The following is a 47,716-nucleotide window of genomic DNA, read 5'->3' as shown; positions in this document are numbered from 1 at the left end:
CTGGTCGCTGAGTTCGGGATAGGTGTGTATGTCTTTCCAATATGAGAGGTATGTTGAGCGAAAACGTTCTTCCAGAGACAATACTTGCTCGATCATTTTAATAACCCCCTTATGGAGAGATAAAGAGGAACTTTTTTATTTTATCATACAATTTAACTTTAATTTTTTTATGGGAAAATAAAGCATGTTCGAACAAGTACGGGCTTCTCATTGTTGACACATCTTTTTATAATATAAAATATAGTCAATATAGAGAGTGAGGGGGGAACGTCATGAAGTTGGTGTGTAATAGTTTTGAAAACGGAGCAGCTATTCCCCATCATCATGGGCGTCTCTTTGGGAACATCCCGCCTTCTTTGGTGTGGGAAGATGTGCCTGATAATGCTGTGAGTTTGGTGCTTTTCTGCCTTGATCCTGATGCTCTTGCCGGCATATGGACCCATTGGGTAGTCTATAATATTCCGAAAAACAATAATGGGTTGCCACCAGACATGGGGAGGGCCGACGAAACGTCTGATGGGATACGACAGGGTCTCAACAGTTGGGGAGAGATTGGGTATGATGGACCGCAACCTCCTTTCGGTGTTCATCGCTATATCTTCACCCTTTATGCTTTGGATATAGAACTTGGTGTGAAGGGAGGAGCCTCAATTCACTCGGTGGAAAAGGCAATGAAGGGACACATTGTTGGGACGGCAGAACTCATGGGAAAATTTGGAAAGTGACAATAGATAATCAGAAAAGATCTTGCTTCTAAAAGAAAAGACTGTTAGAATACCCGTCGGCGGTCTTCTCCGGGGGGTTCAGCCCTGTGCGGCAGATCCCCGTGAATTCTGTCAGGCCCGGGAGGGAGCAGCAGTAAGCGGAGTGTTCTGGGTGCCACAGGTAGCTGGATCTCCCGGAGAGGGCCGCTCTTTTTATGCTTTTTTTTCGTTCTTCTCTTCATCTTCGTCGTTCTTGAAAACCATCCCTGCGGGAGCGATGTCAATAAGTGCTTCTATGAGTTTTTCAAGGTTGTCCAAGTCAGGGTCTTGGGCTTCGTGAACACATTTGTTGATGTAGTTTTTCAATATTTCAATACAGGCTTTTTGCATGGCTTTTCTCGCTGCAGAAAGCTGAAGGAGTACGTCGTAGCAGGGTTTGTCTTCAAGAATCATTCTTTGAATGCCGCGAAGTTGCCCTTCAACTCTTCGTAACCGGTTAAACATTGCTTTTGCTGCTGGTGACATATCGTCGAGCTTATTAACGAGGGAATTTTTACCCATTGTTGATCCTCCTTAAGAGCGATGTTTTTCACATCTTTATCTGTCTAACAATACAGGGTATATGTTGTTTCTGCAATAGTTGAAGGGGTATCTTCATTTGTGATATACTGTCCGGTGGCCCATATCACACACATGAACTGATGGGGGTGGGGGTGTCTTTGTTTAGCAAGGATCCTGCTTCCAGGCGATGTTTGTGGAGGGAAAACCAAATATCAGGAGGAATATGCTATGTCTGTAGTAAGTATGAAACAGCTTCTTGAATGTGGCGTCCACTTTGGACACCAGACGAGACGGTGGAATCCTAAGATGAAGCCGTATATTTTTACTGAAAGAAACGGAGTCTATATTATTGACCTTCAGAAGACAGTGAGAGGGTTGGAGAAGGCGTATAGTTTCGTACGTGAAATTTCTGAAAATGGTGGTTCGGTTCTTTTCGTGGGAACCAAACGGCAGGCTCAGGATACAATTCGAGAAGAAGCTATGCGCTGTGGGCAATATTATATAAACCAGCGCTGGCTGGGTGGACTTCTTACTAACTTCTCCACCATTCGGAAACGGGTCAACAGAATGATTGAGCTTCGTCGTTTGACAGAGAACGATACATGGGAGGATCTTCCTAAAAAAGAAGTAGTTCTTCTCAAAAAAGAGTTAGCCAAACTTGAAAAATATTTGAGTGGTATCGCTGGGATGAAGGCTCTTCCAGATGCCCTCTTCCTTATCGATCCGCGAAGAGAAGAAATAGCTGTTCTTGAGGCTAAGAAACTTATGATTCCTGTGATTGCCATCGTCGATACAAATTGTGACCCTGAAATGATCGATTATCCTATCCCGGGCAATGATGATGCTATTCGGGCTATAAAGTTGATTTCTGGCCTCATGGCAGATGCTGTAATTGAAGGGAAACAGGGAGTGGATGCCGCAGTTGAAGGGCATGAGGCAGCTGAGGGACAGGAAGAAGTTGGCGAAAAAGACATTATCGAGGTTCGAGAGCGTCTTCTTGAGACTTATGACGATAGCGAAGAAGAATAATAATTAAGGAGGACGTATTAAGCATGGCGGATATTAGTGCATCTGCAGTAAGAGAACTCAGAGAACGTACCGGGGCAGGCATGATGGATTGTAAACATGCCCTTGTAGAGACAAATGGCGATATGGAAAAGGCTATTGATTTCCTTCGTGAAAAGGGAATTGCGAAGGCCGCAAAGAAAGCGGCTCGTACAGCTGCAGATGGTAGGGTTTTCTGCTATTTGCACACCAACGCCAAAATTGCCTCCATGGTTGAGTTGAATTGTGAGACTGACTTCGTGGCGAAGACCGATGAGTTCCAGGAGCTTGGACATGAATTGGCTATGCAGGTGGCAGCTACTGCACCTTTATATATAGATCCTGAAGAGATTCCTACCGAGGTTCTGGATAGAGAGAAAGATATCTATCGTCAGCAAGCTCTTGACGAGGGGAAACCTGAGAAGATCGTAGATAAGATAGCGGAAGGGAAGGTTCAGAAGTATTACGAAACAGTCTGTCTTCTTGAACAGCCCTACATCCGTGATGGAGATAAGAAAGTTAAAGATTTGGTTATAGCAAACATAGCCAAACTGGGCGAAAATATAAAGGTTGGAAAAATCGCCCGATTTGCTATTGGCGAATAAAAAAACAGGGGCGAGGTCGATATTCAGGACCTCGCCTTTTTTGTGTTTGTTGATTGTTAGGGAATAGATGGAGGATTTAGAGCATGTTCAAACGGGTGTTACTGAAGCTATCAGGAGAGGTTTTAGCTGGAACGAAGGCTTTTGGGCTTGATTTTGAAGCGATACGCTCTATATGTGAAGAAATAGCGGAGGTAGCGAATTCTGGCATAGAGATAGCCATGGTTGTTGGTGGCGGTAATATGCTTCGCGGCAGAGATGTGGAGACAATGGGTATAGAGAGAGCTCAAGCTGATTATATGGGGATGCTAGCTACTGTTATTAATGCTCTTGCCCTTCAGGATACATTAGAAAAACTAGGTGTTCCTACTCGGGTTCAGACTGCTGTAGAAATGCGTCAGATAGCAGAGCCCTATATTCGGAGACGAGCTATCCGCCATCTTGAAAAAGAGAGAATCGTTATTTTCGCTGGTGGAACTGGGTCGCCTTACTTTTCAACCGATACTGCGGCGGCTCTTCGCGCTGCTGAGGTAGGGGCCGATTGTTTGTTGAAAGCTACAAAGGTAAATGGTATATATAATGAAGATCCGGAGAAAAACCCAAACGCAATTCTTTTACATAGAATAACCTACATGGATGCATTGCAGAAGCAATTAGAAATAATGGACGCGGCGGCTTTTTCTTTATGTATGGAAAATAAGATTCCAATAGTGGTTTTAAATGTTTTGAAAAAAGGTAATTTGAGCGACTTCTTGCTTCATGGGAAAAAAGTTGGCACCATAGTCTCGACGGGGAAGGAGGAGTTTTATAGTGCCTAAACAAGAAATTTCAACAATGAAAGAAAAGATGGAGAAAGCTGTTGAACACCTAAAGGAAGAATATATCGGTATTCGAACAGGTCGTGCCCACCCAGGGCTTGTGAACGATATTAAGGTCGATTATTACGGGACCCAGACCCCTATTAAGCAACTTGCCACAGTTTCTGTGCCCGAAGCCAGGCAGATTGTAATAGCTCCCTTCGATAAGTCGATATTGAAAGGGATAGAGAAGGCCATTCAGGCCTCTTCTCTTGGCATTAATCCTCAAAATGATGGAGAGATCATTCGGTTAACCCTTCCTGAACTCACGAAGGAGCGGCGTATGGAGCTTTCGAAAGTAGTGGCTAAATATGCTGAGGAAGCTAAAATAGCGATTCGTAATCTTCGTCGTGATACGAACGATACTCTGAAAAAGATGGAAAAAGATTCACTGATTAGTGAGGATGATCAGCGGAAATATACTAAAGACGTACAAGATGTTACAGACGAGTATATTCGTAAAATTGATGAGATTTTGAAAAACAAAGATAAGGAAATTTTAGAAGGAGATTAATGTATTTGGGTTTTCTCTTTTAATTTTAAAGGGCCTCGCGTAACGAAGCGAGGCCCTTCTTTTTATTGTACGTGCGGTGTCCTGAGAGTTTAGAAGAATACTTCCTTTAAGATAAAAACAAGGAAGAGGAGGAACATCATGGGGCTAATCTCTTTTTTCCGTCCTGTACAGATTTTTATAATTACAAAACTAATGACACCAAACTCAATTCCAGCAGCGATGCTATAGCTGAAAGGCATCGTGAAAATAGCGATGCATGCAGGAACGATATCTGTCCATTCGCCGAAATCGAAGCCCTTGAGACTCATCATCATAAAGATACCCACCATTATCAAGGCTGGGGCTGTAGCACATGGTGGCACAACAGCTACGATGGGGCTGAAGAAAAGAGCGAGCAAAAAGAGAATAGCCGTAACGAGAGATGTGAGTCCAGTTCGCCCTCCCTGTTCTACACCGCTAGCGCTCTCAACAAAAGAAGTGACAGTAGAGGTTCCAAGAATGGCTCCGGCCACAGTCCCTACCGCGTCTGCGAGCAGAGCTTCTTTTGCTCGTGGTAAATTCCCCTCTTTGTCAAGCATGCCTGCTCTGTTTGTAACTCCTACCAGAGTTCCCACAGTGTCAAAGAAATCTACGAAGAAAAAGGTAAAGACAATAATCCAGAAATCAGCATTCCAGAAAGCAGAAAAATCGAGCTTGCCTACTATAGGAGCAATGGAAGGAGGCATAGAAATAATCCCTGAAGGCATGGATGTTACGCCGAAGGGAATGCTTAGAGCGGTGATAATCAAAATCCCCCAAAGAATAGACCCACGAACTTTACGAGCTTCCAAGATTACCATGAGAAAAAATCCGGCAATAGCGAGGAGAGCGGAAGGGCTTTTTAAATTCCCTATCCCTACAAGTACTGCATCATTTTTCACTATAATGCCGGCACTTTGGAGGCCTATGAAAGTTATGAAAAAGCCGATGCCTGTGGATATACCGATCTTAAGAGAGGTGGGGATAGCATTTACTACTTCTTCGCGGATGCGGGTGAGAGTTAATGCTACAAAAATAACTCCTTCAGTAAAGATAGCAGCTAAGGCTGTTTGCCAGCTTATGCCCATGTTGAGGACTACGCCAAAAGCAAAAAAAGCATTGAGCCCCATACCCACAGAGAGGGCGATAGGGTAATTAGCCAGAAAAGCCATAAGTAATGTGGCAAAAGCACTGGCCAGACACGTAGCCGACATAACAGGGCCAAAAGGCATTCCCGCTTTTGACATAATGTCAGGATTGACGAAAATAATGTACGCCATCGTCATAAAGGTGGTTACTCCAGCTAATATTTCTGTACGAGCATCACTACCAGCTTCTCGTACCTTAAAAAAACTTTCGAGCCATGAAGCCATATCAAAGGAACCTCCCATTTAAATAAGGTTGTAAAGGTTAAAATAGAGACAGTGGGAAGTATAATCCAAACTTTTATAAAATACAACAATCTAAAGTAAAGAGTTCCAGAGAATATGTGAGTTTTATCTACTGTCCCAGTATGAAAATTAAAGTAGAAAACTATTTATATACCTTTTGTTGTATCTGTTAGTTGTAAAATCCTGTTACAATAAAAGTCGAATGAAGTATCAATGGAGGTGACCCTTTTGGCTTTACCGAAAGTGTATGTAAGTCAGCGTATATTGAAAGAGGGCAGAGATATTTTAGAGGGGCAGGTCTCTTATCGTATGTGGGAAGGAGAAGGTGCCCCAGACAGAGGCGTTTTATTACGAGAGGTTCAATTTATAGATGGGCTTCTTTCCATGCCGGCTGACAAAATTGACGAAGAGTTTTTTCAACAAGCTCCTCATCTTAAGGTGGTAAGTCAGCATGCTGTTGGATTCGACAATATAGATGTTGAAGCGGCAACTCGTCATGGAGTTCTTATTTGCAATACTCCAGATGTCTTAACTGATGCCACCGCGGATTTGGCTTTTACGCTTCTCCTAGCTGTAGCTCGACGTCTTGTAGAGTGTGGTGGATATTTGAGGAGAGGGGAATGGAGAACGTGGTATCCTGATATGTGGCTTGGTATGGATACTGCTCAAAAAACCCTTGGTATTATTGGGTTTGGAAAGATTGGACAAGCTATGGCACGGCGAGGCCGAGGTTTTGGCATGTCTATTGTATATTTTAACCCGTCTCCTAAACCAGAGGCAGAGAAAGAGGTAGGGGCGAGACGTGCCTCTTTAGATGAATTATTACGCATATCAGATTATGTTTCTATCCATTGTCCTTTAACGTCAGAGACGCGAGGACTTATAGGAGAAACAGAGCTTAAAAAGATGAAATCAACGGCTATTCTTATTAATACAGCGAGGGGATTGGTTGTGGATCAACGAGCCCTGTATAAAGCTTTATCAGAGAAGTGGTTATGGGGTGCGGGGCTTGATGTTTTTGAAGTCGAGCCCGTTCCCGTAGATGAACCATTGCTTTCCTTGCCTAACGTTACGGTTATGCCTCACATGGGAAGTGCCACTTTAGATTCTCGTGGAGGTATGAGTCGGCTGGCAGCTCAAAATCTTATTGACGCATTGCAAGGGCGACGTCCAGCTTATGTAGTTAATCCTGAAGTTTTGGATAGGTAAAAAATAAAAGAGAGAGGCAGCACAAAACCGCCTCTCTCTTTCTCAAAAACTGCAAGGTTCTATTTGAGTTCTTCTAGGAACTCTTTTAATCGCTTCATTCCATCCCGAATCTCTTCGCTAGAGTTGGAATAGGAAACCCTCATATTTCCAGGTACCATGAAAGCTGCTCCAGGCACTCCAGCCACATATTTACTTTCCAAAAGCGCCGTGCAAAATGAACCATCATCTGTAATAGTACGGTTGTCATGTTTTTTCCCCAAGGTGTTTTTCACGTCGATCCAAACATAGAAAGCACCGCGGGGTTCCTGGAAGGAGATGAGGGGCATATCGTTCAAAAGACTGATAATAAGATCCCGCCGTTTGCTAAACTCTCCATGCATGGCTTGTACGTCCTTTTCTGCCCCTCTAAGAGCGCCGAGGGCGGCCCACTGGGCTATAGAGCATGCATTGGAAGTAAGATGCCCCTGGAAAGACCCCATCTTGGCAATAATCTCTGCAGGGCCGAGAGCGTAACCAATACGCCACCCTGTCATGGCAAAAGCTTTGCTTACTCCATTTATGATGATCGTCAAATCTTTAGCTTCTGGGCAGAGATTCAAAATTTGGTGATGCTTCGCCTCTCCATAGACCAGTCGTTCATAGATTTCATCATAAATAATAACAATATTATGTTTTATAGCTAAATCAGCAAGTCCCTTAAGAGTTTTTTCGTCGTAAACGGCTCCGGTGGGATTGTTGGGAGAATTAATCATCATGCAGCGTGTTTTTGAGGTTATAGCCTTTCGTACCCTTTCCAAATCCGGAACGAATCCTGTATCAGATGTGTCGATCAGCACAGCCTTGCCTTCAAAAAGGCGAATTTGCTCCACGTAACTGACCCATGCAGGTGTAAATACCAGTACCTCATCACCAGGGTCCACTGTACAGCCCAAAGCTTCGTAAAGAAGGGGCTTTGCTCCTGCTCCGATGAGAACCTGATTGCTTTCGTAGCTAAGATTAAAGTGGCTCTTATAATAGTTGCAGACTTCTTCTTTCAGTTCAGGGATCCCAGAGGCCGGAGTGTAGTGTGTCTGCCCTTTTTCCATAGCGGTATGGGCGTATTCCAGTGCTGAAGCAGGGGATTGAAAATCAGGCTCTCCTGCACCAAAAGAAATAACAGGTTTCCCCTCTCTTTTGAGGGCTTTGGCTTTGGCTACTACTGCGAGAGTGGCCGATGGTTCCATTCTGCGTGCCCGCTCTGAAATGTGCATTATCTATCAACTCCTGATTATGATGGTGATGATATAGCTACAATAGATATTATACCGATGAGAGGGAGGGGATACCAGCCCTCTTTATTGCCCATATGTTGTGACAATGTTAGAATATTTGTGATCAGAGCTAGTAGATTGGAGGGATGTTTATGGACGTACGCTTTGTAGCGCGAAATGCTGTTATTGACGACGAGCTCCGAGATTATATGAGGGGAAAGATGTCAAAGCTGGATAAGTTTTTTAGCCGCATCCTTGATAATCAGGTTTTGGTGAGCTTCGGTCGGGGGATGTACAATGTGGAAGTTACCTCCAACGCCAACGGAGTCATTATGAGGAGCGAGGAGAATTCTCCTGATATGAGGAAAGCTTTCGATAAGGCCATGAAAAATATCGAACGTCAAATTAAGCGCCATAACGACTACCTCAAAGACAGAGCACAGCTCAAGACACACGATGTTTCTTTTAATCTAGAGGGATTCCCAGAAGTTGAAACTGTTCCCCTCGTAGAAGAAGAAATAGTCAAAGTAAAAAGATTCCCTCTACGGCCTATGACAGCTAAAGAGGCTACGATGCAAATGGATCTTCTCGGACATGAGTTTTTCCTCTTTAAGAATGTGGAAACAGGTACGGTAAATGTGGTGTATAGAAGGAAAAACGGGGGGTTTGGTCTTCTCGAGCCTATCGATTGATCGGGCGACTTTTAGAAAGGTATGAAAGGCCCCTGCGGGGGCCTTTTTTTCTGATACATCCCGACTGGGGGCGATTCTATGCACGAGATGTCTCTGGTTGAATCCATTATAGAGACTCTTTTAGAGTTACAAAAATCTCATAAATGGAATCATATTAATAAGGTTACTCTTCACGTTGGAGCTATGAGGCAAGTGATCCCTGATGTCATGTCTTTTGTGTTTCTTATCGCCACAAAAGATACACCTCTTGCAGGGGCTAAAATGGAGATCATAGAGATTCCCATGAGTTTTAAGTGTAAAAAATGTGACAAAAAATGGGGAGAAGATCAAATGGATTTTGTCTGTCCTCATTGTGGCTCTTTGGATGTTGACGTTTTGTCGGGTATGGAGTTGGATATAGAGTCAGTGGAGGTGGAAGAAGAACATGGCTAAAATCTATAAGATTCAACAGTCCGTTATGGCAGCTGATGAAGAGTATGCCCTGCAGATTCGAAAAGAGATGTCTCGTCGAGGTCTTTTGGTTATTAATATTATAGGGTCCCCAGGGGCCGGGAAAACTACGCTACTTGAAGCGACAAAAGATAAAGCTCCCTTCTCTTTTGCTGTTATTGAAGGTGATATAGCCACTTCTCGAGATGCGGAACGTCTTTCAAAGTTGGGAGTTCCTTCAATTCAGATTAACACTCATGGGGGATGCCATCTTGAGGCGAATTTAGTGAAAAAAGCTCTCGAAGAGTTGCCTCTCGAAGATATTGATGTGATCTTTATAGAAAATGTGGGGAATTTAGTCTGTCCCGCAGAATTTGATATAGGTGAGGACTGGAAAGTAGCAGTGAGCAGTATTCCAGAAGGTGCTGACAAACCTTTGAAGTACCCGCATCTGTTTTCCGAAGCCAAAGCTGTTCTTCTCACAAAGGTAGATCTCGTCCCTTACGTTCCCTTTGATATGGATTTATATAAGAATGATCTTTTTCACTTAAATCCCAATGTAGAATGTATTGAGATAGAAGCGTTGACAGGCAAGGGTATTCAGAAGTGGGTATCCTTGGTGGAGAAATTATTAAAGGAGAAGCGTTCTGAATGTCTGTAAATGACCCTATTCTAGAGAAGTTGAATCCGCGGCAACAGGAGGCTGTTTCTTATTGCGACGGCCCATTACTCGTTCTTGCTGGAGCAGGAAGTGGCAAAACAAGAGTTTTAACTCATAAAGTAGCCTACCTTATTAATAAGGGATATGCCTCCCCGCGGGGGATACTTGCTGTAACGTTCACGAATAAAGCAGCCCGGGAAATGAAAGAGCGTGTAATATCTCTAATCGGAGATTCTGCGGCTATAATGCAAGTAAGTACTTTCCATTCTTATGGCCTTCATTTCCTTTTTCGAAATAGCGACCAGCTAGAATTTCTTGGCCTCAAAAAAGGTTTTGCTATTTTTGATCGTAACGATAGCCGATCTCTCGTGAAGAAAGTAATGGAGGATTTGCGCCTCGATCCGAAACAAATTGATCCATCCCATGTTCTTGACAGAATTTCGAAGGCAAAAACAGAAGGAAATCCTAAAACTTTAGAGCCTTTAGGGTTGGAGGGCATAGAACATCAAGTTTATAGCCTATACAATGAAGAGTTGAGGAAGCAGAATGCTATAGATTTTGATGATCTCCTGGTCCTTCCCCTCCATCTTTTAACCGTTGATAGTGACCTTCGAAAGAGGGAGCAGGAACGGCTTGATTGGATTTTGGTCGATGAATATCAGGACGTAAATAAACCTCAATATCTTCTTTTACGCCGTCTTATAGGTACTTCAGGTCGAATTATGGTTGTAGGAGATCCAGACCAATCTATTTATGGATGGCGAGGGGCTGATATGACCATGATCCTTAACTTCGAGAAAGATTTTCCTGCTGCGAAAGTGGTGGTCTTAGATCAGAATTATCGATCCACCGGGAATATTTTGAAAGCTGCAAACTCAGTGATTATGAGCAACGAGCGGCGCAGGAAGAAGAATCTGTGGACAGCCCGGGATATGGGAGATAAAATACACGTCCTTCTTTCACCTAACGAATATAAAGAAGCTGAATTTATTATGTCGGAAATAAAAAAGCTTCATGATTTTCAAGGATATAAATATGGCGATATGGCAATTCTTTATCGCATTAATGCTATGAGCCGAATTTACGAGCAGAAATGCATAGAACGAGGCGTTCCCTATCGTGTTGTGAGGGGTACGGCGTTTTATGACAGAAAAGAAATAAAAGACATGCTTTCTTATATGCGTCTCGCGGTGAATCCGGCAGACTTGGCTTCTTTGTCAAGGGTAGCCAATGTCCCGGCGCGAGGGCTTGGAAAGAAAAGCCTGGAAAAGCTGGGTGAAACTCTCGGTTCTCTTTCTGCAATGGAAGCCCATCAAATTTGGGCGGTCATAGAGGAGGGGAAAGAGCTTACCCTTTCGGGGAAAGCACGTGCAGGGGCTATGGAACTAGCTCTTCATATGTCGGCTATTTTAAAGAAATCCCAAAACTTCCAGGATGTGTTGCTTTATATCCTGGACAGCATTGGTTATCAGGAGCAACTGAAAAAAGATGATCCTGAAGGATGGGAAGAGCGAGTGGAAAACATCCGCGAGCTGGGGTCTCTCATTTCATCAGGGGGGGATCTTGCCGAAGTGCTGGCGGAGGTGGCTCTCTTTACAGATCTGGAAACTACGGATTTGGGAGATTTAGGTGCAGTAAACTTTTTGACACTTCATGCGGCTAAAGGATTGGAATTTCCAGTAGTGTTCCTTGTGGGGCTGGAAGAAGCTATCTTCCCTCATTTTAAGTGTATGGAAGACCAAGAAAGCCTTGAAGAAGAGCGTCGGCTCTGCTATGTGGGTATGACACGTGCGGAAGAAAAACTTTACATGACAGGAGCACGGAGTCGCCGGCTTTTTGGTTCTGTTTTCAGAAACGGCTTGTCTCGTTTCCTTTGGGAGATTCCCGACGGAAATAAAGAAGTTGAAGACCAAGGCGAGGAGGAGATGTCCTATGCTGGTTTTGGGCGTGACAGGAGACGTAGGGGCTGGTAAATCTACTGTCGCTGGTCTTTGGAAAAATCACGGGGCTTCTATTATTGACGCAGATTGTATAACCCATGAAATATGGAAAGAACCCAGAGTCCTAAAAAGAGTGGAAGAGCGATGGGGAAGTTGCGTTTTTTATCATAATGGCAGCATCAATCCATCAGAGATCGCTTCTCGTATTTTTGCTGACCCCAAAGAATACGAGTGGCTTTGTTCTATTCTCCATCCTATGGTTCGTAAAGAGATGGAACGTCGGATGTTTGCTCTTCGAGGATGGATTGTAGCAGAGATTCCGCTCCTTTTTGAGAATAGTGTGCCGTGGTGGGTAGATTATACAGTGTATGTGACGGCATCTACGTCAACGAGACTTTCTCGGAACGTTTCGCGTGGATGGAATGAGGAAGAGATAGAACGTCGAGAGCGTTTCCTTATGAATACTGAAGAAAAACAGGCTATGGCTGATCTTGTGATACAGAATGAGGGGTCTTTAGAGAGTCTTGAAGAGTCTTTGTTGCGATATGCCGTTGCGTTTAAAAAAATGGCGGCTCTTTGTGTTATTCAGGCGTATAGCTCTGATGAAAAGAGTCTTCGCCGTGCGGCTGTTCGCCTGGGAGCCTCTGGCTGGGCTTCGAGGGTGGAGGTGCAGCCTTTAGTCAATGCTCTTATGCAAAATGGTCGATTATCTATGGGAAAGCGCTATTTGTTGCGAGCTTATTCTTATGAATTTTACTGGAGATTTGTAGAGGAACTACTGAAAAACGAGGGCGTGAATGAAGTGGAGCTCCTTCATGTTCCGCGTCTATCAGCGGCCCTTCGAAATGATTTAGTGGAGGAAATGAACGGTTGAAAGTTATAACGAGCCATATGGGGAACGATTTTGATTCCATAGCAAGTATGGTTGCCGCTTCGAAACTTTATCCCGACGCCATACTCTCTCTTTCTGGCTCTACAAGCCGGACGGTTCGGGATTTTTTGCGAAAATTTCCTCGTCGCTGGCCTATTGTGACTCCCCGAAAAATTAGGAAAGATGAGATTACTCAGCTCATTGTAGTTGATACCCGTTCCCGGTCGCGCATCGGTCCTTTCGCAACTCTTTTGGGGAAAAAAGATGTTATTGTTCATGTTTATGATCATCATCCTCCCTCCGCCGATGATATTGACGGAGAGCTGATAGTTATAGATCCTATAGGTGCCACTACTACCTTGTTGGTTGAAATTCTTTTTGAACGGCAAATCCCCATTACGCCTCAAGAAGCGACGCTTTTCGCTATGGGAATATATGAAGATACAGGCGGACTGACTTTCGGGGGAACGACTGAAAGAGATTTTGCTGCTATATCTCGGCTTAAAGAGATAGGGGCCGATTTGACTATTATTCCTTCCCATATTGAAATGAGCTTTTCTGCTTCGGAGCGGCGAATTCTCGACTTATTAATTGAAAATGCATGGGTTCGCTATATTAACGGGGCCAGGGTTGTACTTTCTTTTACCTCTTCCCCAATATATATAGATGGGTTATCCCTTTTCGTTCATCGGCTTCGAGACTATTTCGATGCGGATGTAGCCTTGGCTGCTGTTAAGATGGAGAAGAGGACATATGTAGTGGCGAGAAGTCACGAGAAGGTGCTTGATGTTTCTCAGTTTTTAGCTCATCTGGGAGGAGGGGGGCATCCTCAGGCCTCGTCTGTAACGCTTCATAATGTTCGTCCGCTCTCTATTCTAGAGAGCCTTGAGAAAAAACTAGAGGAATCCATTCAACCTCGCTTAACCGTTGAAGACATTATGACAAGTCCTGTCATGGCGGTAGAACCTGATTCTTCAGTGAATGATGCATATAGAATCATGATTCGTTATGGACATTCAGCCCTTCCGGTTGTGCGAGGAGACACTCTAATAGGTATTATTACCCGAAAGGACCTTGATAAGGCTCAACTTCACGGTTTTGGCCTGGCTCTTGTAAAAGAATTTATGACAGAGGGTGTTATCTCTATTTCAAAAGAGGCATCTATAGCGGAAGCTCACCGTATCCTGGTTTTTCACAATATAGGAAGATTGCCTGTTTTGGATGGGAAGATTCTTGTTGGTATTGTAACTCGCACTGATCTTGTTCGCGCACTTTATCCAGAATCCCTTCCGCCGGAAGAGCGAAAAATAGCTTCAGAGCTTCCATGGTCGGCCGATCTTTCCGACCTGTTGATGGTTCGACTGGCACCCCCACAACAGGCTATATTGCAGAAACTGGGAGAACGTGCGCAGACCCTTGGTATGAAAGCATATATTGTGGGCGGAATTGTACGGGATCTTATGTTGGGCCGAGAGGGTCTCGATTTAGATGTGGTGGTGGAAGGCAGCGCGGTGGATTTTTTGAAAAGTCTGGATTGGGAGGGATGTCGAGTTTCTGTTCATGAACGTTATAAAACAGGAACGCTTATTTTCCCTGATGGAATGAAGGTTGATGTGGCAACAGCGAGACGGGAGTTTTATGAATATCCCCTCGCCCAACCCAAAGTGGCAAGTGATTCATTGAAACACGACCTGTATCGCCGCGATTTTACTATTAATGCCATGGCTATTTCCATTACCCCTGATACATGGGGAACTCTGATAGATTATTTTGGTGGCCGCCGAGACCTGAAGAAAAAGGTACTGAAGGTTTTGCATAACTTAAGTTTCGTAGAGGATCCAACTCGCGTTATTCGTGGAATTCGCTTAGAACAACGGCTTGGTTTCCGCATGGAGGATAATACGTTGCGCCTTCTGAAAAGTTGCTTGAGGGGGGGGCTCCTTTCGAGGTTGTCCGGGTTTCGTCTGCGAAGCGAGCTGGAACTTTTATTTCAGGAAAAAGCTCCTTATCCTGGAATGAAACGAATGGCCGAGTTAGGAGCTTGGGATATTTTATTTCCAGGAATACGGATTGGAAATGTAGTTATTCGTACATTCCGTCGCCTTTCGGCTTTTCTTATCCGCATTTCCAGAGAATTCCCAGATTTTAAGGGAGCAGAGTGGCTTGCTTTCCTCGCAGCTCTTGTTATGGAGTCGTCTGAGAGTCTTCAATTTTCTGTCTTAGATCGCTTGAACCTGTCTCCTAAAGAGCGGGAAATTATGGAGGAGTCTCTTCAGGGGCTTCGTACAGCTGATCAAGAGCTCGGAGGAAGAGCCGCTAGAAAAAACTCAGAAATTTATCACTATTTAAAGGAAGTTTCTCCAGTAGCAGCCCTTTTCTGGAGTGCAGCGACAGAGAGATGGAGAGTGCGTCGGCGAATACTTTTGTATCTCTCTCGACTGCACAGTACGCATAGCAGCCTCACTGGACAGGATTTGATCCGGATGGGATATAAAGGGGGCCCTAGCCTGGGGCGTATCCTTTCTAAACTGAAGGATAGTTGCCTTGATGAGGAGCTACCATCTCGAGAAGAAGAGCTGATATGGCTTGAAACCCATTTCCCTAAAGGAGAGTGAGAGGGATGTTCCGTTTTCCACCTATTGCTGAATTATTGTTGAGTTTGCCTGCTATATTGTGGGCTATAACCTTTCATGAATTTTGTCATGGTTATGTAGCGTACCTTCTTGGAGATCCTACAGCAGAGAGAGCTGGGAGGTTATCTCTTAATCCCTTAGCGCACTTAGACCCTATTGGAGCTCTTATGCTCCTTTTCTTCAGGTTTGGATGGGCGAAACCTGTTCCTATTGACCCAAGATATTTTAAAAACCCTCGACGGGATATAGTTCTTGTTTCCCTTGCTGGAGCAGCTGGTAACTTGGCAAGCGCCATGTTTTGCGGTCTTTTAGTACGGCTTTTTCCTTATTTCTTTCTTGGGAATCCAGCTTTACGCCTTTTCATGTTCCTCATGGTAGCTATAAATGTGGGACTCGCGGTGTTTAATCTTATCCCTATTCCTCCTCTCGATGGTTCAAAAATACTCTATTACTTCTTACCGCCCCGTTGGATTGAAAAATATTTTTGGCTTGAACGCTATGGTTTTATTATTCTCATGGTCCTTTTGGGGTTAGGTATTATCCCGGCTATTATGAGCCCCATTTCTTATGCCATCATACGATGGATTCTTTAAGTGTATTGATGAGAGGAGAAGAAGTATTTGAATATCCTATTGACTAATGACGATGGAATCTATGCCCCAGGCCTTATGGCTTTGGCCAAACATTTAGCATCGAAAGGTTTCTTATGGTCTGTAGTAGCGCCAGATAGAGAGAGAAGCAGTGTCGGTCATGCCATTACTTTAACGAGACCTCTTCGTTTGTGGAATATTGATCAGAGTCCATATATTCCGGGGCAAAAGGTTTATGCTTGTGACGGTACTCCTTCCGATTGCGTTGTATTGGGAGTTGAGGAGGTTCAAAGTGAGACTGATATGGTTATTTCAGGCATTAACAATGGGCCTAACGTAGGAGATGATCTTACCTATTCTGGCACAGTCTCTGCGGCTATGGAAGGTGTTATCCTGGGTCGTCGTGCTATCGCCGTATCCCTGAATTGCAGTAGTCGAGATAGCGAATGTCATTATGAAACAGCGGCTATTGTAGTGGAGAAAGTGCTGGCAGTTTTAGAGGAAGAGCCTCTTCCCGAAGGGGTGTTACTCAATATTAATGTTCCTAATCTTCCGATCACCATGTTAAAAGGAATCAAAGTAACAAGAAAAGGAGTCCGGCTTTATGAGGGGAAAGTGACGAAACTGGAAGATCCTAAGGGGCATGTTTATTTTTGGATTTCAGGTCAGCCGGAGGATCAGCTGGTAGAAGGCTGCGATGTCTGGGCTCTTGCCAACGGCTATGTCTCTATTACACCTGTTCATATGGACATGACCCATTACCCATCTCTTGAGCGGTATTCAGGGAATGGTCTTGAAAAAATAAACTTTAGGTACTTTTTAAAAAAATAGTTGACAGAAGTTCATTGTCGTGTATAATGCTTCTCATACAAAAAAGCATGATACGGCAATGAAAGGGAAGAGTATTCTCCAAACACACCTACAGAGAGAGAAGGCCGGAGGCTGAGAGTCTTCTTGGAATGTGGAGGAGAAGAATAGAACCCTAGAGCTGATCTCGAAGAAAGATCCCCATGGGGAATCAAGTAGAGATGTTAAGGAGAGGACAAAAGGATTTTCCCCTTTTGTCAACGTGGGTGGCACCGCGGGTTACAAGCCCGTCCCTCTTAAAAAGAGGGACGGGCTTGTTTGTTTTTGAGACATTAAGGGAGGAGAACAGAATATGGGAGAGAAGAAGGTTGTTTTAGCATACAGTGGAGGATTAGATACTTCTGTTGCTGCTATGTGGCTGACAGAACAGGGATATGAGGTCATTACCATGACAGCTGACGTGGGGCAATCTGTAGATCTGGAGAAAGCCAAAAATAAGGCTTTACATAGTGGTGCCTCTAAAGCCTACGTTATGGATCTTAAGAAGGAGTTTGTAAAGGAATTTGTGTGGCCAGCGTTGAAGGCAAATGCTCTATATCAGGGAACCTATCCTCTTAATTCGGCTCTCTCGCGCCCTCTTATAGCAAAGGCTATGGCGGCGGTGGCAAAAAAAGAGAATGCAGGCGCTGTTGCTCATGGATGTACAGGTAAAGGACAGGATCAGGTGCGAATGGAGGTATGTACTAATGCATTAAACCCTGAACTTGTCGTGTTGGCTCCTGTTCGAGATTGGCACTTTAGTCGAGAAGCTGAAATGGAGTATGCACAGGCCCACGGAATTCCTGTCTTGGCTACTACTGCATCTCCATACAGTATTGATGAAAACCTATGGGGACGTTCCATTGAGTGCGGCATTTTAGAGGATCCCTGGAATGAACCCCCTTCTGATGCCTATATCCTCACAGTGGATCCGTGGAATGCTCCAGATCATCAAGAGTTTGTGGAGATATCATTTGAAAAGGGAATTCCAGTAGCATTGAATGGAGAAAAAATGGATGGGATTGCGTTGATTCAGTCTTTAAACAATCTTGCAGGGAAACACGGTGTAGGACGTATCGATATGATCGAAGATCGTCTCGTAGGATTTAAGAGCCGAGAGGTTTACGAGTGTCCTGCCGCCATAACTTTAATTACAGCCCATAAAGCTCTTGAAACGTTAACTTTAGATAAGAAAGTGCTTGCGGCTAAAAAGGAAATGGAGACAAAGTTTGCGGAACTCACATACGAGGGCTATTGGTATTCCCCTCTGAAAGAATCTATTGATTCTTTTATAAACACGACGCAAGAATATGTAAATGGAGTTGTGAAAGTTCGACTTTACAAAGGGCAAGCAGTTGTTCGAGGCATGAAGTCTCCCAGTTCGATCTATCAAATGAATATAGCTACTTACTCAGAGGGAGATGTTTTTGATCATCAGGCAGCGGTTGGGTTCATTAAAATATGGGGATTACCGCTGAAGACGTGGAAACAGGTTCATAAAGATAAAATGCCCATAGAGATTTTTCAGTAATTATGTAGTAAAGATTTTTTTCATAAATAGAGAGGAGTGACGATAGATGAAAAAAAACAGTTGGGTATTTGTTCTGTTGGTGACAGTGGTTGTTTTATGGGGTGGATTTGCACAGGCTGCATCAGTTATGGAGAAAGATACTATTGTTGTGGGTACGTCAGGTTCCTATCCGCCTTTTGAGTTTCATGATAAGACGGGAGCTCTTGTAGGGTTCGATATTGATTTGGCCAACGAAGTAGGGAAAAGGCTGGGTAAGAAAGTTGAATGGGTAGATATGGCCTTTGATGGTGTTATCCCATCTCTTTTAACAGGAAAAATTGATATGATAGCCGCTGCTCTCAGCATTACGGAGGAACGAAGCAAAAAGGTGGCTTTCTCTCAACCCTATATGGTAAGTCTCAGTGCTTTTGTACTGCCTACAAATAGCCCTGATGTAAATGGCATGGAGGATTTAAAGGGGAAAAGCGTAGCAGTACAGCTAGCTACGACACAGGATGTGTTTATCTCCGAGGTTGCGGATGTAACGGTGAAGCGCTTCCCTAAACTTAACGATGCTGTGCGAGAAGTAGCCCTAAAACGGGCTGACGCCTCTCTCATGGATGAAACGGTGGCAGAAACCTATATAAATAGTGAAGAATTTAAAGGACAACTTAAAAAATCTTTTACAGTTGAGCTGAAAGGGGCAAAACAGGCTTTGGCTGTAAGCCAAGAAGAGCCTCTTTTCCTTGAAGCTATAAATGAAGTCCTGACAAAACTTGATGAGGAAGGGTTTATTGCAGAACTTCATAAGAAATGGAATACGAAAAAAGAGTAGATTTTGGAAGGTAAAACAATAGAGTAGAGAGTGTGAAATATGGCCTGCTAATTTTTTAGTTAGCAGGCTTTTGCTTTTTGGCAAAGAGCTTTATACGGTGTACAATTATTGTTAATATTTAAAAAATAGTCGCCTAAGAAGGGAGACAGATTTTAGAATGCCAGAACGAAAACCGCTTACTACAAGGGGCAAGGTATTAGCCGTACTTACTGTATTTGTCATGGTGGTGTTTAGTTTTACAGCCCTCGTTGGACGAGAAAAAGTAGGGCTCTTCTTTCAAGGTCGCCTGCGCTATTTTTGGATTGCAGTTATTCTGGGTATTGGCTATTTTGCTGCTCATGATAGGGGGAGAAGGTAAACTCAGGGAACGAAGCATCCATTGAGAGGTCGTTTTTTGTTCACCATAGAGTTCGTTTCAGGGATATGAATACCCTTAAGTTTGAACATTAACATATGATTTCCTATCTACCATGTTCCGCCGTTTTAGCTTTATATGAAATATGTTATAATTTTGAGCGCATGGGTACGTTCTCAATTTTTATATAAGTGACTCTGCCTCTGCAGTGTCAGTATCAACTTGCAAGTTCCGATTTTTACATGGAGGTTCTATCAGTATGTTTTTGCTCAGAATAGCCTGTTTGGCGTGGGCTCTTTTATCGATAGCGACTTCTACTTTATATGGAAGCCAAAGTCTTTCCCTCCCTTCTCTGGCAGAGTTGGAAAACATGGTCGAACAAGGGCCAGAAGTTCTGTCTTCTATGGCGGCTTTGGCGCGAGATGAACATATAGAACACCTTGTACGTCAGAGAAGTGGCCCTAAGCTTTTTGCTGGAATATCTTATGGTTATAGCGATGAACCAGAGTCTGAAACCGCCGAAGAACGAATTTCCTATAATAAAGTTACTGCTCGAGCAGGCGTTTCCTTCCCCATTTTAGGTACATGGACCAAAGAGAAAATAGAGATCCTTCAAAGTGAGCTTCGAACTTTAGAGGGACGAATTTTGGCAGAGCGAACCAGAGAGATGAATCTGATTTCTCTTAGAAAGGCTTATATGGTCTTGTGGGGGGAGGGGCAGAAACGCCGTCTCTTATCTGATTTCTTGAAGAGTCGAGAAGCGACAGAGGCCCTCTTGTCGAAGAGGGTAAGAGAAGGGTTTCTTTTAGAGGCGGATCGACTGGAGTTTTTGTCTGTCTATGATGTAGCTCTTCGAGACGTGGCCGCTTCCTCTCGGATGGAAACACAGGCCCTTCAGGTTATTCGATTGGCTACAGGGCAGTCTTGGCAGGTGACCGAAGAAGTTCCATTCCCAACTCTCCCGGGGTGGGATTATAAGAAGAGGCGCCCTTTAGGAGTGGCCCATCTCACTAATGTGAGATACAACAATAGAGTTTTGGATATTTATGGTCGCATTCTCGAGATCACAAAAAAAATTGATCGGGATGGAACTGTAGAATTTGGTGCTACCGCTGGTCGAGATTTCCCTGGGACTTCCGGGGCAGGAGTTTCCATCCGACTTACAGTAGAAGAACCCTTCGCTTCTTTAAGGGCAAAAAAGGATGAGGCTAGATTAGCTGCTCAAGCAGATTTAGAGCGACATAGAGCCGAAGAGCTGAAGGAACGCCTTCGCCTTGAAGGGGAGTTGGAAGACGCCTTATCTTTGCTGGAGTACGGTTCTCGATCTGTTCAGGCCGGAATAGCAAAAGTGCAAGCTTCCACAGAGGCCGTAAGAGTGCATCACCTCCGCTATGATCGTATTGGTGGAGATGCTTTTGAGAAACTTGAAGAGAGTCGCTATGCCCATCTCCGTGCTGCTCTGGAATTAGTGGATGCCCAAATACTGGTTCTTCAGGCTGCTTCTGAGCTGGTTCGTTTTTTCCCTGAAGGAGAGGTCCAGAGAGGATGTCCTTTATCTATGCTAGGCCTTGATAAGCCTCTTGCGAGTTTGCCGAAGTCGCCAGTCGCAATGATTTCCTCTCCAGAGCAAGATGTTCAGACATCTACAATTCTGACACCATCAAGGAAGAATACTTCAGTTTATGTGTGGAATGCGGCTCCCTTCCTCAAGAGCGAGACGAGGCATAGAGAACTGAAAAAACTTCAACAAGCGGGATTCTGTCGAATATTGCTCTCTTTTGATGGACAGGAGATCCGCTCTTTTAGCACGAATAATTCCCGGTTATCTCTCATGGCCTTTTTAGAACAGGCAACGTACATGGGAATTCAAGTTGATCTTTTGCTTGGCGATCCTACCTGGATTTTGCCAGAGCATCGAATGGAGCTTGTTCAACTAATCCGTTTCTTTGCCCCCTTCCCTTTTAAGGGGGTTCACGTAGATTTAGAGCCAGATTCTCTTCCTGGTGCTGCGTCTAAGAGGTCTGAGCTTGCTCTGGAATTGCTCCAAACGTTGAAGGTTGTTCGAGATAATACAGATCTTCCTCTATCTCTTTCTGTCCATCCTCGTTATTTGGAGGGGGAGTTAGGAGAAATTATGGGGCGAGGGTTAGTGGCGTTGTCTATGGAGGACGTAGCAGTGATGTTTTATTCCACCAACGTGGATATGGTGACAGATCGATTTGGAGCCCTTCTTAAAAAATACCCGGATCTTCCATTACTTTTAGCACAAAGTGTGGAGTCTATTTTATCTCCCCGCGAAAGCTATGCCACCTTAGGACGGGATATTCTATGGAGTCGAATTGCCTATTACAACGGAGTGTTCCAAGAAGAGAACTACCGGGGTGTGGTTGTTCAGGCTTGGAAAGATTATGAGGAGATGGTCCGATGAAAGTGCGGTTTACTTCTGGGAAGAGTCGAGATCCCTTTCAGGAAAAAGGGGTACGAATTCCTTATGCTCCAGCTAGAAGAACTTTTCCGCGGTGGCGATGGTATTTTGTTGTGTTGCTGGTCTCTAGCCCCTTGCTGTTTTTTATAGCCAAGGTAAGTGTAGGGGTGTTTTGGGCTACATCTCCTGGGGTGATCTTTATGGAGAAAACCCCGATTAACAGCCCAACATCTGGAGTTTTAATGGAGGTTCATCTTCGAGAAGGCCAGCATATAGCATTGGGAGACGTGATGGCTAAAGTAGCGGATCCTACGCTGGAGATGAAAAGAGCCCCTCTGACAGCAGAAAGAAAAGTCTTGATGGATTATGCGAGCCGTCACATTTCTACTGAACCCTTCAGGGATGCTTTGGTTTTAGCGGAGAGAGTTTTGAAAGAAGAAAAAGCTTATCGATCTAAGATTCAGGAACTTGTTAATGCTGGAGCAGCTACAAAGGCTGACCTCAACGAGGCTCAGAAGAGGGTACTTCGAGCTGAATCTGATGTGATTAAGGCAAAAATAGATCTGAATTTAGCATTGGCTCCCTCTGGAGAGTATAAATCTCAACAGGTTAGATTGGCGCAAATTGATGGAGAACTTGCTGCTATGGCAGATATTATGGGTGGGGTAGCTTTAGTGTCTCCCGTGTCAGGAGTTGTCTTGGCTGTTTTTGCTGTTGTGAACCAAGCCTTGGCTCAGGGGGCTCCTTTAGCGGTAGTGGCTGACCCTCAAACTGCATCTATAGTTACCTTCCTGAACCCTAAAGATCTCGGATTCGTAGAGAAGGGTAAGAAAGTCCGAATACGTTTCCCTGAAGGAACGATGGTGGAGGCTTTCCCTGTGGGGAGACCTACTCTAGCCGAGCCTGCGCCATCGTCTCTTTCAAAACCTCTGACAGAGATTCGTCAGACAGTACGGGTTACCCTCAGTACACGTTCTCCCATTCCGGAGGCCTTTTTGGTGGAGGGGCTTCCTGTAACTGTTCATTGGGGAGGGAGATGGCCGTGGTAGTTGCTTTTACCAGTGAGGAAGGTGTCATATCTATGGAAGAGATCCGGCTTCTTCGGTTTGTCAACCGCGGCAATATTTCTTTTGCGCCTCAAGATGGGGTTATAGATGTAGATACGCTGGAAGATCTGGTTGCTAAAATACGATCTGTTCATGGAGTTATTCTAGATGGGGACTTTTCTAAAGAGACTGTTTTAATGGCGGTCAAGGAGATCAGAAAGATCCCAGAAACCTGTTATTTGCCTGTGTTTTGCTCTCCATCTCTGGATTCCGATTCTGCGCTCTTTACCGATGGGGCTATAAAGTCTTTAGATCAAGCTTGGGAAAAAACGGCAGATATGTGGGGGAAATTGAATGAAGTGGACCGGGGAAGCTTGGAGCTGAGCAGAGATTTTCGTCTTTTGGCCTATTTGGCTCTTCGACAAGAGGGACTGAATCCCTTGCTACAGCCTTTTACCTGCGACGCATATAGGTATCCCATTGCCGAGTTCTTGGGTGGTGAGAGCGAGACGAGGCAATGGCTTCGAAATTTGAGGGATAGAGGTTTGTTGTCACAAGGACCTTTGATTGACCGCATACGCTCGTGCCCCAAGTGCCAATGTACTCATCTCAATTATATCGACGTTTGCCCCAATTGTGGGAGTATCGATATTGTTCCCAAAGAGTTTATTCACTGTTTTACTTGTGGCAGGGTGGGGCCGGTAGATGATTTTCTCCAGGAGAATGGTTATCGTTGTCCTTTCTGTGGTACTCACCTTCGTCATTTAGGTTCGGATTACGATCATCCTTTAGAGAGTTTTTTGTGCAACGATTGCGGACATAAATTCATAGAGGCCCATGTTGTTGTGGATTGCCTCAGTTGCCAAACGAGGTCAGATCCAGAGGAACTTCTCGTAAATACAATTCATGGTTACCGAATATCAGAGAAAGGGCGAGCTGCAGCTAGGGTTGGGTCCATTGATGATGTATATGCTCTTCTAGATCGGCTGAACTACGTTATTCCCGCGTATTTTAACCAACTTTTAGATTGGATGATTTTGTTGAACCGTCGCTACCCGGATCAAACTTTCTCTGTGATAGGTGTTCGGTTTGTAAATTTAATTCAGGTTTCCGAAAAACTAGGCCGTCATAGAGCTTCTCAAATTGTGGACGCATTAGCGGAGCGGCTTAGGCAGCTTATTCGAAATACTGATGTTACGACCAGGACAGCTACTGGTATATTATTGCTTCTTTTGCCTATGACAGATGAAGCAGGGGCATCTGTAGTGGGTGGCCGGATATTAGAGTTAGTCAATTTAGCAGAAACGTCACCTAAGCCCCAATTCCAACTGGTAGCATTCTCTTCATCTCAGAATATGAGAGAGGGGGAGAGCGCTTCATCTTTACTTGCCAGAATTTTAGGGGAACTTGAGTCCTGATGCTAATACCTGAGCCGTTTTTTCAAATTATTGCTCTGGTTTTAGAAGCTCCTTTGGTCTCTGAGACGTGGGAAATAATTCTCAGATTCATTCCTTTTGTCCTTTTTCTGGAAATGCCTGTCTATCTGCTTATTTTGATGGGGGTACTTCGTTACGGTTTACTTCGGATGAACGAAGTTCCTTGGAGAAGCAGTTACTATCCTTCTGTCTCCTGTCTAATAACGTGTTACAGTGAGGGAGAGGCGGTGCAACAGACTATTCGTTCTCTGTCCAGACAGTTATATCCTGGTCGGATCCAGATTGTGCCTATTATAGACGGTGCTGCGGCTAATAAAGAGACTTACAGTGCGGCTTTGTCTATGAAAGACGAAGTGGATCGGCTTCCCAACCGAGTTTTAAAGGTGGTACCAAAGTGGCAAAGAGGCGGCAGAGTGTCGGCTCTCAATACGGGAATGAACTTTGCTGATGGTGAAATAATCATGGCTTTGGATGGCGACACATCTTTCGACAATGACATGGTAGAACGTGCCACCAGACATTTTGAGAATCCCACGGTCGGATGTGTAGCTGGGTGTCTTCGGGTACGAAATGTGAGGGCCAGCTTAGTTACCAGACTTCAAGCGATAGAATATTTTTTCTCTATTCAGGCTGCCAAAACAGGACTTAGCGCTTTTGGGCTGGTCAACAATATCTCGGGGGCTTTTGGAGTTTTTCGCCGTTCCGTTTTAGAGCTGATTGGCGGGTGGGATGCCGGAACTGCTGAGGATCTGGATATTACACTGCGAGTGAAGAATTATTTGGGTCGATATCATTGTTTTCGCATTGTTTTTGATCCTGAAGCCATGGGTTTTACCCATGTCCCAGATACATTTAGGGACTTTTTCAAACAGAGGCTTCGTTGGGATGGAGATCTGTCGTTTATGTACTTCCGAAAGCATTGGCGAACCTTTTCACCACGATTAGTGGGGTGGAAAAATTTTATAGCCTTGCTCTGGACAGGACTCTTGTTTCAAGTGGTGATGCCCGTGGTCGTTGTCATTTATACTGCGTATCTCTTTATAGCTTATCCCTTGGGCGTTGTAGCTGGAACTATGGCTTTAGTGTATTTGTTTTACCTCGCGGCAATGGTGATTCTCTTCCTCGTTTTTGTCCTCCTACTCTCAGAAAGGCCGAGGCAGGACCTGTTACTGGTATTTTGGCTTCCTCTGGTTCCTATTTTTGCCTTTGCCAATCGAATTCATGGTGCTTTTTCAGCGTTGTGGGAGATATTTGGCCTTGGACATCAAGATACAAATATGGCTCCATGGTGGGTTACCAAAAAGAGTAAATTTTAAGATTTGAGATGCCTGTGCTTTTGTATAGATGCAATAAAAGACAGGACAGCTCCGGAACGTAAAGATATTTTCTCGAAACTGTCCTATATTGTTTGCATTATTGTTCTTGGAAAGCTTCTGAAGGGGCTACTGGCAGGTCGACTATTGTTTGTCGAGCATTGCGTACTTTTTCGGCTTCTGAGGCAGTGTATTGAGCCAGATTTTCACGAAGCTCTTTATTATTGATGGCAAGAATTCTCAATGCGAGAAGAGCTGCGTTTTTTGCGCTGTCTATGCCTCCGGCAGCTACAGGAACGCCAGGAGGCATTTGTGCAATAGAAAGAAGGGCATCCAAGCCGCCTAAGGATCCCGCAGAAATAGGAACGCCGATAACGGGAAGTAATGTGTGAGCAGCCAAGACTCCCGGGAGGGCTGCAGATAGGCCTGCCAAGGCTATAATAACGCACAATCCTCGTTTTTCGGCGTTTTGCCCATATAGCGCCGCATCTTCAGGGGTTCTATGAGCTGAAGCTATGGTTATTTCAAAGGGAACGTGAAATTGTTCTAATATCTCTGCTGCTTTATGCGCGGCAGGCAAGTCTGATTTAGAACCTAGGACCAGACCTACAACTGGTGTCTGTTTGTTTGTGTCCATAAGCTTTTCTCTTCCTCCTTATATTCGGGCTTTTGCGGCAATATCCCGCCGATAGTGTGCACCTTCAAAGTGGATATATTTTACTCCCTCATAAGATCGTGCCAAAGCATCCTCTAATGAAAGGCCAAGTCCTACTATATTCAAAACTCTTCCGCCATTCGTAACTGTTTCTCCTCCTTGATTTAAAGATGTACCGCTATGGAAAAGAAGGACATTCCTTAACGCGGCTGCTTCATGAAGCCCTGAGATGGGAAGCCCTTTTTTGTAAGAGCCAGGGTATCCTTCAGACGATATAACTACGTCTACGGCCCATCCATTTGCTACTATAGGGGGAAGAGTAGAAAGTGCGCCTGTACTGGCAGCCATAGCTAATTGAGCGAAGTCTACGTTAAGGACCGGGAGAATAACCTGGGCTTCAGGGTCTCCGAAACGCACATTATATTCTACGACGCGGGGCTTATAGTGAGAGTCGATCATGAGCCCAAAATAAAGGACGCCACAATATGGTATCCCTTCCTTCTTGAGTCCTTCAAATGTTGGAGAAATAACCTCCTTCTCAATTCGTTCCATTAGGGAGGATCCAGCCCAGGGAACAGGACAATATGCCCCCATTCCTCCAGTATTGGGCCCCTTGTCATTATCATAGACCCTTTTATGATCCTGGCTTGGAGGCAAGATGCGATACTCTTTCCCATCACTGACACAAAGGACAGTGAGCTCAAGGCCAGGCATATAGTCTTCCACTATTATCTTTTCTCCAGCAGCACCTAATGTCTTTTTTACAAGGAGATCTGAAATTATGCTTTGAGCGTCTTCTAAATTGTCGACTACAAAAGCTCCTTTTCCTGCAGCGAGGCCGTCGGCTTTTATAACGTACGGTGCGTGACGCTTTTTCAGGGCCTCCATCCCTTCTTCCAAAGTTGTACACAAGTGAAAAGGAGCGGTGGGAATGTTCCATCGGCTCATAAACTGTTTAGCAAAAGCCTTGCTTCCCTCCAGGGCTGCTCCGGTTTTCCCGGGTCCAAACACTGTAAATCCATTGTTTCGCAGAGAATCGGCGGCTCCTTTTACAAGGGGGGCCTCTGGACCAATAATGATAAGGTCAGGGTCTATTTGTGTAGCGAGATCGAGAACTTCTTCTGTTCCCTCACTATGGACAGAGTGAAGAAATGCAACTCCTCGCATACCAGCGTTGCCTGGAGCCACATGAATTTCCTCTACGAGTTTAGATTTTGAGAGGGCCCATACCAGAGCATGTTCTCGCCCACCTCCGCCTATAACAAGGACTTTCATGGGCTATTCCCTCCTTTAATGACGAAATGTTCGCCAGCCACTAATGAACATGGAGATTCCAAGTTCTTGGGCTTTCGCGAAAACCTCATCGTCTCGAACAGATCCGCCAGGCTGTATAATGGCCGTTATTCCAGCCTTTGCTGCAGATTCTACTCCGTCAGGGAAGGGAAAGAATGCGTCACTGGCCATTACAGCTTCTTTAGCTCTCTCTTGGGCCTGATGGGTCGCGAAGTCTACTGCAAAAACGCGACTACAGAATCCCATGCCTATTCCTACGGCTTCGCCGTCTTTTACTATAGCCACTGCGTTGCTTTTTGACAGATATGCTACTTTCCAGGCGAGAAGGAGATCATCCCAAAGGTCTTCGCGTTTCGGTCCAATCCATGTGCCTTTATCAGGATTCGGAATAGGTGGAAGCATGTCTTTTTGTACAAGGAATCCACTCCAAGTGCTGGTTACTTGCCAGGGGAACACACGGCCTCCTTGCCATTTCAAGATGCGAAGAGAAGGTTTCTCTTGTTTTAAGAAAGCAAGGGCCTCTTGAGAAATATCTGGAGTAAGAATTACTTCCGTAAAGTGTTGAGCGATAGAGCGCGCCGTATTCATATCAAGAGGGCGTGAAAATCCTACAACACCGCCAAATGCCGAAAGAGGGTCGCAGCGGAAGGCTTTTTCGTAGGCTTCTTTCGATGTTTTTCCGTAAGCCATGCCACAGGGGGTGGTGTGTTTGATAACTAAGGCTCCAGGAGCGTCCTGAAGAAGGGCGGCTCCTCTCATGGCACAATCAAGATCGAGAATGTTGTTATACGAGAGAGGCTTTCCTGCAAGCTGTTCCCATGGCAGCTCTTCCAGGCGGGGAAGATAAAGAGCCGCTTCTTGATGGGGATTTTCCCCGTAACGTAAGGTCTGTACTTCTTTTAAGGGTATGGATAGTTCTTTGCGAAATTCTGTGGTAGCTCCCAGTTCTTGGGAGAGACCATCGAAAATAGCACCATCATAGGCAGCAGTGTGAGCAAAAGCCTTCAATGCCAGATTTTGCCGGGTAGGAAGAGTTACGTCACTTTCAGCGTCCAGTTCTTCCAGCACAGGAGAGTAGTCTTCCGGGTCTGTGAGTATAATAACGTGAGGATAATTTTTAGCCCCGGCTCGAATAAGAGTTACTCCGCCTATGTCTATGTTCTCTAAAAGTTCATCTATATGGGCCCTTTTTTTAGCGACTTCTTCGAAGGGATACAGGTTGCAAACGACCATGGAAATAAGGGGGATGTTGTATTGTTCAACATCTTTTATGTCTTCTTGAAGCTGGCGGCGTGCAAGAATGCCTCCGGAAATGAGGGGATGTAGAGTCTTAACTCGCCCTCCAAGAATATGGGGGAAACCAGTGAGGTCTGAAACCTCCAGAACCTCAACTCCTGCTTCCCGGAGCTTTGTGGCTGTACCAGAACTTGATACTATTTGCCATCCCCGCTCTATAAGATTTTTTGCAAAATCCACAATGCCCTTTTTATCAAAAACCGAAATGAGGGCTCTTTTAGTAGCTGTCATTAATGGCTCTCCTCCCGTCAAAAGAATATCGACCTTCTATTGCCTTTTTGAGGGTCTTCCAATAAAGATCATGTTCAGTCTCATGAATCTTCGTTGTGAGGCTGTCTAGCGTGTCCTCCTCTTTGATGACTATGGCTTTCTGGGCAAGAATAATGCCGGAATCCATGCCTCGATCTACAAGATGAATTGTTATCCCTGTTACTTTAACGCCGTATTCCCATGCATCCAAAATAGCTCTGTTCCCAGGGAAAGAGGGGAGAAGAGCAGGGTGGATATTAAGTATCTTTCCTTCCCATCTGTTTACCAACCATGGAGAGAGAATTCTCATAAAACCTGCCAGAACAAGCCATTGGACATGATGAGAACGACACATTTCGTCAAGCACCCTTTCAGCTTCTTCCTTCCCCTTCTCTTTGTAAGGAAGAATTTCTGTCTTTATTCCCATGGCTTGTGCCAGGAGCAGCCCTTCCGCTTTTGATGTATCGCTGGCAATGAAGGGGATTTCACAGGAGAGGTCTCCTGACTCCTTCCGGTCTAACAGGGCTTTCATATTTGTCCCTTTGCCGGAAATTAAAATGGCAACTGATGCCGTCATGCCGAGACTACCTCTCCAAATACAATGGGAGATTCCCCTTCTTTTTTGAGAAAGGTGACAAGAGAATCTTTATCTTGAGGTGAAACAATAAAACAAAAACCGATGCCGAGGTTGAATACATGCCGCATTTCTTTCTCTTCTACGCCGGCATTGGCTATAAGGTTAAAAATAGCCGGCCTTTCCCATGCAGAAAAATCTAGGCGTAAAGTCAGTCCTGAAGGAAGAGCCCTCTGGATATTCTCTTCTAACCCACCGCCTGTAATGTGAGCCATTCCCCGTATCTCATGATTTTCGAGTGCTTTCATGACAATACGAGGATAGAGGCGAGTTGGGCGTAGTAGGTTTTTTGCCAAAGATTCTTCGAGTTCTGGAAGGACTTCGTGGAGAGGCAGAGCTTTTGGCCCCTCTAGCAACGCTTTTCGTACAAGGGAAAAACCGTTGCTGTGAACTCCGGAGCTCGGTAGCCCCACAAGTATATCTCCTTTGGTAATATGACTTCCATTTATAACTGATCGAGAAGAGACCATGCCCACGGCAAAGCCAGCTACATCGAAGCCTGTTTTTGGATAGACGCCTGGCATTTCTGCTGTTTCTCCTCCAAGGAGTGCACAGCCGCTTTCTGTGCATGCTTCGGCCACACCCTGAACAATAGGTTCCAGTACGTGTTGATCAAGATAGCCACAGGCAATATAGTCGAGGAAAAATAGAGGGCGAGCGCCGCATGTAATGAGGTCGTTTACGTTCATGGCTACGAGGTCTTGTCCAAGTCCCTTGTAGTCGGAAGCAGCCTTGGCTACTTCAAGCTTCGTCCCCACCCCGTCACAGCATCCAGCTAAGAGGAGGTCTTCTGTAATGCGGTAGAGTCCGCTGAATCCCCCAATTCCCCCCACAACGTTAGGGTCTCGAGGTTGGGAATTGACAATGCGTCCAATTGTCTTTACCCATGCATTCCCGCTATTAATATCTACTCCAGCTTCTTTATAACTCCAAATCATCCGGCTCTTCTCCTTCCATATATTCCCCAGTAAAGCAGGCGGTACATAGTTCGCTCTTAGGAAGCCCAATGGCGGTTATAAGATCTTCTTCAGTAATATATTGCAATGAATCGGCTCCGATTTTCTTTTGCAATTCCTTTATATCCATTCGAGCCGCAGCCAGCTCGACTCGGCTTGGTGTATCGATTCCGTAGTAACAAGGGAAGCATACAGGAGGCGACGATATTCGCACGTGAATCTCTTGGGCGCCACAAGATCTGATCATCGCTATAATTCTCTGACTGGTAGTACCTCGAACAATAGAATCGTCGATAACGACTATTTTTTGGTCCTTAGTAAGTTCCGTAATGGGATTTAGTTTTATCCTGACCCCTAATTCGCGAACTCGTTGGGTAGGATCAATGAATGTTCGTCCTACATAACGATTTCTGACAATGGCTTTTTCGTAGGGGAGGCCGCTGCCTTCCGCAAAGCCCATAGAGGCTATAGTTCCACTATCTGGCATTCCCGTAACCATATGAGCACCTGGACACGGTGCGCGATGGGCAAGACAGTGCCCCAGAGCTTTTCGTACAGCATAAACAGATTTCCCTGCTAAAACGCTATCAGGCCTGGCAAAATAAACATACTCAAAAGAACACTGATAGTGCCGTTTTACCTGGACTGGTATTTTTATAGAGTGAAGTCCTTCTTTGTCTATAACCACTACTTCACCGGGAGAAACTTCTCGAATAACTTGAGCTCCCACCAGATCAAGGGCGCAGGTCTCTGACGAGATGTACGTAATATCCTCTCGCTGACCGAGAACGAGAGGTCGGAACCCCCAAGGGTCTCTTGCCGCTACGAGTGTGCCGTTAAGGATGATGGCGAGAGAATAAGCCCCTCTCAGTCGTCGCAACGAATCTATGAGAGCGTCGATAAAGGGTTTATGAGGTTGATGGGCCATAAGATGCAGCAAGACCTCTGTGTCAGTTTGAGAATGGAAAATAGCCCCTCTATTCTCAAGATACTGTTTTAGGGCTTCAGCATTGGTGATATTCCCATTATGGGCTACTGCCACAGATCCCTTCGAATTACTGGCAGTAAGAGGCTGGGCATTATTAATGTCCGAGCCTCCTGCAGTAGAGTAACGAACGTGGCCAATAGCGCAGTTCGTATTGATCTTTGCCAATTCGCTTTGATCGAGCGCAAGGTGTACGAGACCGTTCCCACGTTGGGAATGCATGGTATTATCACTGTTGATCCATGTAATGCCAGCCGATTCCTGCCCCCGATGTTGCAAGGCATAGAGGCCGAGATAGACGTCTTCTAGAACGGAGTGCCCATTATGAGAAAAAGCCCCAAAGACACCGCACATTTATTTCCCCTCCCACCTTTGGCGAAGAGCAGAAACAGAGATGTGGAAAAGATTTTTGCATGTCAAGTCTTTCCCTCCCACAGCCCCTAGTTCCATTATGGGGAACCCTTTCCACGTGGAAAGGAACTGGTCTACTTTTGATGAGGGCACGGCATAAATAGCTCGTGGTGATCCTTCCCCAAACAAAAACACATCGCCTCGTGTTGGGTATGAACAGGCAATGGCTGCTCCTATCCCTGATTCAATCGCCTCTTTGGCCAAGGCTATAGCCAGACCTCCACCGGCAATGGCTCGTCCACTTCGCGCAAGTCCCTCTCTAGCTGTTTGTAAAGCTCTGTCGCAAAAATCTTTTTCAGCTTCTGGTACGAATGGAAGAGGACGTCCAGATACTTTACCAGCGGTTTGAAGTACATATTGGCTCCCTGAAAGAGGAGGGGTCAGTGCACCTACAAGGAAGAGTATGTCCCCTTCCTGCCATTGTCCGCTTGGAAGATATGAGGAATAAGAATCTATGACTCCTACTGTCCCTATTACTGGCGTCGGATAAATCCGCTGAGAAGAACTCTCATTGTAAAGGCTTACATTTCCAGACACTACAGGACATTCCAACTCCCGACAGCAGTCTGCCATCCCTTTTATAACTTGTTCGAGCTCCCAGTACTGTTCAGGTACTTCGGGGGACGGGAAATTGAGGCAATCTGTAAGTCCTAGAGGCAAGGCTCCTGCCACTGTCAAGGCTCGGATTGTTTTGGCCACACTCTCAGCACCCCCGCGATAGGGGTCAAGATAGCATTTCCACGGATCTGAATCCATAACCATGGCTACAAGACGTTCCGTCCCTTTTACTCGTACTACGCTCACTGGGGCTCCTGGCCCTTGGACTGTGTTGGTTTGAACCATCTGATCATATTGTTGATAGATCCATTTTTTATCCCCTAAAGATGGAGTGCCTAAAAGATCAAGGATGGCTGTATTGAAGTTATTCGGCAGGGGAAGCTCTTCTATATGGAACTCCCATCTATTCTCCAGATTTTCAGGGCGTCGGGAAGGCCAGGATATTGAAGGGCAACGCTCTCCTATAAGAGAGGCTGGCATTTCTGCAACGACCTCTGAGCCCCACATAATCGTATATTGATCTCCCAGTACCGTTTCTCCAATATCAGTGCAGTCGAGTTCCCACTTCTTAGCAACAACTTCTACTTCTTCCTTATCCTTAGGTTCAACGATGAGGAGCATCCGTTCCTGAGACTCTGAAAGGGCTATTTCCCACGGAGTCATACCTTCTTCTCGAAGGAGAACTTTATCAAAGTGTAGAATCATTCCGACACCGCTTTTTGCAGCGATTTCGCTTGATGAAGACGTGATGCCAGCAGCTCCCATATCCTGCATGCTTACAATAAGTCCTTTGTCTCGAAGCTCAAGACAAGCTTCGATCAGCAGCTTCTCGGCGAAAGGGTCACCTATTTGGATGGATGGACGACTAGACTTCGTATCGTCAGATAGTTCTGCAGAGGCGAAAGCTGCGCCTGCTATACCATCTCGTCCCGTTTTAGAGCCGAGGATGAGAACCCGAAGACCAGGTTTGGCTGTTTGAGAGCTTACGAGGCTGTCTAGGCGTACAAGTCCGAGGTTAAATGCATTGACGAGGGGGTTGTCAGTGTAACAGGAATCATAAAGGGTCTTCCCGCCTACAGTTGGAACTCCTACTGCATTTCCATACCCCCCGATCCCTTCCACAATTCCATTGGCTAAAGTCCGCGTTCTGGGATTGTCGGGATCACCAAAAAAGAGCCCGTCCATAGAAGCTACTGGTCTTGCTCCAAGAGCCAGAATATCGCGAATAATTCCGCCAACACCAGTAGCTGCTCCTTGGTAGGGAGCAACGGCAGATGGGTGATTGTGACTTTCTGCTTTAAAAGCAACGCCCCATCCCTCTCCAATATTTACGACCCCGGCATTCTCGCCAGGCCCCAGTACTACATACTCTCCTTTTGTAGGGAAATTGCGAAGCAGATGTTTTGTAGATTTATAGCTGCAATGTTCTGACCACATGACCCCCATAATTCTCAATTCTGTTTCATTGGGCTCACGGCCAAGAACCTTCTTGAGTTCTTCGTATTCTTCTCGTCTAAGACCAGCTGTGCGATAATCCATATCAGACACCTTCCTTTGCAATCCAGGCTTCGATAGATTGCCATGTAAGAATTCCATCTGTACCACCAAGTATTTCTTCGCTGGCCCGTTCCGGGTGGGGCATTAAACCAAGAACATTTCCTTTTAAGTTTGTAATACCCGCAATGTCATGAAGAGAGCCGTTCGGATTGTATTCTTCCCCGCATTTCCCCTCAGGAGAAACGTAACGAAAAACAACTTGATTATTTTTTTCAAGCTCTTCTAACTCTTTGCTGGGAAGATAATAAAGGCCTTCATGATGAGCTATGGGAAATTGGACCACCTGTGCTTGCTTATAAAGGTTGGTAAAGGGGAGATCTGTACGTTCTACTTTGAGATAACATAGTTTGCAAATAAATCTCAAGTTTTTATTTGCGAGTAAGGTCCCGGGGAGAAGCCCCGCTTCTGTCAGAATTTGGAACCCGTTACAAATTCCGAGTACGAGCCCTCCATCTTCTGCAAATTCTTTTATTGACCCCATAATAGGGGAACGAGCTGCCATAGCACCAGTTCGTAAATAGTCTCCGTAAGAAAAACCACCAGGTAATACAACGAGATCCGTTTTTTCCGGAAGATTTTTTTCTCTATGCCACACTTTTTGAACATGGGCTTTAATCACGTGCTCCAAGGCATAAATGACGTCATGATCACAGTTGCTTCCAGGGAAAATAACCACACTTGCTTTCACGACTATTCCTCCACTGTAATTGAAAAATCTTCAATGAGTGAGTTGACTAAAAGATCGTCGCACATGGATTCTGCTTGCTTTCGGGCCTCTTCTACACTCTGAGCATTGATGGAAAGTTGAATATAACGTCCTATGCGAACATCCCTCAGATTTTTATACCCCATAGAAGCCAGGGAGCCAGCTACGGCTTTACCCTGACTGTCCAACACTCCATCTTTTAGATAAATTAGAATTTTTACATGAAATATCATTAGTGCCCCTCCTTTTCAGAAATTCGTCGCCATATTTCCTGATATGCCCCAAGAACATCGCCAAGATCTTTGCGGAATCTATCTTTGTCTAGTTTCTGCATGGTTGTTTTGTCCCAGAATCGGCAGGTATCCGGAGACATTTCATCAGCGAGGAACAAAACTCCATTGGAATCCACTCCAAACTCGAGCTTAAAATCTACAAGAATAATGCCTATGGCATCAAAATAAGCGCTCATGAGAGCGTTTACTTTTAAGCTGGTCTCCTTCATGAATGTAATTTGTTTCTCAGAGGCCCATCCGAAAAGTTCAGCATGATCTTCTGTGATGAGGGGGTCACCAAGCTGATCGCTTTTATAATAAAACTCCACTAGAGGACGGGGGAGCTTTACATTTTCAGGTACACCGAGTCTTTTACAGAGTGTTCCAGTTGTTATATTTCGGACGACAACTTCCACGGGAAGGATTCGTACTTTTTTTACGAGCTGATGCACATCGTCTATTTTTTTTATAAAATGGTTGGGAATGCCATTTTTATTCATATATTCAAAGAGAGCGGCACTGATGGAATTATTGAGAGACCCTTTCCCTTCAATAGAGCCCCTTTTTTGAGCGTTAAAAGCTGTGAGATCATTCTTATACTCGATTATAAGCGTGTCAGAATCGGATGTGGTAAACATTTTTTTTGCTTTACCTTCATATAATAGCTCTCTTTTTTCCATAGAAAGCACCTCCGGCAAAATTGTTATGCTTACATTATCGTGATAGTTTGTTTAAATGTCAATATAAAATTTCCCCCGGAATGAAGAAGGGAATGATACTATGTTAAAAGAGATGGAGGGATATATGCTATCCACTGCGCTCATTTTTGAGGGTAGGGCTGGCGTTCGTATGGGGATAGCAAAGTTTTGCCTCTATGTATGTGCCACCTTATTGACAAGGAGTATTGTTCGCCTTGGTTCGGGTTTTCAACCCGCAGTAGTTGTATTTTCGTCAAAACGATATGAATATGTGTGTTTCGCCTTTTCAGGTATAATTTCTCAGTATGAAGCTGTAGTTATAGCTGACGTACTTCTTAGGTTGGGTCCATTGGGTGGATTGGTTACTGGATAAATCTATATTGATGAGGGATGTTTTTTCGAGGTGTGACATGCCTGAGATCAATTATCCTGAGCTGTAAGTGATCTTTTTTCAATAGATGGCCCGTTGGATTGAGTTTTTTTATAGAGAATCTTGAGTCTTCGAAAAAGAAGAAGCGGAGGGAATTTTCCTAATATGGATCTTTCAAAAATTCGAAACTTTTGTATTATCGCCCACATCGATCATGGTAAGTCTACATTGGCCGATAGGCTCCTTGAATATACGGGAACAGTCGAAGGGCGTAAAATGCGGTCGCAGCTTCTCGACTCCCTTGATCTGGAGCGAGAACGCGGCATTACTATAAAACTGGTCCCGGTACGTATGAACTATCGCGCGTTAGATGGCCAGGAGTATGTTTTAAATCTCATTGATACTCCCGGACATGTAGACTTTACATATGAAGTTTCTCGTTCAATTGCTTCCTGTGAGGGAGCTCTTTTGGTTGTAGATGCCTCTCAAGGTGTGGAAGCACAGACGGTGGCTAATGCCTACATGGCTGTAGATCATAATCTCGAGATCATTCCTGTAATAAACAAGATAGATCTTCCATCGGCTCATCCAGAAACAGTGAAAGGCGAAATAGAAGAGGTAGTGGGCATTGATGCTGAAGATGCTATCCTGGCCAGTGCGAAAGAAGGAATTGGCATTCAGGATATTCTTGAACGGATAGTAGCATTAGTTCCAGCTCCCACTGGGGATGTAGATGGGGTTCTTCAAGCCCTGATTTTCGACTCTGTTTACGATAACTATCGTGGGGTCATTTGTTACGTTCGAGTGATGAACGGTACGCTGGAAGCCGGGCAGATGGTGAAGTTTATGGCTACGGGGTCTATGTATCAAATAGAGGAAGTTGGGGTATTCAAACCACTTCTTGAGCCTGTAGAGAGTCTTTCTGCTGGAGAGGTAGGTTACGTAGTTGCTAATATAAAAACAGTAGCAGAAGCCCATGTAGGAGATACAATTACAGATGGGAATAATCCATGTGCAATGGCTCTCCCAGGGTACAAAAAAGTTAAACCTGTTGTTTTTTGCGGTTTCTATCCGGTAGAGCGAGACGATTATCCTCAGCTTCGAGATGCGCTGGAAAAATTAACCCTCAACGATTCTTCAATTACCTTCGATCCAGAAACCTCTGTCGCATTGGGGTTCGGGTTTCGGTGCGGATTCCTGGGCCTTTTGCATATGGATGTAGCCAAGGAACGGCTGCGCAGAGAATTTGGAGTGGAACTCGTCGCTACAGCTCCCAACGTTGTCTATGAGATTACGCCCCAAAAAGGAGAGCCAATAGAAGCCCATCGTCCCTCGGATTTCCCGGATGTTTCTGAGATAGAAGAGGTGAGAGAGCCTATCATTCGCTTAACGAGCTTTCTTCCTTCAGAATATGTTGGGAAAGTTATGCAGCTCTGCCAAGATAAGCGAGGTACCTTTATCTCTATGGACTATCTCTCTCCAGAGCGGGTACGGTTAGTGTACGATCTGCCTCTGGCTGAATTTATTCTTGATTTTCATGACAAGCTCAAATCTCAGACTCGTGGGTTCGCCTCGCTGGATTATGAATATCGTGGTTTTAAAGCAGCTGACTTGGTGAGGGTAGATGTGTTGATCAACAACGAAGCGGCAGATGCCTTCTCTTTTATATGTCATAAGGATGCAGCCTATCATCGAGGGCAGGCAGTGGTTCGAAAGCTTAAGGAGCTCATTCCACGTCAACTTTTTGAGATCCCCATCCAGGCGTCCATAGGCAGGAGAGTCATTGTTCGTCAAAACGTAAAAGCCCTTCGTAAAGACGTGTTGGCCAAGTGCTACGGAGGAGATATTTCCCGAAAGAGGAAATTACTTGAGAAGCAGAAGGAAGGAAAAAAGAAGATGAAGCAGATAGGAAGAGTATCCATTCCTCAAGAGGCATTTCTAGCCTTCCTTAAAGTGGATGAGGAGGATGAACAATAACATCTTTATCTGTGTATGTGCACGTGCCTTTCTGTGTACGGAAGTGCCCTTATTGCGCATTTTATAGTATATGGGGCAACGAAGGAGAGAAAGAAGATTTTATAAGTGCTCTTGACGTAGAGTTACGAGGGTGGCAAGAGAAGCTGGGGGGCCCCCTGAACGTATCGACACTTTATATTGGTGGTGGAACCCCTACGCTTTTATCTTCGAAGCAGTGGGAGCGTCTTATTGAGATATTGAAGAAACATATCGTTTTCTCCCCAGATGTGGAAATTTCCGTGGAAGGGAACCCAGATTCTTTAACGGGAGAACATTGCTACATATGGAGAGAGTGGGGAGTGAAACGGGTAAGTCTTGGTGTCCAGAGTCTCCATGACGATGAGCTACGTTGGCTGGGGAGACCCCATTCGGCCTTGCAGGCTTTGCGCGCCTTAGACCTTTTACAAGAAAAAGGTTTTGATGTAAGCGCCGATCTGATGTTTGGACTAGCAAATCAGACGTTGAGAAAGTGGCATGAGTCTCTTTCTTGCCTTGTCCATTTGGAGATACCTCATCTCTCTATTTATCAGTTGTCCATTGAGGAAGGATCCCTCTGGGGGCGGACTCCTCCAACAGGTGTTCAGAATGGGTATGTTCACTATCGATGGGCTCAGTGGTATCTTGAACAGAAGGGGCTTCTTCAGTATGAGATAGCGAGTTTCGCTAGAAAGGGGAAAGAATGTCGTCATAACCAAGCCTATTGGTTCGAGCGAGATGTATTGTCTCTTGGGCCTTCTGCATGGGGATATTTTCGAGGGACTCGTTTTTGGAACGTGAGAACGCTAGAGGAATATTTGAAACGCATATCATCTGGCATCTCTCCCTTAGCAGGAGAAGAACGCCTGAGGAGGGAGAAGCGGGGAAGAGAGGCAGCTGTTTTGGCATTGCGAACCCGTTATGGAATCCATCTACCGTCTTTTTGCGAGGAATATGGAGAGGTGTTACTCCAGGATATTTTAAATAATTTGGAAAATGTGCCACCAGAATGTCTTGCTTTCAGCGGCGAAACATTGGCACTCTCCCAAAAGGGAATGCGAGTTGCTAACTCTATATGGTCTCTCATCATATAAAGAGTGAGGAAGTGAGGGAATGTATTGGCTTTTAAAAACCTATTCTGGCGATGAAAATTTTTTTGAACATATCCTTTTGCGCATTCCGCGTTTTTATTTTCAAGAATCCCTGTACCCTCAAAGTTATGGAGTTCGGGTAAACGAGAACCTTCAAGGTGCCCTTAGCTATATGGCGAGGGAGGAAGCTACGCTGTTTTTCCCTCTTCATACGATGGTTCGTATTTATGCTGCAGGGCAGAATAACGAAACCTTTGTTATGTTTGTAGGGCAGGAAGTGGACAAATTGGGGGTATGGTTGGAGAAAGAGAAAAAAGTCCAGGATAGCGCTATGAGTCTGGGAATATCGTCTGATATCCCTGATATGGAATGGACTATTTTGGGGATCACATTCCCTAGATGGATTGTTTTGTTCGACGAAGGGGTTGCTATGGCGTGTCGCGATGAACTTGACGATAACATTGGGGCAATTTATGTTCCAGTTCCTGAAGACCTTTTAGATGAAATAAAGCCAGAGAAGGGAACGGAAGAAGTGGCATCATTTTTAATGAATGCCGTCTTTAGTTCTCTTCCGTTCCGGAACCTCGTCGATTTTATATCGAAATAACTTTTGTTGCCTTGAGCAATGTATCAGTAATTTCAAACATGTTAGAAATAGTTCCCACTCCAACTTGCTCGGTTACTCCAAAGTGATTTGTGCATGTTCCACACACGAGAATAGTTGTCCCCTTCTCCGTCATTTCTAGAAGATGGTCGCACGTAGATGTCCCTTTCAATGCGAGGAGTACACCCTCGTTCATAAAGGCTATAAAACGGGGAGGGCAGTCCATTTGAGCCAAAGTGCCGAGGAACCCTTTAATGAGGACTTCTCCCAATTCTTTGTCGTGACCTCCGAGAATGTTTCTTGTAATAAATATAGCCACTTCTTCTTTGTTCCCTTTTGAAGGGTAAGAAGGGGCAGATTTCTCTTGGGATCGAGCATGAGTGTTTTCTCCCGCAAGAGCTTCAATGACAATAGTGTCCCCCTCCCTATGAGGGGATACGGAAAAGCCTTCTTTGGTCAAGAACCGTTGAACATTGGAAGCCGCTACGTCATTGTCTACTAAGACGGAAAGTTCTTTTTCTCCTTTTTCAACTGCGGCTTTGGTCATTATAACCGGCTGTGGGCATGCTTTCCCCCGAGCGTCAATTTCAGTTTTCATTATCATATCCTCCGATCTCTATTTTAAGAAATATAACAGGTCTGTATATCTGCCTGTCTTGCGAGTACAATGATAAAGACTCGAAATTTATAATACCCTTGTTTGGGAATAACAATTATAAATGTATCTCATCCCTCTCTCTTTTTCCAGCACTTCTTCATAGAAAGGTGTTGTGAGAAGCTCGAAATGTTGGATTTGATTGAGACGGTGACGCCGGGCACATTTTCATAGGAAGGTGCTATGGGAAGGGATGAGGCACAGGAAGGCAGGGAGTGCATATGGACGCAAAGAAAAATGAAATCTTAAAAAAACTTCCCGCTATGGACGGGTTGTTAAACCAACCCTGGGTTTTCTTATACGAAAGACAGCTTGGCAGGGAAATGGTAAAAGGTGTTTTCTCACAGATTCTTTCAGAAGTCCGAAAAGCAGTGTTAGAAGACGTGCCAGTAGACGCTTCTCTAGAAGGAGTGAACACGAAAGCTGAGGCCATTTTACAGAGACGAACCACGCCAGGTCTGCAAGCTGTAGTGAATGCTACTGGGGTGGTTGTTCATACTAATCTGGGCCGTTCCTGTCTTCCCCAGGAAGCGGTAGAGGCTGTAAGTCACGTTGCAGCTCGGTACAATACACTTGAGTTTAACTTGCTAGAGGGGAAACGAGGACAGCGGAATGCTCACGTAGAGTGGCTGCTTTGCCAAGTAACAGGGGCTGAGGCTGCCATTGTCGTTAACAATAACGCAGGTGCCGTTCTTTTATGTCTTGCTGCGCTGGCTCGGGAAAAAGAAGTGATTGTCTCTCGGGGGGAGTTGGTAGAAATAGGGGGCTCTTTCAGAATACCGGATATTATGGCTTTCTCAGGAGCCCGTCTTGTAGAGGTAGGAGCGACAAATAGGACGCACCTTCGTGACTACCATCGAGGCCTTTCTGATAATACCGCCATGGTTCTGAAAGTTCACCCATCCAATTTTAAGATAGAGGGTTTTACCGCCATAGTCGATAGAGAAGAATTGAGCTGTTTTGCAAAAGAAAATGGCCTCATTTTCATGGAAGATTTGGGGAGTGGTGTTCTTGTGGATCTCTCTCCTTGGGGGTTGGTGGGAGAGCCTACTGTTCGAGATTGTATTAAGGCGGGAGTAGACCTTGTAACTTTTTCCGGCGATAAGATGTTAGGTGGCCCTCAAATCGGAGCTATTGTAGGGAAAAAAGAGCTTGTGGATACATTGCGAACGTACCCCCTTCTACGAGCATTGCGCGTAGATAAAATGACATTGGCAGCCTTTGAAGTTATTCTCAGAATGTACCTTCAGGATCGGTGGCAAGAGGTTCCCACATTAAAGATGCTTACGTTGGAGTTGGAAACTTTAAAAAAGAGAGCTCGGCGTCTTAGGGGCATGCTGAAAAGAAGATTCCCGCATATAATTGCGACGGTGGTGGAAACCCAAGATGCAGTAGGTGGCGGAGCTTTCCCAACCACAATCATAAAAGGCTATGGAGTGGCGTTGCAGATCCCTGCATTAGGTAGTGCTGGAAGCCTCCAAGCCCTTTTGCGTAATGCAGCCATGCCAGTGGTGGCAGGAGCGTCAGAGGATTGTTTGATACTTCATTGCCGTACATTAATGGAGGGCGATGAGAGTCGGATCGTGGAATCTCTCTCTTCTATTGGGGAGGTGGGAATTTGTGAATAACCGCGAAATTTCTTTAGTTTTGGGCACGGCAGGACACATTGACCATGGAAAAACTACCCTTGTTAAAGCTCTTACAGGGGTGGATTGTGATCGGCTCAATGATGAGAAAAAACGAGGTATTACAATTGAGCTGGGTTTTGCTCCCCTTAAACTTTCAGATGGGCGTATTGTAAGTTTGGTGGATGTACCAGGTCATGAAAAATTTATTCGACAGATGGTGGCAGGAGCTTCTGGTGTAGATGCTGTTATGCTTGTTGTTGCTGCAGATGAAGGCGTTATGCCGCAGACGAGAGAGCATCTTGCCATTCTTAACTTGCTTGGTGTCTCAGATGGTCTTATTGCCATCTCTAAAGCGGATTTAGTAGATGAAGAGCTATTAGATCTTGCTATAGAGGATGTGGCAGACTTTGTACGAGGGACGTTCTTGGAAGGAAAGGCTATAGTACCAGTTTCTTCCGTGACGGGAAAGAATATCCCTAAGCTTATGGAAGAGTTGAGTGCTCTTGTGGATAGAGTGAAAGTCAGAACTCGCCAAGGCCCTTTCTTTATGCCTATCGACAGATCTTTCCCTATCTCTGGTTTTGGAACCGTTGTAACGGGAACGGCCTACCGAGGTCAGATTTCTCCGGGGATGGATGTGTCTATTTTGCCATTGAACCGAGACGTTCGAGTTCGAAGTGTGCAGGTTCATGGGAGCTCCGTAGATGTGGCCTGGGCCGGACAACGAGTGGCCATTAGCCTGTCGGGTGTATCTCTTGAAGAGTTGAGCAGAGGGGATATTGTTTGCGCCAAAGAAATATTCCGCCCCACTCGATGTTGTGATGTGGAGCTTTCTCTTTTATCGTCATCGCCGGAACCTCTCTCCCATTGGCAGCGGGTAAGGCTTCATGTAGGTACAGCAGATGTGCTTGCCAGGGTATCTCTTTTTGACAAGACAAAACTTTTGCCTGGAGAAAAAACGGTAGCGCAGCTCGTAATGGAAGAAGATATTGTAGCTTCCATAGATCAACGATTTGTTATCAGGTTTTACAGTCCCCTTGTCACTATTGGTGGAGGCAAAATACTGTCTCCCTATGGGCACAAGCCGAAAGGGAAAGGCGCCAAGGAAGATTATATGGATGGCCTTAACCATTTCTTGGAAGCTGAGGATTCTGAGAAAAGATTGGAAATTCAAGTTCATTCACACGGAATCCTTAAAAAAAGTGATGGAGTGCTTGCCCTTCAGGAATTACCGGAAGATTTGGATAAACTGGCCCAAAGTTTGGAAAAAAGAAAAAAAATAGTTATTCTTTCAGCTGGGGCCGATTATTATGTCTCGTGGAGCGAGTACAGTGATCTATTAGAGAGGACAGTATCATTCTTGCACTCCTTCCATAAAGAGCGTCCTCATCAGGAAGGAGCCATTATAGATGACTTGTTGACCGGGCCTTTGAAAACTGTAGAGCGCAGATTGGCTCGTACCTTTCTTGATCACTTGCAAGCTGATGGCGTGTTAGTGATAGCAAACAAGAATGTAGTAAGGCTTCCAGATTTCGCACCTCAAGATGATTCTGCTTTTTTTAAGGATCTGGATCGTTTCAATGCCTTTTGTGACGAAAAAGAGTTTCAGCTCCCAATGATAGAAGAAGTTCAGGAAGGGCTAGGTATGAAGGAGAAAGATTTTTCTCGTTTTCTCAAGGATATACGGGAGCGAGGAGAGGCATCTCTTGTGGGAGGGAAATATGTACTGTCACAGCGGGTAGAGAACAAGCTTCTTCATGTCCTTAAGGAAATAAAAGATAACATAACGATAGGCACGGTACGTGACATTACGGGGAGCAGTCGTAAGTATATACTTCCTCTTTTGGAATATATGGATGCTAAGGGCTTTACTCGCCGAGTTGGAGAGAAAAGAATTCTACTCTTGCAGCGCTTAGAGAAAAAAAGTCAATGATAAGGTAACAATTTAGCAAGGTTCTAGCCTCATAGTTTGTGTTTTATGCGATTTTGTGTTATAATTCATAAAACTTAATATTAGGGGTGACCCTGGATGGCTGGAAACCTTGCCTCAATTCGGGAGAAAGTAGCATTGTACAAGGGTCTACGTGTGAAATACCGGACATCCAAAGGACGTCGCAAAGTAGAGGAAAAACAAGGGATTGTCCTTGAGACTTATCCGAATCTCTTTACTTTATATGTGGAGTCGCAGGATAGCAAAGTCTCCTTTAGTTATGCAGAGCTTTTGACAAAAGAAGTAGAGCTCGTGCCATTGTCCGGAAACCATAATAAATAGCCTTGTAATGCAGCTTTGAATGCCCTGGCGTACGAAACGCCAGGGCATTTCGTATGTATGTCGAGGCAATATACATAGAGGAGGGTAGGGCTTTGGTAACATATTCCGTGCAATCAGATGCGAAAATAAATCTGACCCTTCGAATAACAGGGGTTCTGCCAAGTGGGTATCATTCGTTGGTCTCTCTGTTTTTACGTCTTCCATCTGCTGAGTTATTGACAATTTCAACTCTGGAAGAAGATAATGTTAAAGATATTGTAACGACTCGAAATATGCAGATAGAAGGGGAAAATATTTTAGAAAAGGCTCTTCGTGTCTTGCGAAGAGAAAAAATGTGTCTATCCCCTTTCAAAATTGAAGTGAAAAAAAACCTTCCTCCAGGAACTGGCTTAGGGGGAGGAAGTGGGAATGCGGCGGCATTTCTTTCTTGGGTCGAGAAGTATTATGGTATAAAAATATCTACAGGTTTGGCCTCTCAGATAGGAGCAGATGTTCCGTTCCTTCTAAGCGCTTCTTCTCTTGCTCTTGTTCAGGAGATAGGAGATCAATGTACACTTTGGCCGGCGTTGCCTTCTTTTCTGGTTGTTACAGCCATACCTAAATGGAGAGTGGCTACGGCGGAAGCATATGCAGGGCTAGATTCCTTTTATGAAAAACAGGGGGGATTCCCTCTTAATACCTCAGAGTGTCTGGATGAAATTCACGGCATATATGAGAAACTTGCACAAAAGAAGAGAGTGGGGTTCCTGCCCAATGATTTCTCTCCATGGCTATTAAAACGGCACCCTGAGTATGAAGATTTTTTTAGGTTTAGCGAGGAACAGAAAGCGTTAGCTTATGGCTTTTCAGGGAGTGGAAGTAGTGTTTTCGCTCTTTTTGATCCAGTAAAATTACAAGTACGGCTTTCCCGATTTGAAAATTTTAATTGGGTTGAACAAATTCTATTATGGAGTGATGATCGTTGAAAGGACAGAGAACGGAACGTCTTATTCGGACAGTATCCCGTTTTTTGGTAGCACCATCACGGCAAATTTCACTCACAGCTCTCTCTGGAGATTTTGGGGTTTCAAAAACTGTTATCAGTGATGACGTAGTTATGATTGACGCAGCTTTAACTCAGGAGGGGCTTGGTGGAATTCAAGTTGACCGGGGGCGGACTGGAGGAGCTTCTTTTGTCCCAGCCATGTCAGATGAGATGAAGAAGCAGTTTTTTGAAGAAATAGTAGCCTTACTTTCTCACGAGGATCGGATTTTACCTGGCGGTCTCATCTACTATAGCGATATTATTTTCAATCCATACTATGCTTCTCGTTTAGGGCTTGCTATGGCTACTCTTTTTCAGAATGCGAAACCAGATATTGTCATGACGTCAGAAGTGAAAGGTATCCCTCTTGGGCTCTTTACCGCATATTCTTTAGGTGTTCCATTGGCCGTTTGTCGTTTCCGCAATCGACCTAGCGATGGATCTGCTGTGGCTGTGCATTTCCCCACTAAAACTGGAGAGGTTCGGCCTATGTACATGGGTACCAAACAACTAAAACGCGGAAGCCAGGTTCTTGTTGTGGACGATTTTATGAGGGGAGGCAGTACTGCCGCAGGAATGCTGCTCGTAGCAAAAGAGTTTGGTGCTGAAGTTTGTGGCATTGGTGTTTTTCTTGCAGCGGCAGAACCGGAAGAGAAGGCAGTGTCGAATTATACAGCCTTATTGAGGCTTAAGGGGATGGGGAAGTCTTCTCCTGAAGTGTGTATTTGGGAGTGATTTTTCGCAGAGAGTTTGACTCCCTCCCTTACCTGAGATAAAATCCTGTTTCAGGAGGAGGTGACCGGTCTTCATGCATGTGACTTTAGACCGAAATGAGTGCATCGGTTGTGGCGTATGTGCTCAGATTTGTCCCGAGGTGTTTTCTCTCGACGAAGATGCCGGGGTAGCGAAAGTGATGAAGCCGGAAGGTGCCGAGTGTGTGCGTGATGCGGCAGACAGCTGTCCAGTCGGCTGTATTTCTGTAGAGGAATAGATTATTAGATACAGATTTCCCCCCACCTTTTCTCAATAATGTTATAAATAAAGAATTAGGGGCTTGTCATAAAGGGGGAAAGAGGCGTATAATTGGCAGCGTTCTTTTTTGGGCCTATAGCTCAAGTGGCTAGAGCCACCGGCTCATAACCGGAAGGTTCCTGGTTCGAGTCCAGGTAGGCCCACCATTGAAGATAAATGCCGTTTCCCAGCAGGAGGCGGCATTTTTTTATATGCAGCGGGGGGTCTATTATGAATGTTGAGGAAGTGCTTCTGAGGATCGAGTCGTTTGCTCCTTTAGAGAAAGCGGAGTCTTGGGACAATGTAGGTCTCATGGCAGGAGACACTCAATGGTCTGTAACAAAAATAGGCGTAGCCTTAGATCCCTCTCTGTCAGCGGTAGAGGAGGGGGTCCAAAAAGGATGTGACCTTTTAGTAGTCCACCATCCCCTGATCTTTTCTCCCCTTCAGAAAATAGACCTTAAGGAACCTCTCTGCCAAGCAATTCTTTGGGCCCTTGAAAATCATCTGGCTATTATAAGTCTTCATACAAACTGGGACAAAGCGCCGGAGGGAGTTAATGTACAATTAGGCAGAGTTCTTTTTAAAGATGGTTTCCTTCCCTTAGTTCCTGAAGAAAAAACGTGGGGTCTTGGTGCAGTAGGAGAATTGATCCACCCCCTATGTTTGAGGGATCTCATGGCGAGTCTTCGTTCTTTGTGGAATCTCTCTTGGGTAGTTGGATATGGAGATGAGAATAAACCTTTGTGTCATGGTGCTCTCTGTGGAGGATCTGGTGGAGATCTTTGGAAAGAGGCGATGGACAAGGGAGCTCAGGTCTTTATTACAGCTGATATGAAATATCATCAGATATTGGATGCTTGTTCAGCAGGTCTATCTTTGTGTATAGTTGATCATGGAGAAATGGAACGTTTCTCTTTGGCCTCCCTTGCAGCATTATTGAGGACTCCTGAAATAGTTGTTTTTGAATTGGAGGATAAAGGGCCGTTAAGGATTGTAAGCGAATAGTAAAAGAGATTTTTTATAAATAAATGAGGTGGAGAAAACATGGCTAAAAGAGTTTTTAG

At 44.9% G+C, this 47,716-nt stretch carries 47 protein-coding genes, 1 tRNA gene, 1 other RNA gene and 1 other annotated feature (1 of these 50 running past the window's edge); of the genes, 35 read left to right on the top strand and 14 right to left on the bottom strand.

Annotated features, from left to right (window positions below):
- The first annotated feature begins 272 nt into the window (after nt 1–272).
- Nucleotides 273–725 carry a YbhB/YbcL family Raf kinase inhibitor-like protein gene (locus B3L97_RS07025; RefSeq protein ID WP_024822069.1) on the top strand — a complete coding sequence of 151 codons (453 nt, stop codon included), beginning with the start codon at nt 273–275 and terminating at the stop codon, nt 723–725.
- A gap of 75 nt (nt 726–800) precedes the next feature.
- Nucleotides 801–899: signal recognition particle sRNA small type (gene ffs / locus B3L97_RS07020), an RNA gene on the top strand.
- 18 nt (nt 900–917) lie between these two features.
- Here ffs and B3L97_RS07015 read toward each other — a convergent pair.
- Nucleotides 918–1,265, bottom strand: a complete 348-nt coding sequence (locus B3L97_RS07015; RefSeq protein ID WP_024822070.1) for a metal-sensitive transcriptional regulator — start codon at nt 1,263–1,265, stop codon at nt 918–920.
- A 228-nt stretch (nt 1,266–1,493) separates the two neighbouring features.
- Between B3L97_RS07015 and rpsB the strand changes: the two genes are divergently transcribed.
- The 4 genes from rpsB to frr all read left to right on the top strand — a co-directional run bounded on the left by rpsB (nt 1,494) and on the right by frr (nt 4,282).
- Nucleotides 1,494–2,294, top strand: a complete 801-nt coding sequence (rpsB, locus tag B3L97_RS07010; RefSeq protein WP_024822071.1) for a 30S ribosomal protein S2 — start codon at nt 1,494–1,496, stop codon at nt 2,292–2,294.
- A 23-nt stretch (nt 2,295–2,317) separates the two neighbouring features.
- Nucleotides 2,318–2,914 (top strand): translation elongation factor Ts, encoded by a 597-nt coding sequence (gene tsf, locus B3L97_RS07005; protein ID WP_024822072.1) that lies wholly within the window; start codon nt 2,318–2,320, stop codon nt 2,912–2,914.
- 83 nt (nt 2,915–2,997) lie between these two features.
- Nucleotides 2,998–3,729 (top strand): UMP kinase, encoded by a 732-nt coding sequence (gene pyrH / locus B3L97_RS07000; protein ID WP_024822073.1) that lies wholly within the window; start codon nt 2,998–3,000, stop codon nt 3,727–3,729.
- Nucleotides 3,722–4,282 carry a ribosome recycling factor gene (gene frr, locus B3L97_RS06995; protein ID WP_024822074.1) on the top strand — a complete coding sequence of 187 codons (561 nt, stop codon included), beginning with the start codon at nt 3,722–3,724 and terminating at the stop codon, nt 4,280–4,282. The genes pyrH and frr overlap by 8 nt, the downstream gene beginning before the upstream one ends.
- Nucleotides 4,283–4,371: 89 nt before the next feature.
- Here the strand turns inward: frr and B3L97_RS06990 are convergent, their stop codons facing one another.
- Nucleotides 4,372–5,673 carry an NCS2 family permease gene (locus tag B3L97_RS06990; protein ID WP_286934660.1) on the bottom strand — a complete coding sequence of 434 codons (1,302 nt, stop codon included), beginning with the start codon at nt 5,671–5,673 and terminating at the stop codon, nt 4,372–4,374.
- 246 nt (nt 5,674–5,919) lie between these two features.
- Here B3L97_RS06990 and B3L97_RS06985 point away from each other — a divergent pair, with 246 nt between their 5' ends.
- Nucleotides 5,920–6,900, top strand: a complete 981-nt coding sequence (locus B3L97_RS06985; RefSeq protein ID WP_414630722.1) for a 2-hydroxyacid dehydrogenase — start codon at nt 5,920–5,922, stop codon at nt 6,898–6,900.
- Between the two features lie 59 nt (nt 6,901–6,959).
- Here the strand turns inward: B3L97_RS06985 and B3L97_RS06980 are convergent, their stop codons facing one another.
- Entirely contained in the window at nt 6,960–8,150 is a 1,191-nt protein-coding gene (locus B3L97_RS06980; RefSeq protein WP_286847673.1) for a pyridoxal phosphate-dependent aminotransferase, read from the bottom strand.
- A 152-nt stretch (nt 8,151–8,302) separates the two neighbouring features.
- On the opposite strand from B3L97_RS06980, the gene hpf reads away from it, so the two are divergent.
- The 15 genes from hpf to B3L97_RS06905 all read left to right on the top strand — a co-directional run bounded on the left by hpf (nt 8,303) and on the right by B3L97_RS06905 (nt 25,735).
- Nucleotides 8,303–8,842, top strand: coding sequence for a ribosome hibernation-promoting factor, HPF/YfiA family (gene hpf / locus B3L97_RS06975; RefSeq protein ID WP_286847672.1), 540 nt, complete (start codon nt 8,303–8,305; stop codon nt 8,840–8,842).
- Nucleotides 8,843–8,920: 78 nt separating this feature from the next.
- Entirely contained in the window at nt 8,921–9,274 is a 354-nt protein-coding gene (hypA, locus tag B3L97_RS06970) for a hydrogenase maturation nickel metallochaperone HypA (RefSeq protein WP_286847671.1), read from the top strand.
- Nucleotides 9,267–9,932: a hydrogenase nickel incorporation protein HypB gene (hypB, locus tag B3L97_RS06965; protein WP_286847670.1), complete on the top strand. Its 666-nt coding sequence runs from the start codon at nt 9,267–9,269 to the stop codon at nt 9,930–9,932. The genes hypA and hypB overlap by 8 nt, the downstream gene beginning before the upstream one ends.
- Nucleotides 9,923–11,905, top strand: coding sequence for an ATP-dependent helicase (locus B3L97_RS06960; RefSeq protein WP_286847669.1), 1,983 nt, complete (start codon nt 9,923–9,925; stop codon nt 11,903–11,905). Before hypB ends, B3L97_RS06960 begins: the two co-directional genes overlap by 10 nt.
- Nucleotides 11,865–12,746 (top strand): dephospho-CoA kinase, encoded by an 882-nt coding sequence (gene coaE / locus B3L97_RS06955; protein ID WP_286934659.1) that lies wholly within the window; start codon nt 11,865–11,867, stop codon nt 12,744–12,746. Before B3L97_RS06960 ends, coaE begins: the two co-directional genes overlap by 41 nt.
- On the top strand, nt 12,743–15,358 hold the full coding sequence (locus B3L97_RS06950) for a CBS domain-containing protein (protein WP_286934658.1): 2,616 nt from the start codon (nt 12,743–12,745) through the stop codon (nt 15,356–15,358). Before coaE ends, B3L97_RS06950 begins: the two co-directional genes overlap by 4 nt.
- A gap of 5 nt (nt 15,359–15,363) precedes the next feature.
- A complete protein-coding gene (locus tag B3L97_RS06945) occupies nt 15,364–15,969 on the top strand; it encodes a site-2 protease family protein (RefSeq protein WP_024822084.1) in 606 nt (201 codons plus the stop codon).
- A gap of 27 nt (nt 15,970–15,996) precedes the next feature.
- Nucleotides 15,997–16,797, top strand: a complete 801-nt coding sequence (surE, locus tag B3L97_RS06940) for a 5'/3'-nucleotidase SurE (protein WP_286934656.1) — start codon at nt 15,997–15,999, stop codon at nt 16,795–16,797.
- A 49-nt stretch (nt 16,798–16,846) separates the two neighbouring features.
- Nucleotides 16,847–17,071 (top strand) — a binding site (T-box leader).
- Between the two features lie 54 nt (nt 17,072–17,125).
- Complete coding sequence (locus B3L97_RS06935) at nt 17,126–18,343, top strand: argininosuccinate synthase (protein WP_024822086.1); 1,218 nt, start codon at nt 17,126–17,128, stop codon at nt 18,341–18,343.
- 46 nt (nt 18,344–18,389) lie between these two features.
- Nucleotides 18,390–19,157, top strand: a complete 768-nt coding sequence (locus B3L97_RS06930; RefSeq protein WP_286934655.1) for a transporter substrate-binding domain-containing protein — start codon at nt 18,390–18,392, stop codon at nt 19,155–19,157.
- A gap of 157 nt (nt 19,158–19,314) precedes the next feature.
- A complete protein-coding gene (locus B3L97_RS06925) occupies nt 19,315–19,515 on the top strand; it encodes a hypothetical protein (protein ID WP_286847667.1) in 201 nt (66 codons plus the stop codon).
- Between the two features lie 256 nt (nt 19,516–19,771).
- Nucleotides 19,772–21,940, top strand: a complete 2,169-nt coding sequence (locus B3L97_RS06920) for a hypothetical protein (protein WP_286934654.1) — start codon at nt 19,772–19,774, stop codon at nt 21,938–21,940.
- Nucleotides 21,937–22,986: an HlyD family secretion protein gene (locus B3L97_RS06915; protein ID WP_286934653.1), complete on the top strand. Its 1,050-nt coding sequence runs from the start codon at nt 21,937–21,939 to the stop codon at nt 22,984–22,986. Before B3L97_RS06920 ends, B3L97_RS06915 begins: the two co-directional genes overlap by 4 nt.
- Nucleotides 22,980–24,401, top strand: a complete 1,422-nt coding sequence (locus tag B3L97_RS06910; RefSeq protein WP_286934652.1) for a diguanylate cyclase domain-containing protein — start codon at nt 22,980–22,982, stop codon at nt 24,399–24,401. Before B3L97_RS06915 ends, B3L97_RS06910 begins: the two co-directional genes overlap by 7 nt.
- Nucleotides 24,401–25,735, top strand: a complete 1,335-nt coding sequence (locus tag B3L97_RS06905) for a glycosyltransferase family 2 protein (protein WP_286847663.1) — start codon at nt 24,401–24,403, stop codon at nt 25,733–25,735. The genes B3L97_RS06910 and B3L97_RS06905 overlap by 1 nt, the downstream gene beginning before the upstream one ends.
- 97 nt (nt 25,736–25,832) lie before the next feature.
- Here B3L97_RS06905 and purE read toward each other — a convergent pair whose 3' ends face one another.
- From purE to purC, 10 genes are read right to left on the bottom strand one after another with little or no spacing between them, the layout of a single operon-like run.
- Entirely contained in the window at nt 25,833–26,369 is a 537-nt protein-coding gene (gene purE, locus B3L97_RS06900; RefSeq protein ID WP_024822093.1) for a 5-(carboxyamino)imidazole ribonucleotide mutase, read from the bottom strand.
- Between the two features lie 18 nt (nt 26,370–26,387).
- Nucleotides 26,388–27,662: a phosphoribosylamine--glycine ligase gene (purD, locus tag B3L97_RS06895; RefSeq protein WP_286934651.1), complete on the bottom strand. Its 1,275-nt coding sequence runs from the start codon at nt 27,660–27,662 to the stop codon at nt 26,388–26,390.
- Between the two features lie 15 nt (nt 27,663–27,677).
- On the bottom strand, nt 27,678–29,207 hold the full coding sequence (purH, locus tag B3L97_RS06890; RefSeq protein WP_286934650.1) for a bifunctional phosphoribosylaminoimidazolecarboxamide formyltransferase/IMP cyclohydrolase: 1,530 nt from the start codon (nt 29,205–29,207) through the stop codon (nt 27,678–27,680).
- Entirely contained in the window at nt 29,194–29,802 is a 609-nt protein-coding gene (gene purN, locus B3L97_RS06885) for a phosphoribosylglycinamide formyltransferase (RefSeq protein ID WP_286934649.1), read from the bottom strand. The genes purH and purN overlap by 14 nt, the downstream gene beginning before the upstream one ends.
- Nucleotides 29,799–30,797, bottom strand: coding sequence for a phosphoribosylformylglycinamidine cyclo-ligase (purM, locus tag B3L97_RS06880; protein WP_024822097.1), 999 nt, complete (start codon nt 30,795–30,797; stop codon nt 29,799–29,801). The genes purN and purM overlap by 4 nt, the downstream gene beginning before the upstream one ends.
- Complete coding sequence (purF, locus tag B3L97_RS06875; RefSeq protein ID WP_286934648.1) at nt 30,781–32,154, bottom strand: amidophosphoribosyltransferase; 1,374 nt, start codon at nt 32,152–32,154, stop codon at nt 30,781–30,783. Before purF ends, purM begins: the two co-directional genes overlap by 17 nt.
- Complete coding sequence (purL, locus tag B3L97_RS06870) at nt 32,155–34,308, bottom strand: phosphoribosylformylglycinamidine synthase subunit PurL (protein WP_286934647.1); 2,154 nt, start codon at nt 34,306–34,308, stop codon at nt 32,155–32,157.
- 1 nt (nt 34,309) lies between these two features.
- Nucleotides 34,310–35,014, bottom strand: a complete 705-nt coding sequence (gene purQ, locus B3L97_RS06865; protein WP_286934646.1) for a phosphoribosylformylglycinamidine synthase subunit PurQ — start codon at nt 35,012–35,014, stop codon at nt 34,310–34,312.
- A 2-nt stretch (nt 35,015–35,016) separates the two neighbouring features.
- Complete coding sequence (gene purS, locus B3L97_RS06860) at nt 35,017–35,265, bottom strand: phosphoribosylformylglycinamidine synthase subunit PurS (RefSeq protein WP_024822101.1); 249 nt, start codon at nt 35,263–35,265, stop codon at nt 35,017–35,019.
- On the bottom strand, nt 35,265–35,984 hold the full coding sequence (purC, locus tag B3L97_RS06855; protein ID WP_286934645.1) for a phosphoribosylaminoimidazolesuccinocarboxamide synthase: 720 nt from the start codon (nt 35,982–35,984) through the stop codon (nt 35,265–35,267). The genes purS and purC overlap by 1 nt, the downstream gene beginning before the upstream one ends.
- A 100-nt stretch (nt 35,985–36,084) precedes the next feature.
- On the opposite strand from purC, the gene B3L97_RS06850 reads away from it, so the two are divergent.
- From B3L97_RS06850 to B3L97_RS06835, 4 genes are all read left to right on the top strand, one after another.
- Nucleotides 36,085–36,375 carry a hypothetical protein gene (locus B3L97_RS06850; RefSeq protein WP_286847660.1) on the top strand — a complete coding sequence of 97 codons (291 nt, stop codon included), beginning with the start codon at nt 36,085–36,087 and terminating at the stop codon, nt 36,373–36,375.
- 162 nt (nt 36,376–36,537) lie between these two features.
- The gene (gene lepA / locus B3L97_RS06845) at nt 36,538–38,349 is read left to right on the top strand and encodes a translation elongation factor 4 (RefSeq protein WP_024822104.1); all 1,812 of its coding nucleotides are present in this window, start codon (nt 36,538–36,540) and stop codon (nt 38,347–38,349) included.
- A gap of 11 nt (nt 38,350–38,360) precedes the next feature.
- Entirely contained in the window at nt 38,361–39,458 is a 1,098-nt protein-coding gene (gene hemW, locus B3L97_RS06840) for a radical SAM family heme chaperone HemW (protein ID WP_334103984.1), read from the top strand.
- Nucleotides 39,459–39,477: 19 nt separating this feature from the next.
- Nucleotides 39,478–40,062, top strand: coding sequence for a hypothetical protein (locus B3L97_RS06835; RefSeq protein ID WP_286934644.1), 585 nt, complete (start codon nt 39,478–39,480; stop codon nt 40,060–40,062).
- On the opposite strand, the gene yedF is transcribed toward B3L97_RS06835, so the two are convergent.
- Nucleotides 40,049–40,657, bottom strand: coding sequence for a sulfurtransferase-like selenium metabolism protein YedF (gene yedF / locus B3L97_RS06830; protein ID WP_286934643.1), 609 nt, complete (start codon nt 40,655–40,657; stop codon nt 40,049–40,051). The two genes, B3L97_RS06835 and yedF, sit on opposite strands and share 14 nt — an antisense overlap.
- Nucleotides 40,658–40,935: 278 nt before the next feature.
- Between yedF and selA the strand changes: the two genes are divergently transcribed.
- The 9 genes from selA to trpS form a co-directional block, all read left to right on the top strand.
- On the top strand, nt 40,936–42,342 hold the full coding sequence (gene selA, locus B3L97_RS06825) for an L-seryl-tRNA(Sec) selenium transferase (RefSeq protein WP_024822108.1): 1,407 nt from the start codon (nt 40,936–40,938) through the stop codon (nt 42,340–42,342).
- On the top strand, nt 42,335–44,275 hold the full coding sequence (gene selB / locus B3L97_RS06820) for a selenocysteine-specific translation elongation factor (protein ID WP_286934642.1): 1,941 nt from the start codon (nt 42,335–42,337) through the stop codon (nt 44,273–44,275). The genes selA and selB overlap by 8 nt, the downstream gene beginning before the upstream one ends.
- A gap of 96 nt (nt 44,276–44,371) precedes the next feature.
- Nucleotides 44,372–44,614, top strand: a complete 243-nt coding sequence (locus B3L97_RS06815; protein ID WP_024822110.1) for a Veg family protein — start codon at nt 44,372–44,374, stop codon at nt 44,612–44,614.
- Nucleotides 44,615–44,706: 92 nt separating this feature from the next.
- Nucleotides 44,707–45,579: a 4-(cytidine 5'-diphospho)-2-C-methyl-D-erythritol kinase gene (locus B3L97_RS06810; RefSeq protein ID WP_286934641.1), complete on the top strand. Its 873-nt coding sequence runs from the start codon at nt 44,707–44,709 to the stop codon at nt 45,577–45,579.
- Nucleotides 45,576–46,373 (top strand): phosphoribosyltransferase family protein, encoded by a 798-nt coding sequence (locus B3L97_RS06805; protein ID WP_024822112.1) that lies wholly within the window; start codon nt 45,576–45,578, stop codon nt 46,371–46,373. The genes B3L97_RS06810 and B3L97_RS06805 overlap by 4 nt, the downstream gene beginning before the upstream one ends.
- 73 nt (nt 46,374–46,446) lie before the next feature.
- Complete coding sequence (locus tag B3L97_RS06800) at nt 46,447–46,629, top strand: ferredoxin (RefSeq protein WP_024822113.1); 183 nt, start codon at nt 46,447–46,449, stop codon at nt 46,627–46,629.
- Between the two features lie 110 nt (nt 46,630–46,739).
- Nucleotides 46,740–46,816, top strand: a tRNA-Ile gene (locus B3L97_RS06795).
- 64 nt (nt 46,817–46,880) lie between these two features.
- Entirely contained in the window at nt 46,881–47,657 is a 777-nt protein-coding gene (locus tag B3L97_RS06790) for a Nif3-like dinuclear metal center hexameric protein (protein ID WP_024822114.1), read from the top strand.
- Between the two features lie 39 nt (nt 47,658–47,696).
- Nucleotides 47,697–47,716 carry the 5' end (the start) of a tryptophan--tRNA ligase gene (trpS, locus tag B3L97_RS06785; RefSeq protein WP_286934640.1) on the top strand. It continues 976 nt past the right edge of the window, so 20 of the gene's 996 nt are visible here — the first part of the coding sequence; it begins with the start codon at nt 47,697–47,699; the stop codon falls past the right edge of the window.

Origin of the sequence: Aminobacterium sp. UBA4834, assembly GCF_002400205.1 — a bacterium.
GTDB lineage: Bacteria > Synergistota > Synergistia > Synergistales > Aminobacteriaceae > Aminobacterium > Aminobacterium mobile.
This window is presented reverse-complemented; position numbering and strand designations above follow the sequence as displayed.

Coding starts and splice junctions, on each gene's coding strand:
- B3L97_RS07025 (WP_024822069.1), top strand. CDS start 273: ATGAAGTTGGTGTGTAATAGTTTTGAAAACGGAGCAGCTATTCCCCAT.
- B3L97_RS07015 (WP_024822070.1), bottom strand. CDS start 1,265: ATGGGTAAAAATTCCCTCGTTAATAAGCTCGACGATATGTCACCAGCA.
- rpsB (WP_024822071.1), top strand. CDS start 1,494: ATGTCTGTAGTAAGTATGAAACAGCTTCTTGAATGTGGCGTCCACTTT.
- tsf (WP_024822072.1), top strand. CDS start 2,318: ATGGCGGATATTAGTGCATCTGCAGTAAGAGAACTCAGAGAACGTACC.
- pyrH (WP_024822073.1), top strand. CDS start 2,998: ATGTTCAAACGGGTGTTACTGAAGCTATCAGGAGAGGTTTTAGCTGGA.
- B3L97_RS06990 (WP_286934660.1), bottom strand. CDS start 5,673: ATGGCTTCATGGCTCGAAAGTTTTTTTAAGGTACGAGAAGCTGGTAGT.
- B3L97_RS06980 (WP_286847673.1), bottom strand. CDS start 8,150: ATGCACATTTCAGAGCGGGCACGCAGAATGGAACCATCGGCCACTCTC.
- hpf (WP_286847672.1), top strand. CDS start 8,303: ATGGACGTACGCTTTGTAGCGCGAAATGCTGTTATTGACGACGAGCTC.
- hypA (WP_286847671.1), top strand. CDS start 8,921: ATGCACGAGATGTCTCTGGTTGAATCCATTATAGAGACTCTTTTAGAG.
- hypB (WP_286847670.1), top strand. CDS start 9,267: ATGGCTAAAATCTATAAGATTCAACAGTCCGTTATGGCAGCTGATGAA.
- B3L97_RS06960 (WP_286847669.1), top strand. CDS start 9,923: ATGTCTGTAAATGACCCTATTCTAGAGAAGTTGAATCCGCGGCAACAG.
- coaE (WP_286934659.1), top strand. CDS start 11,865: ATGCTGGTTTTGGGCGTGACAGGAGACGTAGGGGCTGGTAAATCTACT.
- B3L97_RS06945 (WP_024822084.1), top strand. CDS start 15,364: ATGTTCCGTTTTCCACCTATTGCTGAATTATTGTTGAGTTTGCCTGCT.
- B3L97_RS06935 (WP_024822086.1), top strand. CDS start 17,126: ATGGGAGAGAAGAAGGTTGTTTTAGCATACAGTGGAGGATTAGATACT.
- B3L97_RS06930 (WP_286934655.1), top strand. CDS start 18,390: ATGAAAAAAAACAGTTGGGTATTTGTTCTGTTGGTGACAGTGGTTGTT.
- B3L97_RS06925 (WP_286847667.1), top strand. CDS start 19,315: ATGCCAGAACGAAAACCGCTTACTACAAGGGGCAAGGTATTAGCCGTA.
- B3L97_RS06920 (WP_286934654.1), top strand. CDS start 19,772: ATGTTTTTGCTCAGAATAGCCTGTTTGGCGTGGGCTCTTTTATCGATA.
- B3L97_RS06915 (WP_286934653.1), top strand. CDS start 21,937: ATGAAAGTGCGGTTTACTTCTGGGAAGAGTCGAGATCCCTTTCAGGAA.
- B3L97_RS06905 (WP_286847663.1), top strand. CDS start 24,401: ATGCTAATACCTGAGCCGTTTTTTCAAATTATTGCTCTGGTTTTAGAA.
- purE (WP_024822093.1), bottom strand. CDS start 26,369: ATGGACACAAACAAACAGACACCAGTTGTAGGTCTGGTCCTAGGTTCT.
- purD (WP_286934651.1), bottom strand. CDS start 27,662: ATGAAAGTCCTTGTTATAGGCGGAGGTGGGCGAGAACATGCTCTGGTA.
- purH (WP_286934650.1), bottom strand. CDS start 29,207: ATGACAGCTACTAAAAGAGCCCTCATTTCGGTTTTTGATAAAAAGGGC.
- purN (WP_286934649.1), bottom strand. CDS start 29,802: ATGACGGCATCAGTTGCCATTTTAATTTCCGGCAAAGGGACAAATATG.
- purM (WP_024822097.1), bottom strand. CDS start 30,797: ATGATTTGGAGTTATAAAGAAGCTGGAGTAGATATTAATAGCGGGAAT.
- purF (WP_286934648.1), bottom strand. CDS start 32,154: ATGTGCGGTGTCTTTGGGGCTTTTTCTCATAATGGGCACTCCGTTCTA.
- purL (WP_286934647.1), bottom strand. CDS start 34,308: ATGGATTATCGCACAGCTGGTCTTAGACGAGAAGAATACGAAGAACTC.
- purS (WP_024822101.1), bottom strand. CDS start 35,265: ATGATATTTCATGTAAAAATTCTAATTTATCTAAAAGATGGAGTGTTG.
- purC (WP_286934645.1), bottom strand. CDS start 35,984: ATGGAAAAAAGAGAGCTATTATATGAAGGTAAAGCAAAAAAAATGTTT.
- B3L97_RS06850 (WP_286847660.1), top strand. CDS start 36,085: ATGTTAAAAGAGATGGAGGGATATATGCTATCCACTGCGCTCATTTTT.
- lepA (WP_024822104.1), top strand. CDS start 36,538: ATGGATCTTTCAAAAATTCGAAACTTTTGTATTATCGCCCACATCGAT.
- B3L97_RS06835 (WP_286934644.1), top strand. CDS start 39,478: ATGTATTGGCTTTTAAAAACCTATTCTGGCGATGAAAATTTTTTTGAA.
- yedF (WP_286934643.1), bottom strand. CDS start 40,657: ATGAAAACTGAAATTGACGCTCGGGGGAAAGCATGCCCACAGCCGGTT.
- selA (WP_024822108.1), top strand. CDS start 40,936: ATGGACGCAAAGAAAAATGAAATCTTAAAAAAACTTCCCGCTATGGAC.
- B3L97_RS06815 (WP_024822110.1), top strand. CDS start 44,372: ATGGCTGGAAACCTTGCCTCAATTCGGGAGAAAGTAGCATTGTACAAG.
- B3L97_RS06800 (WP_024822113.1), top strand. CDS start 46,447: ATGCATGTGACTTTAGACCGAAATGAGTGCATCGGTTGTGGCGTATGT.
- B3L97_RS06790 (WP_024822114.1), top strand. CDS start 46,881: ATGAATGTTGAGGAAGTGCTTCTGAGGATCGAGTCGTTTGCTCCTTTA.